Origin of the sequence: Radiobacillus sp. PE A8.2 (genome assembly GCF_045635475.1) — a bacterium.
Taxonomy (GTDB): Bacteria; Bacillota; Bacilli; order Bacillales; family Amphibacillaceae; genus JBJGXI01.
Window position 1 is genome coordinate 1 of record NZ_JBJGXI010000035.1, and the last position, 57533, is coordinate 57533.

General features: G+C 38.0%; 53 protein-coding genes. 14 read left to right on the plus strand and 39 right to left on the minus strand.

Translation table 11 applies throughout. The features are described 5' to 3' along the window. Nucleotides 1–354: 354 nt before the first annotated feature. From ACI6MV_RS17045 to ACI6MV_RS17065, 5 genes are all read left to right on the plus strand, one after another. Nucleotides 355–633, plus strand: coding sequence for a DUF1450 domain-containing protein (locus ACI6MV_RS17045; protein ID WP_407271530.1), 279 nt, complete (start codon nt 355–357; stop codon nt 631–633). A gap of 14 nt (nt 634–647) precedes the next feature. Beyond that, nucleotides 648–1262: a DNA-3-methyladenine glycosylase gene (locus tag ACI6MV_RS17050; protein ID WP_407271531.1), complete on the plus strand. Its 615-nt coding sequence runs from the start codon at nt 648–650 to the stop codon at nt 1260–1262. 380 nt (nt 1263–1642) lie between these two features. Then, nucleotides 1643–2173, plus strand: a complete 531-nt coding sequence (gene ectA / locus ACI6MV_RS17055) for a diaminobutyrate acetyltransferase (protein ID WP_407271532.1) — start codon at nt 1643–1645, stop codon at nt 2171–2173. A 173-nt stretch (nt 2174–2346) separates the two neighbouring features. Then, entirely contained in the window at nt 2347–3606 is a 1260-nt protein-coding gene (gene ectB, locus ACI6MV_RS17060) for a diaminobutyrate--2-oxoglutarate transaminase (protein WP_407271580.1), read from the plus strand. 22 nt (nt 3607–3628) lie between these two features. Further along, entirely contained in the window at nt 3629–4015 is a 387-nt protein-coding gene (locus ACI6MV_RS17065) for an ectoine synthase (protein ID WP_407271533.1), read from the plus strand. A gap of 228 nt (nt 4016–4243) precedes the next feature. On the opposite strand, the gene mscL is transcribed toward ACI6MV_RS17065, so the two are convergent. Further along, nucleotides 4244–4753: a large conductance mechanosensitive channel protein MscL gene (mscL, locus tag ACI6MV_RS17070; RefSeq protein WP_407271534.1), complete on the minus strand. Its 510-nt coding sequence runs from the start codon at nt 4751–4753 to the stop codon at nt 4244–4246. 314 nt (nt 4754–5067) lie between these two features. On the opposite strand from mscL, the gene ACI6MV_RS17075 reads away from it, so the two are divergent. Then, nucleotides 5068–5502 carry a YueI family protein gene (locus ACI6MV_RS17075; protein WP_407271535.1) on the plus strand — a complete coding sequence of 145 codons (435 nt, stop codon included), beginning with the start codon at nt 5068–5070 and terminating at the stop codon, nt 5500–5502. Nucleotides 5503–5552: 50 nt separating this feature from the next. Here ACI6MV_RS17075 and ACI6MV_RS17080 read toward each other — a convergent pair whose 3' ends face one another. The 4 genes from ACI6MV_RS17080 to ACI6MV_RS17095 form a co-directional block, all read right to left on the minus strand. Continuing rightward, the gene (locus ACI6MV_RS17080; protein WP_407271536.1) at nt 5553–6746 is read right to left on the minus strand and encodes an aminotransferase-like domain-containing protein; all 1194 of its coding nucleotides are present in this window, start codon (nt 6744–6746) and stop codon (nt 5553–5555) included. Nucleotides 6747–7439: 693 nt separating this feature from the next. Beyond that, nucleotides 7440–8234 carry an ABC transporter ATP-binding protein gene (locus tag ACI6MV_RS17085; RefSeq protein ID WP_407271537.1) on the minus strand — a complete coding sequence of 265 codons (795 nt, stop codon included), beginning with the start codon at nt 8232–8234 and terminating at the stop codon, nt 7440–7442. Between the two features lie 21 nt (nt 8235–8255). After that, nucleotides 8256–9224 carry an ABC transporter permease gene (locus ACI6MV_RS17090; protein WP_407271581.1) on the minus strand — a complete coding sequence of 323 codons (969 nt, stop codon included), beginning with the start codon at nt 9222–9224 and terminating at the stop codon, nt 8256–8258. An 86-nt stretch (nt 9225–9310) separates the two neighbouring features. After that, nucleotides 9311–10288 (minus strand): ABC transporter substrate-binding protein, encoded by a 978-nt coding sequence (locus tag ACI6MV_RS17095; protein ID WP_407271538.1) that lies wholly within the window; start codon nt 10286–10288, stop codon nt 9311–9313. A gap of 216 nt (nt 10289–10504) precedes the next feature. On the opposite strand from ACI6MV_RS17095, the gene ACI6MV_RS17100 reads away from it, so the two are divergent. Continuing rightward, nucleotides 10505–11623 carry an NAD(P)/FAD-dependent oxidoreductase gene (locus tag ACI6MV_RS17100; protein WP_407271539.1) on the plus strand — a complete coding sequence of 373 codons (1119 nt, stop codon included), beginning with the start codon at nt 10505–10507 and terminating at the stop codon, nt 11621–11623. Between the two features lie 54 nt (nt 11624–11677). Here ACI6MV_RS17100 and ilvD read toward each other — a convergent pair whose 3' ends face one another. Both ilvD and ACI6MV_RS17110 read right to left on the minus strand, forming a co-directional pair. Then, nucleotides 11678–13354: a dihydroxy-acid dehydratase gene (gene ilvD, locus ACI6MV_RS17105; protein ID WP_407271540.1), complete on the minus strand. Its 1677-nt coding sequence runs from the start codon at nt 13352–13354 to the stop codon at nt 11678–11680. Between the two features lie 165 nt (nt 13355–13519). Next, nucleotides 13520–18781 (minus strand): LysM peptidoglycan-binding domain-containing protein, encoded by a 5262-nt coding sequence (locus ACI6MV_RS17110; protein ID WP_407271541.1) that lies wholly within the window; start codon nt 18779–18781, stop codon nt 13520–13522. 324 nt (nt 18782–19105) lie between these two features. Here ACI6MV_RS17110 and ACI6MV_RS17115 point away from each other — a divergent pair, with 324 nt between their 5' ends. Together ACI6MV_RS17115 and ACI6MV_RS17120 are read left to right on the plus strand one after the other, a co-directional pair. Continuing rightward, nucleotides 19106–19645: an HD domain-containing protein gene (locus ACI6MV_RS17115; RefSeq protein ID WP_407271542.1), complete on the plus strand. Its 540-nt coding sequence runs from the start codon at nt 19106–19108 to the stop codon at nt 19643–19645. 203 nt (nt 19646–19848) lie between these two features. Then, nucleotides 19849–20343, plus strand: coding sequence for a M15 family metallopeptidase (locus ACI6MV_RS17120; RefSeq protein ID WP_407271582.1), 495 nt, complete (start codon nt 19849–19851; stop codon nt 20341–20343). Between the two features lie 35 nt (nt 20344–20378). Here the strand turns inward: ACI6MV_RS17120 and ACI6MV_RS17125 are convergent, their stop codons facing one another. Both ACI6MV_RS17125 and ACI6MV_RS17130 read right to left on the minus strand, forming a co-directional pair. After that, nucleotides 20379–21206 carry an undecaprenyl-diphosphate phosphatase gene (locus tag ACI6MV_RS17125; protein ID WP_407271543.1) on the minus strand — a complete coding sequence of 276 codons (828 nt, stop codon included), beginning with the start codon at nt 21204–21206 and terminating at the stop codon, nt 20379–20381. Between the two features lie 816 nt (nt 21207–22022). Then, nucleotides 22023–22226, minus strand: coding sequence for a hypothetical protein (locus tag ACI6MV_RS17130; protein ID WP_407271544.1), 204 nt, complete (start codon nt 22224–22226; stop codon nt 22023–22025). Between the two features lie 112 nt (nt 22227–22338). On the opposite strand from ACI6MV_RS17130, the gene pepT reads away from it, so the two are divergent. From pepT to ACI6MV_RS17145, 3 genes are all read left to right on the plus strand, one after another. Further along, complete coding sequence (gene pepT / locus ACI6MV_RS17135; RefSeq protein WP_407271545.1) at nt 22339–23571, plus strand: peptidase T; 1233 nt, start codon at nt 22339–22341, stop codon at nt 23569–23571. A gap of 206 nt (nt 23572–23777) precedes the next feature. Next, entirely contained in the window at nt 23778–23978 is a 201-nt protein-coding gene (locus ACI6MV_RS17140) for a cold-shock protein (protein WP_407271546.1), read from the plus strand. Nucleotides 23979–24273: 295 nt separating this feature from the next. Then, nucleotides 24274–24420: a BH0509 family protein gene (locus ACI6MV_RS17145; protein WP_407271547.1), complete on the plus strand. Its 147-nt coding sequence runs from the start codon at nt 24274–24276 to the stop codon at nt 24418–24420. Between the two features lie 138 nt (nt 24421–24558). Here the strand turns inward: ACI6MV_RS17145 and ACI6MV_RS17150 are convergent, their stop codons facing one another. From ACI6MV_RS17150 to ACI6MV_RS17170, 5 genes are all read right to left on the minus strand, one after another. Beyond that, nucleotides 24559–24807: a MerR family transcriptional regulator gene (locus tag ACI6MV_RS17150; protein WP_407271548.1), complete on the minus strand. Its 249-nt coding sequence runs from the start codon at nt 24805–24807 to the stop codon at nt 24559–24561. Nucleotides 24808–24842: 35 nt separating this feature from the next. Continuing rightward, complete coding sequence (locus tag ACI6MV_RS17155; protein ID WP_407271549.1) at nt 24843–25571, minus strand: exonuclease domain-containing protein; 729 nt, start codon at nt 25569–25571, stop codon at nt 24843–24845. Then, nucleotides 25568–26533: a DUF294 nucleotidyltransferase-like domain-containing protein gene (locus ACI6MV_RS17160; RefSeq protein WP_407271550.1), complete on the minus strand. Its 966-nt coding sequence runs from the start codon at nt 26531–26533 to the stop codon at nt 25568–25570. Before ACI6MV_RS17160 ends, ACI6MV_RS17155 begins: the two co-directional genes overlap by 4 nt. Before the next feature lie 32 nt (nt 26534–26565). Beyond that, nucleotides 26566–27837, minus strand: a complete 1272-nt coding sequence (locus tag ACI6MV_RS17165; protein WP_407271551.1) for an ammonium transporter — start codon at nt 27835–27837, stop codon at nt 26566–26568. 334 nt (nt 27838–28171) lie between these two features. Beyond that, on the minus strand, nt 28172–28384 hold the full coding sequence (locus ACI6MV_RS17170) for a CDGSH iron-sulfur domain-containing protein (RefSeq protein WP_407271552.1): 213 nt from the start codon (nt 28382–28384) through the stop codon (nt 28172–28174). A gap of 164 nt (nt 28385–28548) precedes the next feature. Between ACI6MV_RS17170 and ACI6MV_RS17175 the strand changes: the two genes are divergently transcribed. After that, nucleotides 28549–28923, plus strand: a complete 375-nt coding sequence (locus ACI6MV_RS17175; protein ID WP_407271553.1) for a carboxymuconolactone decarboxylase family protein — start codon at nt 28549–28551, stop codon at nt 28921–28923. Between the two features lie 92 nt (nt 28924–29015). Here the strand turns inward: ACI6MV_RS17175 and ACI6MV_RS17180 are convergent, their stop codons facing one another. The 4 genes from ACI6MV_RS17180 to ACI6MV_RS17195 all read right to left on the minus strand — a co-directional run bounded on the left by ACI6MV_RS17180 (nt 29016) and on the right by ACI6MV_RS17195 (nt 33590). Continuing rightward, a complete protein-coding gene (locus tag ACI6MV_RS17180) occupies nt 29016–29615 on the minus strand; it encodes a YpjP family protein (protein ID WP_407271554.1) in 600 nt (199 codons plus the stop codon). A 102-nt stretch (nt 29616–29717) separates the two neighbouring features. Then, on the minus strand, nt 29718–30980 hold the full coding sequence (locus tag ACI6MV_RS17185) for a sugar efflux transporter (RefSeq protein WP_407271555.1): 1263 nt from the start codon (nt 30978–30980) through the stop codon (nt 29718–29720). A 294-nt stretch (nt 30981–31274) separates the two neighbouring features. After that, nucleotides 31275–32531: an MDR family MFS transporter gene (locus ACI6MV_RS17190; protein WP_407271556.1), complete on the minus strand. Its 1257-nt coding sequence runs from the start codon at nt 32529–32531 to the stop codon at nt 31275–31277. 303 nt (nt 32532–32834) lie between these two features. Beyond that, complete coding sequence (locus ACI6MV_RS17195) at nt 32835–33590, minus strand: TerC family protein (protein ID WP_407271557.1); 756 nt, start codon at nt 33588–33590, stop codon at nt 32835–32837. A 287-nt stretch (nt 33591–33877) separates the two neighbouring features. Between ACI6MV_RS17195 and ACI6MV_RS17200 the strand changes: the two genes are divergently transcribed. Continuing rightward, a complete protein-coding gene (locus ACI6MV_RS17200) occupies nt 33878–34705 on the plus strand; it encodes an MBL fold metallo-hydrolase (RefSeq protein WP_407271558.1) in 828 nt (275 codons plus the stop codon). Nucleotides 34706–34784: 79 nt separating this feature from the next. Here the strand turns inward: ACI6MV_RS17200 and ACI6MV_RS17205 are convergent, their stop codons facing one another. The 21 genes from ACI6MV_RS17205 to glcD all read right to left on the minus strand — a co-directional run bounded on the left by ACI6MV_RS17205 (nt 34785) and on the right by glcD (nt 57442). Next, nucleotides 34785–34979 (minus strand): hypothetical protein, encoded by a 195-nt coding sequence (locus tag ACI6MV_RS17205; RefSeq protein WP_407271559.1) that lies wholly within the window; start codon nt 34977–34979, stop codon nt 34785–34787. Nucleotides 34980–35012: 33 nt separating this feature from the next. Continuing rightward, the gene (locus ACI6MV_RS17210) at nt 35013–35714 is read right to left on the minus strand and encodes an AIM24 family protein (protein ID WP_407271560.1); all 702 of its coding nucleotides are present in this window, start codon (nt 35712–35714) and stop codon (nt 35013–35015) included. A 180-nt stretch (nt 35715–35894) separates the two neighbouring features. Further along, nucleotides 35895–37064 (minus strand): anhydro-N-acetylmuramic acid kinase, encoded by a 1170-nt coding sequence (locus tag ACI6MV_RS17215; protein WP_407271561.1) that lies wholly within the window; start codon nt 37062–37064, stop codon nt 35895–35897. Nucleotides 37065–37142: 78 nt separating this feature from the next. Continuing rightward, on the minus strand, nt 37143–38189 hold the full coding sequence (locus ACI6MV_RS17220) for a serine hydrolase domain-containing protein (protein WP_407271562.1): 1047 nt from the start codon (nt 38187–38189) through the stop codon (nt 37143–37145). Between the two features lie 16 nt (nt 38190–38205). Beyond that, the gene (locus ACI6MV_RS17225) at nt 38206–39162 is read right to left on the minus strand and encodes a GNAT family N-acetyltransferase (RefSeq protein ID WP_407271563.1); all 957 of its coding nucleotides are present in this window, start codon (nt 39160–39162) and stop codon (nt 38206–38208) included. 6 nt (nt 39163–39168) lie between these two features. Beyond that, nucleotides 39169–40152, minus strand: a complete 984-nt coding sequence (locus ACI6MV_RS17230; RefSeq protein ID WP_407271564.1) for an N-acetylglucosamine kinase — start codon at nt 40150–40152, stop codon at nt 39169–39171. Between the two features lie 63 nt (nt 40153–40215). Then, on the minus strand, nt 40216–41100 hold the full coding sequence (locus tag ACI6MV_RS17235) for a MurR/RpiR family transcriptional regulator (protein ID WP_407271565.1): 885 nt from the start codon (nt 41098–41100) through the stop codon (nt 40216–40218). Between the two features lie 25 nt (nt 41101–41125). Then, nucleotides 41126–42073: a GNAT family N-acetyltransferase gene (locus tag ACI6MV_RS17240; RefSeq protein ID WP_407271566.1), complete on the minus strand. Its 948-nt coding sequence runs from the start codon at nt 42071–42073 to the stop codon at nt 41126–41128. Between the two features lies 1 nt (nt 42074). Then, nucleotides 42075–42989, minus strand: coding sequence for an N-acetylmuramic acid 6-phosphate etherase (gene murQ, locus ACI6MV_RS17245; protein WP_407271567.1), 915 nt, complete (start codon nt 42987–42989; stop codon nt 42075–42077). A 10-nt stretch (nt 42990–42999) separates the two neighbouring features. Next, nucleotides 43000–44148, minus strand: coding sequence for an exo-beta-N-acetylmuramidase NamZ family protein (locus ACI6MV_RS17250; RefSeq protein ID WP_407271568.1), 1149 nt, complete (start codon nt 44146–44148; stop codon nt 43000–43002). Continuing rightward, the gene (locus ACI6MV_RS17255; RefSeq protein ID WP_407271569.1) at nt 44145–44774 is read right to left on the minus strand and encodes a YesL family protein; all 630 of its coding nucleotides are present in this window, start codon (nt 44772–44774) and stop codon (nt 44145–44147) included. The genes ACI6MV_RS17250 and ACI6MV_RS17255 overlap by 4 nt, the downstream gene beginning before the upstream one ends. Nucleotides 44775–44878: 104 nt before the next feature. Next, nucleotides 44879–46489: an extracellular solute-binding protein gene (locus ACI6MV_RS17260; RefSeq protein ID WP_407271570.1), complete on the minus strand. Its 1611-nt coding sequence runs from the start codon at nt 46487–46489 to the stop codon at nt 44879–44881. 76 nt (nt 46490–46565) lie between these two features. Next, a complete protein-coding gene (locus ACI6MV_RS17265) occupies nt 46566–47462 on the minus strand; it encodes a carbohydrate ABC transporter permease (protein ID WP_407271571.1) in 897 nt (298 codons plus the stop codon). Nucleotides 47463–47475: 13 nt separating this feature from the next. After that, a complete protein-coding gene (locus ACI6MV_RS17270; protein WP_407271572.1) occupies nt 47476–48411 on the minus strand; it encodes an ABC transporter permease in 936 nt (311 codons plus the stop codon). A 67-nt stretch (nt 48412–48478) separates the two neighbouring features. Then, entirely contained in the window at nt 48479–50080 is a 1602-nt protein-coding gene (nagZ, locus tag ACI6MV_RS17275) for a beta-N-acetylhexosaminidase (protein WP_407271573.1), read from the minus strand. Nucleotides 50081–50106: 26 nt separating this feature from the next. Next, nucleotides 50107–50820, minus strand: a complete 714-nt coding sequence (locus ACI6MV_RS17280) for a PIG-L deacetylase family protein (RefSeq protein ID WP_407271574.1) — start codon at nt 50818–50820, stop codon at nt 50107–50109. 374 nt (nt 50821–51194) lie between these two features. Next, nucleotides 51195–52058, minus strand: a complete 864-nt coding sequence (locus tag ACI6MV_RS17285) for a sugar phosphate isomerase/epimerase family protein (RefSeq protein ID WP_407271575.1) — start codon at nt 52056–52058, stop codon at nt 51195–51197. Nucleotides 52059–52097: 39 nt separating this feature from the next. Continuing rightward, on the minus strand, nt 52098–53159 hold the full coding sequence (locus ACI6MV_RS17290; protein ID WP_407271576.1) for a Gfo/Idh/MocA family protein: 1062 nt from the start codon (nt 53157–53159) through the stop codon (nt 52098–52100). A 403-nt stretch (nt 53160–53562) separates the two neighbouring features. Continuing rightward, nucleotides 53563–54417, minus strand: coding sequence for a sugar phosphate isomerase/epimerase family protein (locus ACI6MV_RS17295; RefSeq protein WP_407271577.1), 855 nt, complete (start codon nt 54415–54417; stop codon nt 53563–53565). A gap of 269 nt (nt 54418–54686) precedes the next feature. Then, nucleotides 54687–56033, minus strand: a complete 1347-nt coding sequence (locus ACI6MV_RS17300) for a (Fe-S)-binding protein (protein ID WP_407271578.1) — start codon at nt 56031–56033, stop codon at nt 54687–54689. Further along, a complete protein-coding gene (gene glcD, locus ACI6MV_RS17305; protein ID WP_407271579.1) occupies nt 56030–57442 on the minus strand; it encodes a glycolate oxidase subunit GlcD in 1413 nt (470 codons plus the stop codon). The genes ACI6MV_RS17300 and glcD overlap by 4 nt, the downstream gene beginning before the upstream one ends. Nucleotides 57443–57533: the final 91 nt, after the last annotated feature.

Consider the following 57533-nt stretch of genomic DNA (forward strand, 5'->3'; position numbering starts at 1 on the left):
AACATGAAGAGCAATCCCCTTAGTAGCGGAGGAAATCCACTTCGACTCCTGCGGGACTAGCGGCATAAGCGAGACCCCGAAAACATGAGTTCGAGGCTCATTAGCCCCCCGCGGAAAGCGAAGTGGATTTCCGAAGCGGTGCAAGCACTCTCCAAGTTACGACGCATTTCACTTCAACTATGGCACTAGTAAGCACCAAAGTTTACGGGAAAGAGTTTTTTATTTTACTCTAATCTCATTTAATTCACTTCAGGATGTTTATCCATTACAATGGAAACAAAGATATAAGAATTCAAATGTCTAACGTGTATTAAAAGTTAACGTCTGGATATTTACTATAAAGGAAGATATTATATGAGCAATTTTTTCTCCATCTTTAGTCGAGATAAAAAGAAAATAAAGTTTTGTGCAACTAATTTAGATTTATTCTATGATGACGAAGCATTAGACTTAGTGGAAGCTTTTGCTGAAGACAACGATATAGAGATTGTTGAAATGCATTGCTTAGATAACTGTGAGGAATGCCCATTTTCCCCATATGCTGTCTATGGTCGAAAAAAAATCTTTGCAGAAACCCCTGAACAAGTTCTCGTTGAAATTAAGCAATTAATTGAAACTGAAGATACTGACTAAAAGGAGCTCGTATCATGGAAACGGAAATTAACATAACTAACTATCCACCACTATTACAAACCTTTTATCAAAAACCTACATTAATTCTTGCTAAGTCTCTCCTTGGCTGTTTGCTAATTAAGCAGACACCTGAGGGGACAACTGCAGGAGTTATAACAGAAACAGAAGCTTACCTCGGGCCTGATGATCGTGCAGCACATAGTTTCGGTAACCGTAGAACGAAACGGACAGAAATAATGTTTGGTGAACCTGGAATGACATATACCTATTCCATGCACACGCATTGCCTCTTTAATGTAGTAAGTGGACCTGTTCATAGACCCGAAGCGGTATTAATCCGTTCGGTTGAACCTTTCTTCAATCTTGATCTAATAAGCAACAGAAGACAAAAAGTAAAAACGATGCAGCAATGGACAAATGGACCTGGAAAACTAACAAAGGCCATGGGTATCACGATGGGTGATTATGGTCACCAGTTAGACAGTCCACCATTATGGATTGCCCCTCGATTAGATGCAGATAGCTTTGAAATTGCATCTGGTCCAAGAATAGGTATAGATAATGCAGGTGAAGCCAGGGACTACCCTTGGCGTTTTTGGATTACTGGAAATCAGTTCATTTCTAAATAGTACCGCGGTCGCTAAGGATATGTAATTTCGTTGTTTATGATTAACAAATTCCTTATTTTATCTACAAAAACCTCAGACAAGCGCCAATTTCTTGCTTGTCCATTTTCTTAAGAACTTCCCCTTCTTCTGCGTAAACATCCGGAAAACCCATTCATATCAAGCGATTCAACTTCTTTTCTACACTCAAATAAATTGTTGAAAAAGGAAACATTGTTAGGATTATTAACAAAACAGTAGCATTATTTAAGTTACTGTAGTTGAATACGCTCAATCCTCTCTTATCGTGTTTAATGCCATTTAATCAAGATATTACTGGTTTGCGCATTTTGTGATAGCCACTTATGATTATACATGGAACATAAAAGCATATTAAAACGTAATTGAAGGGAGAATTTATCATTAATAGTCAAATTGCAACTGCACCAACAGATACTATTACGTTAAGTAAACCCACGGTAGAAGATGGTGCAGCAATGTGGGAACTAGTTAACAATTCTACGCTTGATCAAAACTCACCGTATAAGTACATCATGATGGCTGAGTTTTTTGCCGAGACGTGTGTTGTTGCCAAAGAAAATGATAAACTTGTTGGTTTTGTGACCGCCTTTATACCTCCTAAACGAAATGACGCTATTTTTGTTTGGCAAGTAGGAGTAGATTCCTCACAGCGCGGAAAAGGTGTTGCGACGAAGCTAATAAATGAGTTGCTTACACGAGACGCATGTAATGATGTTCGTTTTATTGAAGCAACAGTTACTCCATCAAACAAAGCGTCCCAATCATTGTTTAAACGACTAGCTCGAGATCATGATACCCAATGTGTTGTGAATGAGTGTTTTGCTGAAGACTTGTTTCCAACAGACGGTCATGAAGAAGAACTAAATTTTCGAGTTGGACCTATTAAAAAATAGCATTTTAATTAATCTGCACAAATTCTTTTATGTGCAGATTCCTAATGCAAATAAACATAAAACCTTTTTGAGAAAAAATTAAGGTTTAACCCCAAAATAAAAGGGTATATATTCATCGTGAACTATGCGGTGCGGAAAAATCTAAGGAGGAAAAATACTTGAGTATAAATAATATGGACATTTTTGAAAATTTGGAGTCACAGGTACGTAGTTATTGCAGAAACTTCCCTACTGTGTTTACAAAGGCCAAAGGACACAAAATGTGGGATGAAGCAGGAACTGAATACATTGATTTCTTTTCAGGTGCAGGAGCACTTAACTATGGACACAACGATCCTAGAATGAAATCAAAGTTAATTGAATATATTTCTGATGATGGCATTACTCATTCTCTAGACATGGCCTCTACAGCTAAAGCAGCGTTTATGGCTAAATTTAATGACGTTATTCTTAAGCCACGTAACATGGATTATAAGATCATGTTCCCTGGACCTACTGGAACAAATACAGTTGAAAGTGCGTTAAAGCTAGCTCGTAAGGTGACAGGACGTACGGATGTCATTAGTTTTACGAACGGTTTCCACGGTATGACAATCGGTTCCTTATCTGTAACAGGAAATTCAATGAAACGTAAAGGCGCAGGTATTCCTCTACAGAATACTGTAACAATGCCTTATGATAACTATGTCGACAACCACGATACGCTTGAATACCTTGAGCGTTTCTTAGATGATAGCGGTAGTGGTGTTGCTATTCCAGCTGCAATGATTATTGAAACTGTACAGGGTGAAGGTGGAATTAATGCAGCGCGTTTTGAATGGTTAAGAAAAATCGAAACGATTTGTAAACGTTGGGGCATTGTTCTCATTATTGATGATGTGCAAGCCGGTGTTGGACGTACAGGTACATTCTTTAGCTTTGAAGAAGCTGGTATTAAGCCTGATATTATTTGTATGTCTAAATCATTAAGTGGTTATGGTTTACCACTTGCGATTACTTTAATTCGCCCTGAACTTGATAAATTTGCTCCTGGTGAGCATAATGGAACATTCCGTGGCAATAATCATGCTTTTGTTACAGCAACTGCATCATTAACCTATTGGGAAGATAGTAATTTTGAAAAACAAATCAAACACAAATCAGATATTATTTATAAATTTTTACAACACCTTGTAGAAACTTACCCGGAAATCAAAGGTGAAGTGCGTGGTCGAGGATTCATGGTTGGAATTGCTTGTGACGTAGACGGTCTAGCGCCGAAAATTGCTGCTCAAGCATTTAAACTTGGATTAATTATGGAGACTGCCGGACCAAAAGACGAAGTATTTAAATTGTTCCCTGCTCTAACCATTGATGAAGCAGATCTTAAAAATGGTCTTAACATCATTGAAGAAAGTATTAAAAGCTTAGTAAAAGAACCAGTAGCGCAATAATTATTACAGGAGGATATCAACTATGAAAGTAATCTCACTAAAAGACGTAATAGGAACTGAGCAAGATGTAGATGGAGGAAATTGGGTCTCAAGACGCCTTCTTCTCAAGAAAGATGGTATGGGCTACACTGTAAACCATACAACAATTAAACCTGGTACGGAAACACATATCTGGTATCAAAACCACCTAGAATCTGTTTACCTTACTGAAGGCGAAGGTGAAGTTGTTACACTTAGTGACAACAAAGTATGGCCTATAAAAAAAGATGATCTATATGTACTAGATAAACACGATGAGCACTTATTGCGCACGAAAGATGGAATGAGCATGATTTGTGTATTCAATCCACCGTTAACTGGTAAAGAAGTACACGATGAGAACGGTGTTTACCCAGTAGATGAAGATTAATCATATATTTAAACGCATGAGGCGGGAATGATCGCTCTCATGCGTTTTTAATTTGGCTGTGCTCTTAAGCGCAAAACAGCTAAACTCCGTCGTAACGTGTTGGATGGTGCTAATACCCGCTCCAGAAATACACTTTGCTTTCCGCGGGGGGCTAGTGAGCCTCCTCGTTACGTCGCATTTTACTTCAATTATGAAGTTTTAAAGTATCAAACTAGACTTTTTAGCTGACTACTTAATCCTTAATTGTGGGCGCTTCCGATTATAATCCCAACGGTCCTCCGTACTGATCTCTAAATCAGATCCACAATTCGGACATTTGACTGCTTGGGACGGGATTGATAATTTGCAATACGGACAAGGTTTCTTGGTCATCGCTACTCCAGGATGTTGATTAGGTTGCTTCCATTTGTTCATCTGACGGATCACGATAAATATTACAAATAGTATAATTATGAACCTGATAAATGAGGTAATGAAGAGACCGTAGTTTATAGTTGCAGCTCCAGCTTCTTGAGCATCTGAAAGCGATGAATAATAACTTCCATCAAGGGAAAAGAATAAATTGGAGAAGTTCATTTTGGCTAACACGATACCGACAGGAGGTAGTAAGACATCGGATACGAATGAATCAATTAAACCGCTAAAGGCAGCTCCTAAAACCATCCCAATTCCCATATCGGCAGCATTCCCTTTGATAGCGAATTGTCGAAATTCTTTGAAGAGACCTATTGTAATCAACTCCTTAACTTTGCCAGTTATATTATCCTATGAATCCATAAGACAAGCTATGCCACACAAATTTCAAATGAAATAGAATCGATGTTTTAAATTGAAAGGCTGTTTATTATTGCGCAAAACAGCCAAAATCCGTCGTAACGTAGTGCTCTTGATTTCCGCTCCAGGCAGTCGCTTTCCGGAGCGGTGCAAGCACTCTCCAAACTACGACGGATTTCACTTCAAGTGTGTAGTTTAAAAGCAACCAACTTTACTAAAAGCTCCAATTGAAATCAACGGTTAAATAATAGATAATACTGCTGTAAGGAGTGATTAAAATGAGCGGTAAAAAAGTAGATGACTATTTACAGGAAGGGATTTATGGACCGAGAATCACTAATCCAGGTGAACGAAAGGTTTTTCTAGGTACAATACGAGAACGTGTGATTTTAGGCCTTACGAAAAGACAAGTGATGAAAAAACAAGGCTTGCAAGAATTAGGACCGCTAATGAAGGAACATTCCAGCGCAAAACTTTTGTTAAATGGTGATCTGAGTTATCAGTATTATAAACCGTTTAAAAAATTAGCAACAAAGCATAAAATACCATACACTACAGTTTATAATGAAGAAGCCCCCACTGACTTTGGTATTGTATTCACTGCGAAAGAAGCTGTCGATAAAGAAGATATTTTATTAGAGGAACCTACGCAATCAGATGAACCCAAGCAAACCAAGGATAATAAGTCCTTCTTTTCTAGGCTCTTTAAGTAACAAAAAAGAGTAATATTATTCTCGGAAAGAACAATATTACTCTAACTATATTAAGTGATGAATTCGTATTGACTTTCGTTTATAACGGTTACTAGACGTTCCATTCCTAGTTTGATTTTTTCTGGTTCTGCATTAGTAAAATTTAGGCGCATCGTATTTTGCTGTGGATTAGATACATAGAATGGCGCTCCAGGAACAAAGGCGACCCCGCGATCTACAGCGGTCGATAATAGCTCCGTTGTGTTAACATGCTCAGGCATATTTACCCACAAGAACATGCCACCCTTGGGAATCTGATACTTTATTTGATTCCCTTCTACACTATCTAACAGAGATTTCATCATGTTCATTCGCTCTAAATACGTTTTTCTTAGTGTTGTAATATGACCATCAAAATCAAAATCCTTCAATAGATGAATCAATGCATGCTGACTAATTGAATTCGTATGCAGGTCTGAAGCTTGCTTAGCTTGAGCCATTAAGCGAATGATTTGATGCGGTCCTACGATCCAACCAATTCGCATCGCAGGAACCACTGTTTTTGAAAATGTACTTGTATACAGTACCAACCGATTATTATCCATGGAAGCAATCGAAGGTGGTGATTCGTTTTCATCAAACTGAATCTCACCGTAAGGATCATCTTCAAAAATGACAACATGATATTTATCCGCTAGTTCAAGCAGTTTCTTCCTGCGTTCCAATGACCATACCTTACCACCAGGATTAGAATAGGTAGGAACAACATAAATACATTTTGGCTTTAATCTCACAATCTTATCTTCGAGATCTTCCTCAAGCATGCCATCATCATCTGAATCGACTGCTATAATATTTGCCTCATAAGACTCAAACACTTGTAAAGCAGCTAGATAGGTTGGATTCTCCGTTAAGATAACATCCCCACGATTAAACATTATTCTTGAAAATAAATCGATTGCCTGCTGTGAACCTGATGTTACTAAAATGTCATCCGGACTACGATGTATACCCTTAGTAGCCATCCTACTAGCGAGCCTTTCTCGTAACTCCATTACCCCTTCCGTCTCCCCATACTGCAAGTTCTTTCTATCGGATGTTAAGGCCTGATCAAACGCCCGGCGAATAGCATCTACTGGAAATAAATTTTCATCCGGCAATCCACCAGCAAATGAGATCACATCACCTTTGTTAACAACCTTTAAAATGTCACGGACAGCTGACGACTTCAAATAGCGGACGCGCTTCGAAAAACCGTACTTCACTATCCATCCCCCACCTTTACTTTTTAATTTTATGAAAAATCAGATAATTACGATTTTTAATGTTCTAACATTGTAACACATTCTAACAAGAATAGGGATAGGTTTAACTATTTTTTAATTAAATTTTTATAAGAAGGGCTAACGTCTTACTTATAGGCTCTTTTCGTAATTTTTGTGCTTTAAAAATTGAATTGAATTCTTACCTAATAAGTGGAGGCTAATTCGGCGCCGTAGAAATAATACGCCGTTTCCGCGTGGGTCAGTGGTAACTGTCTATAGCGAACTTGTCACGACATTGGTGTATCTATTGATTAATCCCTGCAATAGAAGTACTTTCTCTTAAACGCGGCAAAGTGTAAACATTCAGGCTTAAGCGGCCAAACAAGCACTTATTACGCCTAAAATTTCAGTTCTGATGATTTGACGGCCACCACAGCACTTATTTACCAATAACAACCTACTTAACCAATAAAATCAGTAAAATAAGTGCGCTGTTGGCCGCTCAATTCTAACGATGCCTATTTTGTCACAGATAAAGGCAATGGAGGCCGTCAAGCGACTCGTCGCCCCGCCCGGCAACAGACCTCTGCTACATAACCGAATCGGAACGGAGACTATCCTACGATGTGGAAAACAGCTTTCTTACAAAAAATCACCGTCTATAAGATATAGATCGGTGATTTATTGCACTTATTATCCTAAAATAGCTCGATCGTTTTCCAGCTGTTTACCTCGAATCTGCTTGAATTCATGTAACAGCTTCTCGACAGTAAGCTTTTGTTTTGCTTCTCCATCTACTTCTAAAATTATTTGGCCCTTATCCATCATGATCAGGCGATTACCCAAATCTAATGCTTGCTGCATGTTATGTGTAACCATAAGTGTAGTTAAATCGAATTTCTCAACTATCTCTGCAGTTAAATTTGTGATTAGTTCAGCTCGCGATGGATCTAATGCTGCCGTATGCTCATCTAAAAGTAATATACTAGGCTCTGTGAACGTCGCCATTAACAAAGATAACGCTTGTCGTTCACCACCGGATAACAATCCTACTCTTGCTGTAAGCCGATCCTCTAAACCTAGATTAAGGGTTTCTAAATACTCACGAAATAATTGCTTCCGCTTTTTAGTGACACCGTTTCGTAGTTTTCTATTTTTATCACGCGCAAATGCCATCGCCAAATTTTCTTCAATTGTCATCGATGGAGCGGTTCCAGCCATTGGATCCTGAAATACACGACCAATGTATTTTGAACGCTTATATTCCGGTAGATTAGTTACTTCTTTATTATTAATAACTACATTACCAACGTCCGGAGTTAAAGTACCAGATACAACATTCATCATCGTTGATTTTCCAGCTCCATTACTTCCGATAACGGTAATAAAATCGCCTTTTTCTAGCGTTAAATTAATATTTTGCAATGCATGCTTCTCATCAGGAGTATCTTCATTAAAGGTTAATGAAATATCTTTAAGATTTAGCACGAGGAAGCCCTCCTTCCATTCTTAGCTACTAAGCGCCGCTCGTTTTCTTTGCTTTTTCAGCTTTTCTTTTCTCGAACTTATAATCTTCGGCGTGACTAAAGCCGCAATTACTAGAATAGCTGTGATTAATTTCATATCCCCAGCTTCTAGAAATTTAATTTTTAAAGCAAGCGTGACTGCAATACGGTAAATAATCGCGCCACACACTACAGCTAATGTCGTTCTAGCAATTGTTTTTGTCCCAACCAACGCTTCACCAATTATCACAGAAGCGAGTCCGATGATAATCATACCGATTCCCATCCCAACATCAGCAAAGCCACCGTATTGAGCAAAAAATGCGCCTGCCAAAGCAACTAATCCGTTAGAAATACCTAATCCGATAATTTTCAAATTATCTGTATTAGCAGAAAAGCTACGAATCATTTTTTCGTTATCACCTGTTGCACGCAACGCCAGCCCAACCTCTGTCTTTAAGAAATAGTCCGATAACAGCTTGATTACAATCGTTACGATGATCATAATAAATAATAAAGACCACGTACCAGGTACACGTTCTATCCCGATACTTTGTATTAATTCATTTAGCATTTGATCTATACCTATTGGACCCCACCATGCTTCAAACTGACTAAACACCGTTGATTCATTAAATATCGATAGGTTTGGCTGCCCCATTATCCTTAGGTTAATGGAATACAAGGCAATCATCATAATAATACCTGATAACAAAGGGTTTATTTTACCTTTAGTATTTAGAATTCCTGTGATACTCCCTGCTAAAAAACCCGCAAGAGCAGCTAATAAAGTTGCGATGATTGTCGGCACACCATTAATAATCGAAATTCCCACAACAGCTGCTCCTGTGACAAAGCTGCCGTCTACCGTCAAATCTGGGAAATCTAAAATTCTAAACGATAAATAAACCCCAAGAGCCATAATTGCATAAATAACCCCAGATTCAAACGCACCAAACATTGAATAAAACATTGAATCTAACATCGTGCTCTCTCCTTCTAATGTAGAAAAGAAAACCGACAGATAAGCCCACTCGGCCATATGTCGGTTTATTTTCTTTACTCTTCGCTTGTTTCGACGAACTGAGCAATATCATCCCATTCATCATTCCACTCGATTGCTTGCTCTTCTGCTGCTGTTTTGTTTATAAATAACTGCATACTAGGTGGTATTTCTACAGGAATATCTGCCGTAGTCTTTTCACCCGTTAGCACTTCTACTGCCATTTCACCAGCACGATAACCAATCGTGTGGTAATCAATGCCATATGTAACAAACCCACCTTTGGCTAAGGATTCTCCTTCACCAACAACTAAAGGAATGTCCTGCTCATTCGCTACGGAGATAACACTTTCTAAAGCAGAAACAACTGTATTGTCTGTTACAATATAAAACACATCTGCTTCTCCGACTAGTGTATTTGCTGCTTGTTGCACATCAGCAGATGTTGCCACGGTACGTTCAACAATGCTTAAGCTTGTTCCTTCAATCTCCGCTTTTACCGCATCAATTTGTGCTACAGAATTTTGCTCTCCAGAATTGTAAATTACACCGACTGTAGAACCTTCGAAATATTGATCAATAAACGTTATTGTATTTTTAATAGCATCAGGATGTAAATCAACTACACCTGTAATATTTTCACCTGGTTGGTCCATTGCTTCTACTAGCTCAGATCCGACGGCATCTGTTACAGAAGTAAAAATAACCGGGATATCTTTCGCATCTTCTGTCGCTTGTAAAGCACCTTGTGCACTTGGAGTTGCGTTAGCAAAAATTAAATCTACACCATCAGCTACAAAGTTTTGTGCAATCGGAATCGTGTTATTTTGATCTGCTTGCGCGCTTTGCAGGTCATATTCAACTTCTAAGCCTGCATCAGCAATTGCTTCTTGAAACCCTCCGTATGCTGCATCAAGGGATGGATGCTCGACGAATTGAGAAGCACCAATTGTATATGTTTCATCATTCGATCCACACGCTGCTAGTACAAATATAAGTCCAACTACTAGAAAAATAAGCCACTTTCTTTTCACATTCTTACCCCCTGTTTTTTATCTTTTTCAAATTTTCTAAAGATTATGCTATATTATAGCACAAATTGAAACTGATGGAATACAATTATTTTTCATGTTTATTCCGAGGAGGTTTAGCTAATACACCCTTCCCCTATATTTGCTTTTATTAGTGATTTTTCTTAATGTGTAGTTAGATCAAATTGATATGTCTATTGAAGTAGAGGATGAACATTCATGAAAGTAATTGTTATTGGCGGTGGTATATTAGGCGCTTCTACGACCTATCACTTAGCTAAAGCAGGTGTCGAGGTAACCCTGGTAGATCGGAAAGATGAAGGACAAGCAACTGATGCTGGTGCGGGGATTGTTTGCCCCTGGTTGTCCCAGCGCCGAAATAAAGCTTGGTACCAATTAGCTAAAGGGGGAGCTCGTTACTATCCATCCTTGATTGCTGAGCTGGAAGCAGACGGCGAAGAAAATACCGGCTACCTGAGAGTTGGTGCCATTAGCATCAACAAAGATACCAATAAACTAGATCAAATGGAAGCACGTGCAAAGAAACGGAGAGAAGATGCACCTGAGATTGGCGAGATCACGAGATTAAACGCCGAGCAAACGAAAAAGTTGTTCCCCCCTCTTGCAGAAGGGTACGAATCTGTTCATGTTAGTGGTGCCGCACGTGTTGATGGTCGCTTATTACGAGAGGCACTACATCGGTTCGCAAAAAAACACGGAGCTACAATCATAAATGGAAGTGCAAAAATTGAAACAAAAAACAATAAAGTAATCGGAATCTCAGTTAATAATGAGTTGATTTATGCTGAAAAAGTGATTGTAACTGCCGGAGCATGGGCAAAACAGTTATTTGAGCCATTAGGAATTAACTTTGCTGTAGAACCACAGAAAGCTCAGATACTGCACTTACATCTGCCGGATACCGATACGAGCTTATGGCCTGTCGTTATGCCACCTAGCAATCATTATTTATTAGCTTTTGAAAATAATCGGATTGTGATAGGCTCCACCCATGAAAATGAATCAGGCTTTGATAGCCGAGTTACACCTGCAGGAATACACGAAATTATCGAAAAAAGCCTAGGTGTTGCCCCTGGATTAGCAAATAGTACATTAGTAGAAGCACGTGTTGGATTTCGACCGTTTACACCTGGTTTCTTGCCTGTTATCGGGACGGTTCCTGGATGGCAAGGATTATTGACCGCTAATGGTCTCGGAGCATCAGGATTAACGATGGGGCCATATTTAGGAGAACAGTTAGCTAAATTAGCACTCGAGCAGGAAACAGAGATTGATTTATCGCTTTATCCTGTCGAAGGAGCGATTAAACAGCAATAAAATACCCCCCTCTTCTAGCGTCAGCTAAAAGGAGGGGGGTATTTTAAATTTTAATTAAAAGTGATCTGTTACTGCACCTTTAGATGAACAAGATACATTATGTGCATACTTGCCTAGAATTCCTCGTTTTTCAAGCGGTTTCGCTTTCCAGTTTTTACGTCTTTCTTCTAACACTTCTTCTGTTACGTCCATTGATATTTCTTGCAAATCAGAATCAATCGTTACCATATCTCCTTCTTGTAACAAACCGATTGGTCCACCGACTTGTGCTTCTGGAGCAATATGACCAACTACTAATCCGTGTGTACCACCAGAAAAACGCCCATCTGTTAATAAGGCAACCTTTTCACCTAAACCTTTACCAACTAGGATAGCTGAAATCGAAAGCATTTCTGGCATTCCTGGTCCGCCTTTAGGTCCTACTTGACGAATAACTAACACATCACCTTCATTAATTTCATTATTAATTACCGCATTAGTTGCTTCATCTTCTGTATCGTATACTCTAGCAGGTCCTGTATGTCGGTTTACCTTAACACCAGATACTTTGGCTACTGCACCACTTGGCGCAAGATTACCCTTCAAAATAATAAGTGGGCCATCTTTACGTTTTGGATTATCAAACGGCATAATAATCTCTTGCCCCTCTTGTAAAGAAGGTGCATCTGCTAAGTTCTCAGCAATTGTTTTACCTGTTACTGTTAAACAGTCTCCGTGTAAATATCCCGCTTCTAAAAGTAATTTCATTACCGCAGGAACACCGCCAATGTTATAAAGATCTTCCATAACATATTTACCACTAGGCTTCAGATCTGCTAGGTGTGGCACTTTCTTTTGGATGCGATTGAAATCATCAATTGTTACATCTACTTCTGCAGAGTGCGCAATCGCTAGTAGGTGTAATACAGCATTTGTTGAACCACCTAAAGCCATCACGACAGTAATGGCATTTTCAAAAGCTTCTTTCGTCATAATGTCTTTTGGATAAATGCCTTTTTCTAATAATTTATAAACCGTTTCACCCGCACGATAACAATCAGCTAGCTTGTCTGTTGATTCAGCAGGGTTAGAAGAACTTCCTGGTAAACTCATACCTAACGCTTCAACAGCAGTCGCCATCGTGTTCGCTGTGTACATACCACCACATGATCCAGAACCAGGGCATGCTAGACACTCAATACCATGCAATTCATCATCACTGATGTCACCATTGTTGTGCTTTCCTACCCCTTCAAATACAGAAACGATGTCAAGCTTTTCACCATTGCGATGTCCCGGTGCGATCGTTCCACCATAAACAAATACTGCAGGCACATCAGAACGTGCGATTGAAATTAAACAGCCAGGAATATTTTTATCACAGCCGCCAATTGCGACATACCCGTCCAAATTTTCGGCTCCAACAACCGTTTCAATCGAATCAGCAATAATATCACGGCTCGGCAGCGAATAACGCATGCCAGAAGTACCCATTGAAATACCATCAGAAACAGTAATCGTGTTAAAAATCATCGGTACGCCACCAGCTTGTCTAGCCCCGTCTTTTGCTTTAACCGCTAGGTCATGAATATGAATGTTACAAGGAGTCACTTCACTCCAAGTACTTGCAATACCAATCATCGGTTTTTTAAAATCTTCATCAGTTACACCAACCGCCCTTAACATAGCCCGGTTTGGTGCTCTTTTTGTGTCATCAAAAACATGACTTTTAATACGTAAATCCTTCTTCATTTTTATTACCCCCTGTCACTCTTTCTAACAACTATAATAGTTTATTGAAAATAGTTCAATGTATTTGTTATTTTCTAAAAATTTTTCTTTCTAAAACAGGTTGCACGTTATAAATATGTAGAAAACGCAAAGAGCATAGCAGATGCTATGCTCTTTTAACATTTACTATTTCGGTATTGTCAACGTTTGACCAATATAAATCATATCTCCTGTTAAATTGTTTGCCTCTTTAATAGCATTTAAAGTTGTATTATAGTTCAGGGCGATTTTTGATAAAGAGTCACCTGACACAACTTTATATGTGGTTAACAATGGTTCCTGTGTTTCTTCAGGTATAGTTGGTTCATGTATAGCTGGAACTTTTAACTTTTGACCAACATAAATGTTATCTGATAATAAACCATTGATCGCTTTCAAGTTGCTAACGGTTGTTCGATTCCGGTCCGCAATTTCCCATAAGCTGTCACCACTCACTACCGTGTATGTTTCGTAACTCTGTATTTCCTGCTCCTGATATACAGGGGATACAACAGGAACAGTAGAAGGTAGTGTTGTTGCGTAGCTATTCCAAACGGCTTTGTTTTCTTGACCTAAGCTCCAATTTCCCACCCCACGAATATCGTATTCACTTACAAGATTAAGCTTTTGTCGAATTGATTGTTCATTTTCAAACCATATCGTATACGTACCAGGTGATAAGGAAGAGCCTGCTACGAATGTTATTGGATCATCTGGGTCAATGGTAATAGTCGCTTTCGGTGTTTTACTAATTTCATCAAAAACAACTGTCCCATTATATGTTGTTATCAACTTTTCAACTTGTGCATTGGAAATACCATACCCTCCATAGCCTGACCCTTCCATCCAGTAACGTCCATAGTGAGCGACACCAACCACAATCTTATCCAACGCAACCTGCTGATCTATCGCATATTGAATTGATCTTTCTACCCAGCCATAACTAGCGACTGGTCCGGCCTCTCCACCCGGAAAGCTTTCGTCATAACTCATGATCATCAAATAGTCCGCATACTTTCCTAAGTTTGTATAGTCGTATGCACCATGCCAACCTTGCGTCCATCCGTTTGGATTGGCAGCAACCGCAACGGATACGTCTTTTGTAGAAGGGACTTTTTGCCGTAATAGACGGACAAATGCAGTAAAATCGTCACGATCTTCATCTGTAATATTTTCAATATCTACATTTACTCCATCAAGATTAAACCGTTCGATTGCGTCAGCTATTTGCTGTGCTGCGAGTTCCTTATTGGCAAGCATTGCCCTACCTACATCACGGTTCCAATGATTACTTAAGAAAGGTACTACACGGAGACCTTGTTGATGCATTTCTTCAACAAATTGCAAATCAACTTGATAGGTTAGCTTTAACGTACCATCTGGATTAATGTCAAAATAACTAGGTGAAACAACGTTCATGGAAAGATTTGTTTGCTTCACCGTGTTCACATACTCGTTTGTATTACCGAAGTATAGGTAGCCGAGATTAATCACCTCGCTAGCCATAGCCGGAAGCCGCAATGTTTGATTTATCTCAAGCTCTTCGCTTGAAAGATTGTTGAGCGACATTATTGCATCAACCGTTGTATTATACCGCTTTGCAATCGTGTAAAGTGTATCACCGGAAGTGACAGTGTATATGTTTAATTGCACTGCTAATGTCTCACTTTCATTACCTGCTTGGTCTGTTTGTATTATTGTTATAGCTAGTTCCTCTGGTGTCGCGAATTCATCAATGTTAACATCAATTGAAAAGAAACCATTCGCTTCCGCAATCTCACTTATGACAGGTCCATTCTCCACTGCAACTTTCACCGTCGCATTCGCTTCTGCAACACCGATGGCTGTGTAAATGGTGTTGCCATTCTCCACACGAAAACCATTTTTCGTGACCACTGGATTTTCTACAATTGTATCTTTCTCAACTGTAGAAGTTTGCACAATACTTTTATTTCCAAAACGGTCTGTTTGTTCAACCTCTATCGTAATTAACCCGTCTTCTAAGGGTGTTAAATCAAAGCTTCTTTCAAAAGTCCGACTAGTTACTTGTGAGTTTTTTGTTATTTGTGTATTTCCATCGTTAACGGTTATCCGTACTTGTGCCCCTTCTTCAACATCCGTGCCTAAGATAGAATAGTCTTGAACATTACTGCTATTCATATAATCTGACACCTTCAATATAGCTTCTGTTGGTGCAGATGTATCCTTTACAACTTGTTTTGATTGTGGTGCCGCCTCATTTCCTGCTGCATCTGTTGCTACAAACGAAAGGTTAATTTCGCCGTCACGAAAAAAACTTGTATCAGTTGTATACTCGAATACCCCTTGGTTATTTGAAGTAACAGATTCTCTAATTTCTTTTTCACCATCTGTTAAAAGTACTTCGATTTTTATATTTGGTTCAGATTTACCTGTTAACGTGTAATTGTCTTGATTTCCTTTATATATATTCGGTGTACTAATTAAAGCAATTTTTGTAGGTGCGACCGTATCTTTTACTAATGTTTTCGTCATGCTAGGACTTACATTTCCGGCTTCATCTGCTTGGGTCACTTCGAATCGGACATCGCCATCATGTAGTGAAGTGAGATCAACCGAAAACTGATAGCTTCCACTCGCATCTGCCTTATCATTCACGATGATGGGTTCACCGTCCACATTAGCTATTTTCACGTTCACTTCTGAATCTGGCTCAGCCTCACCAATTAACCTATATTCTGCTTCGTTATCTTTATTAATAAAATTGTTATTGCCTAGTGTTGGCGCAACTGGAACAATTGCATCCTTAAGTAATTGCACTTCTCCTTGGTCACTCACGATTCCTGATGGACTTGTTTGGGTTGCTCGGATGGTTACATACGTGTTATGCAAGCTACCAAGGTCAATCTCTAGATTAAATTCCCCAACATCATTTGCTGTTGTTGTAGCTAAAACGTCTTGTTCAATTCCATCGGAGACTATTATATCCACTGTGGAATCTGGATGGGCATTTCCAACAACACGATAACTTTTTTGGTTACGATAATTGATACTATCTGTATTTTTTATTACTGGAGCTTCCAAGCTTGTTTCTTTCACTATGGTAGTTTGACTCGCAGCACTTCGGTTTCCTGCATTGTCTGTTGCCCGAGTAGTTACAGTTAATTTGCCATCTTGTAATTGTCGCAAATCAAAGTTTGCTTGAAACTCCCCATTTTCATTTGTGCTTGTTTCCGCCGTTAAGCTAGGATTCAACCCGTCAGCAATAATGATTTCAACCTCATCCCCAGGCTCTGATAAACCAAAGATAGTATAACGATTAACATTTTCGAGGGTAATTTGCTCTCTATGATCAATAATCGGCTCTCCTACAACCGTATCTTTCACTACCCTAGCTTGTGTTTTGCTACTTTCATTTCCACTTTTATCAATCGCTGTAACGGTAACGGTGATCGGACCATCATTAAGAGCAGTCATGTTCACTGGTTTACCAAATTTTCCGGAAGCACTACTCTTTGTTTCGGAAATGATCGATCCATTAACAGAATCTGTTGCACGGATAATTACATTCGCATCCGACTCCGTTATCCCTGTAATCGTGTATGAGCTAGCATTAGAACTACTTATAGTAGTTAATTCAGCTAACTCTGGTTGCATAATGGTTGTATCCTTGATAGCAGTTGTGTTTACCTGTTCACTTTCATTACCAGCGGAATCCATCGCCTTGATTGTAATGCTAATTTCTCCGTCATTGAGTGTCGTCGTATTGATAAAAGCACTAAACTCCCCATGTTCATTAGCTAGTACTTCTTTTTCGATATTGACACCTTCATTATCAGAAGTAACAATCGATACTGTAGCCGCTGTTTCAACAGTACCCGTAATTAAAAATGCTGGAGCTGCTTGTTGGTTTATGATTTTACTATGTTCTATAGCAGGTTCTTGAGTCTGTGTATCTTTTTTTAGCATTAGTTGTCCATCACCACTTTTATTTCCAGCAGCATCCGTTGCAGAGGTGGTAATGGTAACTGTTCCGTCCCGTAAAGCAGTAAGATCCACATGTTGCAGAAAACTTCCATCCGCATCAGCTTTTAAGTTGTAGGTTAATGCAGGGGAAACACCGTCTGTTATCGATATAGTTACTGTTGCACCCGCTTCGGTTCTACCCTTTACTACAAACTCCGATTGATTAGCGTTTGTTATTCTGTCTTGCTGCTCTAAAACTGGAACAGGAGGAGCAGTCTGATCTGCAGGCGGCTGGATGATTGTTTCTCTTTTAGGTATTGTTAAAACCTGACCTACATAGATCATATTTGTTGTTAAATTGTTTGACGATTTTATAGCATTAACCGTTGTCATGTGCGTTTTAGCAATTAGTGATAAACTATCGCCACGCACAACCGTATAGGTTGAAGTTTCAGTTGATGGTTCTTGAACTCTTTCGCTTTTTTTTTGCGGGATGTTTAAAACCTGTCCTACATAAATCATGTCTGTTGTTAAATTATTTAACGATCTAATTTGGTCGACGGCTGTGTTAAAACGATTAGCAATCACAGAAAGTGAATCTCCACTTACAATGACATAACTAAGGGTGTCATTTGTAGTTTCCGTTGGAGTAGAAGGAATTTCAGGTTCAGATTTTTGAACTGGCTCCGTTTGTTGATTGCCAGGAATCTTTAATGCTTGTCCAACATAAATCATATCTGTTGTTAAGTTATTCAAAGACCGAATCGTTTCAACAGTCGTATTCAGTCGCTTCGCAATTACTGATAACGAATCACCTGAGTTCACTTTATACGTCGTGTTACTCTCCTCGCTCGGCCTCTGTTCTGACGCCGGTACCGTAGGGGCTGCAGCTATAGGAATTTTTAGTTTCTGGCCTACGTATATGGTATCGCTTGTCAATTGATTATATGCTCGGATTGAATCAGTAGTAGTATTGTTTCTTTTCGCTATCACAGAGAGACTATCACCGGATACGATCGTATAAGTAATAAAAGGCAGACTTAGCCGTTGACCTATATAAATATTATCAGATGTTAAATTATTTACTGTTTTTAATGATGAGACGGAAATGTCAAAACGTTTTGCTATAACAGATAAACTATCACCCGACTGAACAACATAAACATCAGATTCCGTTACCTTTTGTGTTTGTATCGTATTTGTTTGGGCGCTAGCGATTGCCGGTGCTGCACCCATGTACAAGGTAGCAACCATCAAAGATCCTACCATTACTTTTACTACACTAATTTTTTTAGCAGGGAACCTTGATCGAACAAGTTCGTTAATTTGTAGTTGCAGATCTTTTTTCTTTTTGGATGCACCATCTAGTTCCGCTGCAAACTCCGTCATTTGTGGATCCAAATAGACGATTAGAGAATAATTATCTTTTCCCATTTCTATTAACTCATAACCTTTAATATCCATAAATAACACCTCGACATATAGACTCTAGTCTTATTGTCTCTTTATGCTCTTATCTTATCCCGATCCGATTTAGAGGTTTGCTGACCTGCAATTTGAATGTTTGGAGTACCGATTTTACTTGTCAACTGAACATTTTACTTGTTTGTGAATAATATAGCAGAAGAGAAAATGACAGTTTGAAAAGTTAGGATCACGGAAATATTATGGTAACAGAAGAATTTTTGGTGCCGCAATTCAATCACTTTGATTGATTTTATATTTAATTTATGGTATTGTATTTAGCAATATACTTTTTTACCGCGCCAACAAAAAGGAGGATGATCCATGCGCAATGTGACATTAGAAGAAATATTTGTACACCCTATCGCACAAAAGTACTTAGGGCGTTCTGGCATTGCACATGCAGTTGCTGTAGCTGAGCATGCTTATAAAATTGCGATAGACTCAGATGTTTGTCCAGATTTAGCGACAAAAGCTGCTTTGTTACACGATATCGGACACTACAACTGGTACCGAGACGGTAAATGGGATTACCAGCTATATAAAGAAAATGATATCCACCCGATAAAAGGGGCAGCTAGAGCTCACAAACTGTTAGTACGTTTAGGCGAAGAACCGCAAGCAGCAAAAGCAATTGCGCTAGCTATTTTACTACACACCGATTCTTATTTGCCTGATGGCAACTTACATCTCAATCCTCTACAACGGATTGTTTCTCTTGCTGACGAAGCAGATGAACAGCCCGGCGGCGCACATCACTATCGATCGATTGAACACACTACCGCTTTAGAGAAAATAAAAAAGCTCGACCATGTTATAGAGCTAGAATTAATCCAACAAAACAACAAGGAACAAATGAGCTAGTCCTGTGATCCTTTAGACCTTCTGATCACAGGCACCTCTATATTTTTATCCTCTTTTTGGCTCCATTATTTTGGAACAATTTTACCAAAAACTATGTTATCCTCATTTTATCAGCCTCTTTTTTATGGGGGAAAGTGAGGAAATAATAATTGAAATTCCAAAGATTACTCGGCACATTAATATGGATAGCGATTACGATAGCAATGATTAGCTTTGCCGTTTACCAATATAAAGAATATAAGCGTTTGGAAAATGTACCAATGCCATCACAGCTACACCCTGTGGTTGAAGACAAAAAAGATGCTCTCATCGAAGCAGTAGAACAGATTGGGGTATCGATCATTATTACCGATGGTTTTCGTACAACGGAGGAGCAAAAAGAGCTCTATGCGCTTGGCCGAACAGCGCCAGGTAATATCGTTACCTATGCCCAAGGTGGAGAATCGTACCATAATTATGGCCTGGCGATCGACTTTGCTATCCGTTTAGAAAACGGCGACGTTATTTGGGATATCGATTATGATGGCAATAACAACGGTACAGCAGATTGGACAGAAGTTGTAGAGCGCGCGAAGCAGTTAGGGTTTGAATGGGGCGGAGATTGGCATAACTTTCAAGACTACCCACACCTACAAATGGATTTCGACCTAAGCATTCATGACCTACAGCGAGGTTATCGACCTGACACAGAGAACTAAATAAGCTGTACTACATAATAGCACAGCTTCATTAATTAAAAATATACAATATAGATAATAATACATAAGACAATTCGATAAATGGCGAATGGCACAAGTTTAATACGATTAATTAATTTCAAGAAAAATCGAATTGAAATTAACGCAACAATAAAGGCGCTAATGAACCCAGCAAGGAAAAACGGCCAAACTTCTAGATTGAAGTATTCCCAGTTCTTTACTAACGAGAGAAAACTAGCCCCAGCCATAATAGGGACTGCCATAATAAACGTGAAATCGGCAGCAGCACGGTGACTCATCCCAAGCAATACGCCACCAGAAATCGTTGACCCCGACCTAGAAAAGCCAGGCCATAATGATAAACATTGTATTAGTCCAACGGTGAAGGCTTGTTTATAAGTGATCTGATCAACACTTTCGACAATGGTCTTTTTAGGACGAAAGCGATCAGCTATAATCATGAAGATTGCTCCGATAAATAGACCAATTAATACTGTAGATGTAGAAAACAAATATTCATCAATGTAATCCTCGAATAATACACCTAAAATCCCAGCAGGAATTAATCCGACAATCACCTGCGTTAATTTAAGTTTGTTCTCGTTTGCCTTGTAAGTTTTATTTCTTCTAAGGCCCAGCATTTCAATAAATCTTTCTTTAAATATTACGATTACTGCCGTTATTGACCCTAGTTGAATTACCACTTTAAACGTATTCGCCACATACTTCGTTAAAAAATCCTCTGACTTTAGCCACACATCATCTACAATAATCATATGTCCAGTAGATGATACCGGGGCAAATTCAGTTAAACCTTCTACAATCCCTAATAAAACTGCTTTCAATATTAACATGAAATCCACAGTCATATCCCCTATCTTCCTATATAAATACAAGCTAAAATTATTTTAATCGATTCTCCGTTAAAAGGGTACTAAATTTTTATAGCAAGCGGCCGTGTATTGGAACAGACATTTTTCATGTTTACTTTTCGGTCTTTTCACAAGGCTTTTTTCGTATAGTTTGTTGTCTTTCACTTCAAATTTGAAGTGAAATGCGTCGTAACGTAGTGCTCGTGATTTCCGCTCCAGGCAGTCGCTTTCCGCGGGCACGGCTTCAGCTAACTCAGAAGCAAAATGCGCTTCTGAGTGGATCTTCAGCTCGCGCTGTCCCGCAGGAGTCGACTGCCTGGAGCTCCAATCACCCCAAATGAAGAGCAATCCCGTTAGCAGCGTAGGAAATCCACTTCGACTCCTGCGGGTCTAGTGGCCTAAGTGAGACCCCGCAGAACGCAGGAGGCCACTGAAAAAGTCCGATAAATTTTGAAAAGAGTGAATACCAAAAAAATCCATCCCCACTTTCCGCCTAAAAATCAGAAGTAAATCGAACTGGTTTCTCCACTTTTCTATAGAAAAGTAGCAAGATTTTGGGATAGTGTTTTTGAAAAAACTTCATTTTTAACAGACAAAGACTTTTTCAGTGGCCTTGAACGCAGTTCGAGGAGGCTCACTAGCCCCCCGCGGAAAGCGAAGTGGATTTCCGGAGCGGTGCAAGCACTCTCCAAGTTACGACGGAGTTTAGCTGTTTTCCGCAACACAACAATCTTTAAGAATAAAGCGTACTACAAAAAGGAACAGCTGGAAATAAGTATCCAAGCTGTTCATTCAAACCATATATGATTAGGAATTATTAAACACCTGTTTTGTGATTTTCTCACCCAAATATTCGTTTGCTTCTTCCAGCTGCTTATGTTCTTCCAAAGAGTCACCTGCGTAACGGTCCACTGTCTTTAACGGGTGCTCGGCGTCTAAATCAGAACGCATTCCAATATTTTCGCTATCCACTTCTTTTTTCGTATAGTTTGGTTGTTTATTTTGTTTCAAAATAATCACCTCTTTATTAGCTTTTGCAGGATGAGGTGATTCATTCGGTATATTAGCTTCACATTATGCTAATATAAGGATATAACTTATACACATAATGGAGATGAATAAATTGAACAAGGAAATCATCAATCGTTTTATTACTTATGCAAAAGTAGATACGCAATCAAATGAAAACAATCAAAAAACTCCCTCAACAGATGGACAATTAACCTTGGCAAAAATGCTCGTTGATGAATTACAATCGATCGGCATGGAAGACGTAACGATCGATGATCACGGATATGTAATGGCTACGTTACCCGCTAATACCGATAAAGAAGTACCTACGATCGGGTTTCTAGCACATGTCGATACCGCTACGGACTTCACAGGCGCTAATGTAAACCCACAAATCATTGATAATTATGAGGGCAATGATATCGTGTTAAACGAAGCGTTAAATGTAGTCTTATCAACAGAAGCTTTTCCCGAGTTGAAAAAGTACAAAGGACATACCTTGATCACTACAGATGGAACAACATTGCTTGGCGCAGACAATAAGGCAGGAATTGCTGAGATCATGACTGCGATGGCTTATTTAATTGATCATACAGAAATCAAACACGGCAAAATACGCGTCGCATTTACCCCTGATGAAGAAATCGGACGCGGCCCGCATAAATTTGATGTCAAGGAATTCGACGCTAGTTTTGCTTACACAATTGATGGCGGCCCACTTGGCGAATTACAATACGAGAGCTTTAATGCGGCTGCTGCCAAGATCACTTTCAAAGGAAACAACGTGCATCCCGGGACAGCTAAAAATAAAATGGTGAACTCTACAAAAATAGCCATGGAATTTAACAATCAACTACCGAAAGAAGAAGCTCCTGAGCATACAGAAAAATATGAAGGTTTTTATCATTTGCTATCGTTTGAGGGAGATGTTGAGCAAACCAAACTACACTACATCATTCGTGACCATGATCGAGAAAAATTTAATTTTAAGAAGAAAAATATCGAAGCATTGGTCGAAAATTTCAAATCTACATATGGTCAAGAAAATATTATCTTAGAAATGAACGATCAATATTACAACATGGCAGAAAAGATTGAGCCGGTAAAAGAAATTGTTGATGTCGCTTATGAAGCAATGAAAAAACTAGGTATAACTCCACTCGTTGACCCGATTCGTGGTGGAACAGATGGTTCTCAGCTCTCCTTTATGGGACTACCTACTCCAAACATATTTACAGGTGGAGAGAATTTCCATGGTAAGTTTGAATATATCTCGGTAAATAATATGGAAAAAGCTGTTCAAACCATAGTAGAGATTATCCAATTGTTCGAGAAAAGAGCATAATTTTATAGCAATCCGGATAATTACAAATTTTGGCTTTGAGGTGAGGTTGAATCTTTACTTCTTACATGCTATACTAAAGTTAATTATTTTTGCCCGGATTTGATTAATGATAGAAGCAACAACTGTTAAGTGTATGTGATCTGGAATGATGATGCGGCAAGAATAGTAATATTTTGTGCAACAAGTGCACTTGGAGGAAAAGAAACATGAACAATGGTACAGTAAAATGGTTTAACGCAGACAAAGGTTTTGGATTTATCGAAGTTGAAGGTGGAGACGACGTATTCGTACACTTCTCTGCAATCCAAGGCGAAGGTTTCAAAACATTAGACGAAGGTCAAGCGGTAACATTCGATATCGAAGAAGGTAACCGTGGACCACAGGCTACTAACGTTGTTAAAGCGTAAGTAGATATGATAAGAAGGTCTTCCATCATGGAAGGCCTTCTTTTTTTTGCACAAAAAAACCAGTTTTTTCTAGCATGTTCAGCCTTCTTAATTCCTTTGTTTAATCCAGTCCAGGAATACTAATTTCCTTCTCAGCCGGACAATCACTTATGCATATCACTTTGAGCTTGATTAATCGCAAAACGATATTTGTTTAATCTCACTTCGAGATATATAATAAAACTAAGTTAAAGGTAAGCGATTACAAAAACAATGAACACTTCAACTTAAGAAGGTTCATAAGGAGGATTTTGAGATGAGCCAAACAGAAAGAAATGATAAAGTGGAACACCTTTTGGAAAAAAATAAATTTAATCAAGAAGAGGTGCTTGATATGTCCGATGAACAAATTGAATACTTCCACTGGCTCTATTTTGAAGAATCTGTTTATGACTTAATGTAAAATTAAACCACAACAGCTCTTGCTTTTCTAAGCAAGAGCTGTTTTCAAATTCTTTTACTAACCTTATTATATTTATTCAAGCAGCAAAAAAAGAAGATTGATATTCACCATCCTCCTTAGAACTCTATACAGTCATCATTAGTCATCTTCATCACTTAGCATAGCTTTAATACCAGCAATATTTATCCCCTTATCTACTAAAGGCTTAATTTTCTTCAACCTTTGAATATCATTTATGGAATAAACACGTCGATTACCTTCATTTCTAGCCGGTTTGATCAACCCTTGTTGTTCATAATATCTAATTTGTCGAGCTGTTAAATCGGTAAGTTCTTCTACCACACTAATAGGGAAAGTAGCTTTATCATCAGGAATATCATTATTCAAGTGCTCCTTCCCCCTCTCTCTCTTATTGGTCAAATTTATTTATACTTAGCAAGATGTGTATATACATCTCCTAAATTTGAAAAACCTAATTCCCGAATCAACCGGACACTCTCCGCCCATAATTTAGCTGTAGCAATAGCATCGTACAATGCATGGTGTCTTTGATCAATTTCAATTCCATAATGCGAACAACATTCATCAAGTGAAACAAGTCCCTCTTCTGGTTCCACTATTTGAAGTAAAAAAGCTGTATCAACAATACGATGACTAAAACTTGTTTTCAACACTTTCCAATTCACATGTTTCATAAATTCCTTTTCATGGCTTGAATGATGGGCAACAAGCGTGTCACTATTTATGAACTTATAGAAATTATGCAATACCGTTTCTATCGGTTCAGCGTTCATTAGCTCCTGTTTTGTAATGCCAGTTAAACGCTCAATCTCTTCTGTTGGACCTTCTTCACTGTATATCGGTGCATAAAAGACTTCCTCTTCAAGTACGTGCTCACCAACCATTTTGACCGCACCAATGGAAAGTATGCTATCACCTTTATAAGGAAAGAAGCCTGTAGTTTCAATATCAAATACAACCACATTTAAATTATCAAGCGGAATATCTAAAACTCTTTTACTTTTAAGCTCTCGTTGAAGGTTTCGAACGAAAGCAGCCTGCCTAGGATCTGACTGACTTGACAATGAAGAGTACCCGTTCGTATTTAATTTACCGGTAATATCCTTTATAAATTGAAACATTGGATTCATGGCGAACACTCTTTTTCTATAGTTGATTTTACTTCCGATAGAAGTTTATATCCTTTTTTCATCATTTTCTTTAATTCTTGTTTTTCATCTTTATTTAGCAACTCTAAAGGAAGAAGATGTACCGCATCATAATCATCCGCATCGCGACGAAAATGGAGACGAAACTCTAGTAATCTTTCAAAAAAAGTTTCATATTCTTCAATCCATTCATAACGTTTTTTTAACTCTCGAAACCTTAATAATGTTGGCGCAGTATACACTTGATTTTTTAAAGCTAACAAACGCAATGCATTTACATAAGGATAAAAAGTCGTTTGTTTTAATTGTATACTTCCAGATTCTGTTCCATGTAACTCAGGAAGCAATTGACCCAATACGCCAATTCCTTTTTTGATAAATTCAACATTTTCCACAAACCTAATATTAAGTTTCGGATTTGCCTCAATCGTATTGAAAGCTAAATCTTTTAGATCATCCAAATATTTTTCATCACCAATGAAAACCCGAGAATCAAAAAATGTACAAAAATGGCGTAACGATTCCCAACTAGCCTCTTGTAACCACTCCGTTATTTGTGTTTCCCATTTATCAAGAGATTGACACCACCTAGGGTTTAAAGCCATAACTTTGCCATCACAAAGTTCATAGTCCACCGCCGCCAATCCTTCTGTAATCTCTTTGCCTAGAGCTAAAAAATATGGTTCACAGTAGTCATCACCATTGAAAATAATTCCATGATCTTGATCACTCCATACAGACTGTTCAAATCTACCAGCACTTCCCATTAAAAAGAAAACAAAAGGAGCAGGAGGTTCCCCCCGCTCACTTTGCACTTTCTTGATTGCTATTTGAACTGTAGCTTTCATAATTTCATCATGAAATTCATTTAACTGCTGATGATTTGTCGAAACAGCTCGCATCTCTTGATGTCGCCATTTTTTAATATCAGCATAGCTTGTCAAATAGATCAATCCCTTTTGTTTGTTTCGAATTATTAAGCACCTTTTTTGTCGTCAGATCCAGGCATGTTTTCAGGATAACCGTAGCCACCGTGTTCACTCATATCAAGACCAAGGATTTCTTCTTCCTCAGATACACGCAGACCACCCATCACAACATCCATTACCTTTAAGATGATAAACGCTACAACAAATGCATACAAACCACTTGTTACAACACCTAATGCTTGAACGCCTAACTGTTCAAATCCACCACCGTAGAATAATCCCGGTTTACCCCAGTCAATTTCAGATGAGAATGCTGGTACTGCAAATAGTCCATTTGCAAGCGTGCCCCAAACACCGACTGTACCGTGTACAGATAGCGCGAAAATTGGATCATCAATTTTAGCAGTTTCAAACATTTTTACACTAAATACAACTATTACACCACCGACAAGACCGATTACAACCGCTGCCCAAGGCTCAACAAATCCTGCAGGAGCCGTGATTGCAACTAGACCAGCTAGTGCACCATTCAGCATGTTTGGAACATCCGCTTTTCCTGTTAATGCATAAGCAGTAGCCATTGCAGCAACTGTACCACCAGCAGCTCCTAACATGGTGTTAAGAGCAACAAATCCAAAGAATCCATCAGCTACACCGAAAGTACTACCACCGTTAAATCCAAACCAACCTACCCAAAGAATCAACACACCTAACGCAGTATATACTTGGTTGTGCCCAGCTAAATCATTAGATGAACCATCTTTGTTGTATTTACCTATACGAGGTTTAAGAATGATTGTCGCAGCAAGTGCAGCCATTGCACCAGTTAAGTGTACAACAGTTGAACCAGCGAAATCCTGTTTACCATGATCAGCTAACCAGCCGCCACCCCAGATCCAGTGCGCAACTACCGGATAAATAAGTACAGAGAATAATATAGCGAAAATAACATACGCAGATAATTTAGCACGTTCCGCGAAACCAGCAAACGCAATTGTCATTGCAACTAGCGCAAACACCATTTGGAACATAATGTCTACAGCTGGAGATAATCCTTCACCTGCAAATGATGCATCACCTGCAAAGAAGCTTCCCCAACCTACAAACCAATTGCCTCCTTCGCCATAAATCAAGCCGTAACCTACTGCCCAGAACATGATAACGCCAATACCGGCTGTAAAGATTGTTTTACCAGCAACATGACCAGCGTTCTTCATTCTAGTTGAACCAGCTTCTAGTAAAATAAATCCACCAAGCATAAAGAATACTAAAACTGTACCAACAATAACCCATAAATTATCCATAAGTGCGATTTCCATTTTTTTCTCCCCTTTTGTGTGATGTGTATTAACATCTCGTGTTAAGTACTAATTTAGCAGGGTTTTTTTTGGCTCGCAACAACCTTGTAAGATAATCTAACATGTTAATTTATACAATTTTCTAAATATTATTGATATTTGTAATATTGTTAGTCGTTTACATTGCCGTTATAGCAACATTTATTAAGCTTAAGCAAATGTGGAGAATTTTTCAAAAAAATCTTTATCAAATCTTTTAAAAATCTGTGTTGGCTTTCTTTAATTTCTCATTAGATCAGCGCGAATTATAAAAAGGGCTATAAGCTTTGTTGCAGATGCTTATAGCCTTTTCACCCTACTGCGTAGCCCTCGGACTACTTTCAAAATTTATATTCTTGTGCGTGCCGTCACAGAACGGTTTTTTACTAGAATGTCCACAACGACATAATGAGAAGGATGGTTTAGTTTCAAATGCATTTCCTTCTGCATCGACTAATTCCACTTCCCCTGTAACACGGATCGAACCATTATCATTAATTTTTATTGTTACCTTTTTACTTTCATTCATTTTGTTACCCCCTTTTCACAAAATTTTACGGTTAAACTTAAGATGTGTCCAGCCCTTCATTAGTATGTTACTATGTAAATTCCATATAATTCCACGCATGTTTATGATTGTCCTATAGAATTATAAGAAGGGACAAGATAAATTATAAATGAGGTGAATTACATATGGATACAAATTCAGAACAGATCTATAGTTATTTCGACGAATCGATATTAGATTTTAAAGAAGGTACAAGCCGCTTCAAAGACCGCCTTCCGAAGATGACACAAGGCTACTTCGATTTTACGGAAGCTTGTTTCAAAGACGGCGCAATTCAAAAGAAAGAAAAACAGCTAATGGCACTCGGAATTAGTATCTACGCCCAAGACGAATATTGCATTATGTATCACGCGAAAGGCGCAGTAGAACACGGGGCTACCGAAGATGAAATCATGGAGACAATTGCCGTCAGTGCTGCACTTGGTGGCGGAGCTGCTTTTTCCCAAGGTGTTACACTCGCAATGGAAACTTTTGATTATTACACACAAACAAAACATTAGACAATGGATCAAATAGGAAATATATTATTTTTACCTTTATATACAAAAATCGAGTATGAACTTTGTTTTGTTCATACTCGATACATTTATTTTTATGCCATCCATTTAGGCGGTGTATTTTTATCCCAATACACTTCACCAATTTGGTGGTGTTTTTCAAATCCATCATTACTCAAATGGTAATGGAAGTTAAACCAATACCCTTCCTGTGGACGATTATCCCTTCTTACATGAAAACGTACAATATCTTTATTCGTTCTAGCATCATATATATCAAATATTTTCTCACCATATCCAGAAGAAGGTTTTTCTGTAATGCCATAATACGGCAAAGATTCTTCTCCTGCTTCGACTAATACTTGATTAACAACCTCTTCAATCGATGGTAAGATTTTTGTCATAAATTCATCTTCAACTTGATTTACAATTCTAGGACCTAGCTTAGCGAATGTTTGTGCTTTGGCTTGATCCGTAATCGCGCGAACCATATCATCTTCCGATTCAGGTGCATCATTACTATCGTCATGCTTCTCTTCTATAGCAGATTCTGGAGCAACATCATTCGAACTTGCCGGAGCAACTTCATCTGTTTCCGTGTCCGCATTTGCATCTAAATAGATTGGAGGGACATATGCTCCTAATGTTAATATCGTGATAAGTACGACAAATATTTTTTTCATCCAATGCTGCATATAAATTTCTCCCTTTTGCTCTACTAGATTAATTGTACCACGTTTAAAAAAGAAGTCTATAGATCTATTAAAATTTAATGAAAGCGTAACAATTGCTTGAATTTAAGTGCTCACGGCCCCTAACACACCACTTTTTTCCGTTTCTTTTCCGAAAGCTAATAAGATGAATAATCCGACTCCCGTAAACACTACACAAATAATAAATACATTACCGTAGCTTATAATACTAGAAAAATAGCCAAATAACAGGAATCCTGCTGTTTGTCCGATCTTTTGGGTATTCATATAAAGCGTTGTTGCAGTTCCTTGTTCCTTTGGCAAGAAATTTTGAAAGTAGGTAACTGCTAGCCCCGCCGTAATTGCAACATTCGCAGCACTTAATATTTGCAACGGATATATTTGCCAAGGTGCTGTTACGTTCCAAATTAATAAAAAGTATAGAAATGAAAATAAAAAACCTAGCCGAATCAGTAGTTTTAAATCGAGACGTGTCGCTAAAATTCCGAACATAATCATTAAAGGAACCTCGAATACGGGTGGTACACTAAAGATAATCCCAACATGCGCTTCGGTTCCACCTAATTCTTTCGTAACAAATTGAGGTATGTTTTGCATATTAATGGTGGTTGCTGCATGAAGTAAAAACATCGCGAGTACATTTGCCATAATATATGGTTTAAAAATAAATTTCCCTAAAGCTACTTGTCTTCCCGTCATATCTATTTTATTAGGTTCATCTTTTAAATAAATTGAAATTATTATAATAGATATGAAGAAACCCGTTGCCACCATTAAGAACAGGTTTTTAAAGTCCAACCAAACGAGCATCCAACCAGCAAAGGCTGGACCAACTGTCCATGCAAGTGCCATAAACATGCGAAATACATTCATGACATACGGGATTTCCTTCTTAGATATATTGGAATTCTCCACAACCTCTCGTGCATGCGCCCATAATTGCGGCATCGTCGCAGATGCTGCCCCTAAGAGAAAAAATGCTACAAAGGATAATAGATAATAGTCCCTAATATATGCAAACCCAATGTAACCGATTATGGCTGCGAAGGAAGTTATTATTAAAATTAATTTTCTGCTCGTTTTTCGATCTGACAATTTACCTATATACGTACTTATAACTACTCCACCTATAGCCATCGTAGTCATGAATATTCCATATTTAATGTTACTCATACCAATCAAATCAAGACCATAGATAGACGAAAACGGGATGAACAAAGAGATGGATAGGCAAAACATAAAATTCAACAATAATAAAAGCGGAAAAGTCGGTATCCTCCACACTAAAGCCGTTCGAGTCTTTGTCGCTGTGATAAATTTGCTGAGCAAATCGATCATTCCTGTCATTAAAAATTTCACCTTAAAACAAAGTTTATACACAGAAAAGCGCGTATATTATCTCACGAATGACTCGATTACTCAACGCATGATCCCAACGGTTTAGATCGCTTCCTGCACGATAAAGCTGTGGACAACTTTTTGTTTTTTAATTTTTTTTTATAAACCCCTCTGGATAACTCATTTTAAGGCAAGTTATCCACCTTATATTTGCAAAAACTGTGGAGAAAAGTCTGTTTCATAGGATAACTTTTCTTTACATGACATTTCCTCTTTGGATTGATTGTGGATAACAGAAATACTTCAAGCTGTTTGTTTTAATTCTGCAATCGCTTTTCTTTCATCCAACTGTGGAGTGATCACATAATATAGAAAAGTACCAAGCAAACCTACACTCGTTATAATAATCGCCATTATTATCGTTGATAAATAAGCACTTAAGGTCACAGTTATCGAAGCAATCAACATTCCTAAATTAAATCTCATGCCAACAAATGCCATATATGCGCTTCTTGCATCATCTGGTGGAATCGCCGCAGTATATGCCTGTTCCACTGGTACACGAAACACTTCCCCAACAGTTAAGACGACCATCATGATACACAATAACCAAATACTGTTCGAGTAGGAAATTACCGCATATCCGATTGAAAAGAGAAAGCAGCTCGTAACGAGTATGGATCGATCTTTCCAGTTACCAGATATCTTGGTAACAAATAAAGCAAGCAATGCCACGAGAATTGTATTTTCACTACGCAAGAAACCCATCATTGTTACACCATCAACTTCCCATAGAAGGAATTGTTGATTCGGCATCTGGTCACTTAGACGAATACCGATATAGTTCGTCAATTGAAACTCCATCGACATCACTAGCACGCCTGCAATTACGAAAACTACGAACAATCGGTCTTGAAGCACGCGTCGATAGCTCGAAAAAATCCGCGACACATGTTGTAAAGGCTTAAAAGAAGATTGCTCTTCAGGAACATAGCTTTCTTTTATATAAACATACACAAGAAATACAACAACAGCTGCCACAATACATAGCACGACGAAAAGTTCGAATAAATAATCCTGATATAAGAACGCACCAAGAATACCACCGATCGCAATCGACAGATTATTAGCCCAATACATGATTGAATACATTAATTTCCGTTGTTCTGGTGTACTAACATCAATTAACATCGCTTGGTTGGCCGGACCAGCTAACGCCCAACAAACACTGTTGATCGTCATCATAAAAAAGGTGATCGTTGGAGAGAAAAACCATGGTGAATTACAGATCATCATCGTAAAAAAAGCACCAAACCGGAGCACTTCAGCAAATAGCATAACTTTCCTTCGACCAAATTGATCGGAAAAATAACCGCCTATAAAGTTCATTCCAATTCCTACAAGTACATTACATAACAATAATAAGCCTGCTAACTTTGCACCAAAATGGTACGCCAAATAAATAGACATAAACGGAAAAATCATACTGCCTACAAATCTACTTATAAACGATTCTATAATGCGTATTTGAATGTTTTTATGAAAATCTTGGAATTTCATCAGTATCCTTCTTTCTTCTATGTATTGCTCCACAAAACGTAAGCGTGCGAAATAATATTATAACGCTGTGGCTGTCTGTTTGAAAGATAAAGATGAGATTTGGATACTTGGGGGCACAATTAGATTAAGAGCATTTTTTATAAGCAAGAGCCCTGGCGTCCACAAAAATCCATCGACTTTTATTATTCCCACTCACCAATACCGAAATCACCTCTACACAACCAGGACAATTTCCGCCCATGAAATTGATTAACCCTATTAAAAAAACGAAGCAAGTGGTTATACCTGCTCCGTTTTACCGTATCAATTTTTTGTAATTACTGTATGCTTATTTTCTTTGCCTGATAAAAACCAACCACTAATTGCGATAATTAGTAACATCCCCCAGAAAGTTACTTCCCATTCGCTACTGTGAGGAAAGTGTTCAGGAAGTATTCCTACTGCTGGACGAGCAAGTGTAATGACTGCAAGCTTAACACCAACCCAACCGACAATAACGTATGCAGTCGTTTCTAACCCAGGTCGCTTGTCCAATAATAGAATAAACCAACCTGCTGCATACTTGATTAATATCAAGCCTGCCACTGCCCCTGCAACAACAATCGCAAATTGCGCTCCATCCATGCCGCCAAATTGCGGAAGTGGAGTTATTGGCAAGGTGACAGCCAATGTTACAGCAGCAAGAATAGAATCAATTGCAAACGCAAGATCCGTAACACCTATTTTAGCAACTGTGGGCCAAAAACCTTTACTACCTGAAACACTAACGTCGTTTTCGTTTTCTTTAAAGAACACATGCTTCACGGCTAAATATATAAGGTATGCAGCACCAATCGCTTGTATTTGCCATACATTAACCAAAAAAGAGATTGCAAATAGCGCAGCGAATCTGAATACAAACGCTATGATAATCCCGTAATTTATGGCACGTTTTTTCTGATCTGCTGGTAGATGCTTAGCTATTACTGCAAGAACCAATGCATTGTCTGCTGACAAGATTCCTTCTAAGCCAATTAATATTAATAAAGTCCATCCATATTCAAGCCATAGCGAATCCAATATAGGCACTCCCCTCTCCTACAATTAAAATAAGACCTCCACCAATTTGTCCGTGGCTAAAGGCCTTTTTAAAAATCAAGCCTTCACCTTTAGGCAAAGATCTTGCTAACTATATCGTCTATAAAGATTGCGAATATTAATATATCGCCTAATAAAACAGTATGATTATACCACTTCCGTTATGCCTTGTCCAGATTACAGCTCCTCCATATTACTATACAAAACCGAACACGTGTATAAGTAATATTTTTGTATGACAAAATAGGCACAAGGAGGTCGAGACAATTATGGATAAGGAAATAGAAGATTTTGAACAAGATGGCTTCGATATGGACCACGCGGAGGCTGAAGAGATTTTAGATGACCTTGCTTTTTATCGTACGTTATTAGCAAATGTATGTATGATCGGAAAACCAGATACAGCCGAATGGGTATTAATTGATACAGGGGCAGCTAACTATAGCAAACGTATTCGCGCTGCATGTCAAAAGCGGTACGGCTCTGCGCCTCCAAAAGCAATTATTCTTACACACGGGCATTTTGATCATGTCGGTTCTGCCAAAAAACTGGCCGAATATTGGGATGTACCTATTTATATTCATCCTAAAGAAATAGATTACGTTAACGGAACAAAACAATATCCACCTGCTGATCCTACGGTTGGTGGGGGGATAATATCATTGTTATCGCCTATTTTTCCTACTAAGGCCGTAAACTTAGATGAATGGGTAAGGCCATTACCAGATGATGGGGAGCTACCATTTTTAGCTGATTGGAAATACATACTTACTCCCGGACATTCACCTGGTCACATTTCACTATTTCGCAAGCATGATCGTACATTAGTAGCCGGCGATGCCATTACTACAGAAAAAGCAGAATCTGGAATAGCTGTATTTTTTGCTCTCCAAAAGGTACACGGTCCTCCAGCTTATTTTACACACGAATGGGACCGTGCAGAAGAATCCGTCAAGACACTAGCCGAACTTGATCCGGAAGTGCTCATAACAGGACACGGCTTACCGATGAGTGGAGAGCTATTACGCAAACAATTACATGAACTGGCAGCCAATTTCAAAACACTCGCTATTCCAAAGCATAAAAGAGAACACTAATTTTAGACTTAATTTTCTGCATCGTAAAAGGAGTGAAGATCTCACTCCTTTTACTTTTGCTGTATGGACTACCATAAACCTACAATTCCAAATCGTCATCCTCTTGCTTTCGGGTCTGTTCATCTTTACTTGTAAACAATGAAAATATAGAAATAATCACAAATGCAGCTCCTAGACCAATAAAAAGACCCGCTCCTGGATAACCAAGAAGTTTACCAATTCCCAATCCCATCAATAACCCACCCGGAACCATATAACTAAGCCGCTTATCCAATGACTCACATCCTCCTTTTATTACAGAATGTCGTTAATTCGAACCATTACTATTCATATATACTTCTTCGAATGGTTGGACAATGACAAATCCTTCTCCGGAGAATTCCATTTGAATTGACTCTCCACTACCTCGACCCAAAAATGTTCTAAAGCTAATATCTGTGCGAAACTCAGGCTGAAGGTGACCTGACCAAGCTACCGTTGCATTCGGATCCGTAATAACAGGCTCTCCCGGACGTACTAGTAACGTTAATGGCTCATAGTGAGAAGTAACAGCTACCATTCCACTGCCTTTTAAGGTTACATTAAATAGTCCTCCAGACATCATGCCAGCAATTCTTTTCATCAGCTTAATATCCCACTCGATATTACCTGGTTCAAAGGCAAGTAAATCATTTCCATTTACTGTAATTGACTCATTATTTAATTCGAAAATTGTAATTTTCTTACCTTGATCTGCTAAGTATAAACGTCCTCTTCCGGTCGCTTTCATTAATGAACTTCCTTCACCGGTTAGCGCTTTCTTAAACATCTTACCTACACCATGTTCCAATACTTTTTCTCGCTCAAACTTTATTTTTCCGTTATAGGAAATCATAGAACCAGCTTTCGCCCATACTTGATCAATCAAATTAACTTCAAGAATTCTTGGTGTTTCCAATTCAAAATATTCATTTTCACCTTCATCTTGTTTTGTCTGCTTTATGAATTCGTCTAGAGAATACTTACCCATTTACAACAGCTCCTTTGTCTTATCTTGTTATATATACGATTGACCGTGGGGAAAGTTTCATTCACAAGACTACCTCTTTTCATTTATAAATTTAATTACCCTATTTATTATATTCTGATAACACAAACCCTCTTATTACGTACTTATAAAGATAACAAAATCATAATATATAATACCCTTCTACCATGCAATTTTCCCCATTACTACAGATTTTTTTGCACCAGTAGCTTTCGGTATATTATTAGTTCTTTTCTTGTAACATTGATAACCTAGAATTGCAAAAGTTATAGCTTCTTTTGCATCTGCTGGAATACCATAGTAATCGGTTCCTTCAATCAAAACTCCTTCTGGTAATAAAGCCTTTAATTCTTTCATTAACGTTTGATTATAGTACCCTCCGCCACTTACTAAAACTTCTTTTATATCTTTTAATTCGACATATCTATTAATTTCCTTAGCAATCGTTTTTCCAGTCAATGCTGTAACTGTTGCTAATTTGTCATAGTCTGTAATACCTAATTTACTCGCTTCATCCCACAACAGATTCGCAAACTCTTCTCCAAACAATTCTCTACCTGTACTTTTGGGCGGCAACTGATTATAGTATGGATGCATAAGAAGTTGATTTAGCCAACCTTCATTTACTTTTCCTTTAGCAGCTAGCAATCCATTTCTATCAAAAGATTGCACTCCTTTAGTTATCCTATTAGTAAACATATCAATCATCATATTTCCTGGACCTGTATCAAAAGCGATAATATCTGATTCGTTCGCGCTTGCAGGTAAAACAGTCAAATTGGATATCCCACCGATATTCAATAGTACTCTCCCAATCTTTCCCTTGAAAAGAAGATAATCAGCATAAGGAACTAAAGGTGCTCCTTGTCCACCTGCAGCCATATCTCGAGTTCTAAAGTCTCCAACAGTTGTAATACCTGTCTGCTCTGCGATCACACCAATATCACCAATTTGCAAAGTCGAAGTCACATTTCTTCCATTTATTGCAACCGGTTCGGGTTGGTGAAAAATAGTTTGCCCGTGTGAACTAACTAGCTGGATATCTCCCTTATGAAAATTCGCTTCACGAATGACTATTTCAGCAGCTTCAGCAAACAATTCGCCTAGAAGCATGTTCATTGTTGAAATATCAACAATACTCGCTTTTTCAGGTTGGCAAAGATCATATAGCTTTTTTTTTACAACTTCTGAAAAGGGTACAGTTTTAAAATTAATTAGTTGCCAATCAATGTTATGATTATGCTCTGTCAGTTTTACCAATGCAGCATCAATTCCATCCAAGGATGTGCCTGACATCAACCCAACAACATAGCTAGAAGAACTCGTACTCATCTACATTTTCCTTTCTATTGATACAGAATAAAAATAAAAAAACAGGTTAGCAATGATCCAACCTGTAAAAATACCCTTCTAACAATAAGAGCGAATAATATTATGGAGCCGCGGACGTAGCCTTAAGATGTGCGGCTGTCTTCCATAATGGACTCGATTTGTTAGTAATATGACATGTAAATCAATGTCAGGGTCAAACCAGATACTCGTTCCAGTAAAACCAGTATGTCCATAAGAACGACTAGAGAATAAGTCTCCACAAGCAGGCAATTTTTGCCCCTTCACTACCCAGCCTAATCCTCTATATTCTGTATCAAATGGTGTGTGATTTTGCTTAGACAGCGCCAATGCTACATTTGACAATATCTGTTTCCCTTCAAATTCCCCACCATTCTCAATCATTTTCGCATAATTTTGTAGGTCTTTAATGGTAGAAAACAACCCAGCGTGACCACTAATACCACCCATAGCTTCCGTATTTTCATCGTGAACGACTCCACATTTATACTCGTTCAATTTTTCGCTATATTCTGTCGCAGCATATCGTTCTCGAGAAAACGATGGATTGTAGCCACAACAAAGCATGTTTAAAGGTTTAAAAAGCTGCTCTTCGGTAAATTGCTCAAAAGGTTGTGTCGTAACTTTTTCGATTACTTTATATAACATGATCAAGCCAAGATCACTATACACTACCTTTTGATCCGGCGAATGATCTAGCTCCTCGGCAAAAATTGTTTCGATAATCTTATTTCTTGAAAAATTTTCTGCATAATATGACTTGTGTGCAGGTAAACCCGACGTATGAGTTAATAGATGTCTAATTGTAATTTTTTCCTTACCATTCTGACCGAACTTAGGTAAAAAGTGCGATATCGGGTCATCTAGCCTAATTTCTCCATTATCGATCAACTTTAAAATGGAAGGTAAGGTAGCAACTATTTTTGTCAATGATGCAAGATCAAACACCGTATCAAGACTCATCGGTAATTTATTCGGGTATACCGAGCGATAACCAATAGCCTCTTCCATTACCGTTTTTCCACCGTAGGAAACACTAATGACCGCTCCAGGAATATGCTCCAAGTCTATTTCCTTCTGCAAAAATTGAAGTACTTTTTCTCTCATTTGATATCACTCATTTCTAATCTAATTGCTTTTCGTAAGATTGATAGCTTTTACAAACTTCAAAGCCAAGTTTGTTATAAAATTTGATTAACTCTGTCCAATCTATAACAATCGAAAAGATATTTCGTTTCCTTAAATAGTAGACAGCAGCTTTAACAATTGATAGGCCATAGCGATTTTTCCGTTCGTTTGCGTCAATACCTAATGGACCGATCCCACCTAATTCATTCTCATATGATGGTGCCCAATACACATTTTGTGCAATAATCGGTGACTTTGCATCATTAATCCGACAAAAGCCAATAATCTCGCCTCTTTTTTTAGCCACAACGAATTCACGACCCGTTCCACCTTTATCAAAATATTGCATTGCTTCATATTCCCAGCGACCTGGAAAACATTGCTTCAAAAAGCTTAAAAAAGTCTGTCGTTCCTGTTCCCGTAAAATAGTGAATTCTACATCATCTATTTCCGGCAAGGATAGACCTTCATTTTGTTCGTAGTGACAATCTAGATCATGGGCAATGTATCCTTTTTTATACCCTTGCCTCTCGAACCAATTTACACTGTCTGCATATTCCAATGGTACTCCTGGGAAATAGTGCCACGTATCCATTCCAATCAACACACGCTTCACTCCGCATTCTTTTAATGCCGATTCCGCATGCTGTAATAATTGTTTTCCAATACCTCTACCACGATAATTGCTGTCAACTAGCAATACTTGTATCCAACCAGTTTCCCTACTAATACCTACATCGGTGTCATCTTGCCATTTTTTTGCTACAACAAAGCCAATGATACCGTCCTCATCGTTGACTACTATTTGTGACCCCATCTTAAATAAATTTACATCTTGAAAGCTATTTTGTTCAAATAGCTCTGGTCGCATTGGAAAATCCGCTCTTAGCTCTTTATTCCATAAATCGACTAACTCTGACAATCTATTCTTTTCCCAGGAAATAAATCTCATTATTATCTACACCTCATTTCTGTTAAAGTTAGTAACAAAATCTTGTGTCGTATTTTCATCAATCCACTCTTGTTCTTGTTTCCAACCTGCTATTACCGCTCCACCAACAGGATCGAGTTGCGGAATAATTAGCGAGGTATCCATTTGATATTGTTCCAAGATTAGATTAACTTCCCCTTCAAATAAATCTAATCTATGAAATAGCCCACCAGTTAGGACAACTGGGATTTTACGTTTTTCTTTCGACGAGAACAATTTTGTAGCCAAACTAGCGATAGATTTTCCTAAATCCTGGCCACACTTTTTAATAATTTTCCCAGCTACAATATCACCATGGTCTGCTGCTTGAACGACAATTCTGCTTAATGAAGCAATTAATTCTCTTGGATTATCCTGGTATATAATTCGAATGACTGTAGATAAGTCATCTACTTTAAAATGGTCAACCAAGAGCTGTTGAATAATTGTATCGTTTCCAGCTCCATCGTAAGCGAGAAAAGCTGCTTCTAGTCCATCTCTCCCTAGTTGGTAACCGCTTCCTTTATCACTAAACAAATAACCCCAACCACCAACTCTCCCTCTTTCTCCTCGCTCATTAAGACCATAAGCTATAGCTCCAGTCCCTGCAATTTGTACAATTCCCGGCCTTCCGAATGTCCCCGAGTATAGAGCCGTGATTGCGTCATTATCTACACTTACTTTCACATCATTTGCTACCAATGAACTTAGTAAACGAGACATTTCTTTATTATTAGTTGGGTGTTCTACCCCGGACATCCCTGCAAATAATCTAATAACTCGCTTGAACCTGTCACCAGATTGTTGTTTTAATAATTCTATTAATAATGTTAGTTCTTGATTAATTTTTGAAAAAGAAACACTATTAGGATTACTAGCTCCGACTGTTGCTGAAGCTACAACATTTCCATTACAGTCAGCTATGACACCTTTCGTCTTTGTCCCACCACCGTCTATGGCTAATACGTACATGTCATTCATCCTCCGGTACGTAGATATGAAACGAGCCAACTCAAGTTTGAAGAGTTAGCTCTTTTACAAATTGGATTTATTATAATTTCTCGTTCCGTTTTTCGTTAATAGCTCGATTGCATCTCTCGTTTTATTCAAGTGCGTTACCGTATCATCATAATTTATTGAGGCGACACACATGAATAAAATGTCCATTACTTGTAATTGTGCAATCCGCGAGGAAGTTGCACCACTACGAAATGTCGGTTCTTTCGTAGCTGACGTGTAAAGACGAATGTCAGCTTGTTCAGTCACAGGTGAATTTCCATACTTAGTTAAGCTAATGGTAGTTACATCGTTTTGCTTTGCTAGTTGTAGTACTTTAGCTACCTCCAGCGTTTGGCCAGAAAACGAAATACCGACAACAACGTCATCCTTTTGTGCGTTAGCCACCTGTGTTGCCGCCATGTGTAAATCGGTAAAAGCATAAGAAATTTTATTAATCCTCATGAATTTTTGTTGTGCATCAAGTGCAATGATACCTGACGCTCCTACACCAATAAAATGAATCTTTCTTGCATTCGTTAATACTTGAACCGCTTGTTGTATTTCATCTATATGCAACAGCTCAGCCGTTTCTCGTATTGTCTGGATGCTATTGTCGGTCATCTTTTCAATAATTGATTGCACTGGCTCATTCGGTTCAATATCACGAAAACCTTGAACGTCTGTCTTTTGCAGATCTCCAGCTACTCTTATTTTCAAATCCTGAAATCCTTTTAAATTTAAAGATTTACATAGTCGGATCACTGCTGCTCCACTCGTTAAGCTTCTTTTCCCTAGTTCATTTGCTGTAAGAGAGATTGCTTCTTGAGGATTCTCAATAATATAGGTTGCAATCTTTCGCTCAGAAGGTGGAAGCATAGACAGCATTTCCGTCAACATGGTGAGACCGCCATTCGTTGACATGAAATCAACTCTCTTCTGTATTAAATTAGATATCTTTTTTCATTACGTGAAATGTACGCGTGATTTCAAAACCAGTTTTCTTGTATAAATACCCAGCAGCTGATTTTTCACCGGTCCACAAAAACCAAGCTCCGTGTAAGCTTTCCGCTTTCATTTGCTGCAAGCATAGATGTAATAATAGCTTTCCTAAGCCTTTTCCTTGTTGATCTGGATCTACACCGAATGGACCAAAACGTTCTGGAACACCTTCGTAACCGCCAAATATACAAAAGCCTACAACCTTGCCATCCTGTCTTGCAACAAAAATCCTCTCCATTGGCAATCCTTGCAGTACACCTTCACGAATAGCTCTTCCCCAATCAGGATTAAACTTCACGTTAGCAAATTGAATGACCTCATACAAGTCTTTATCCTCAGCTAGCGTAAACGCGTAGCCTTCCGCTTCTCTTTTTGCCTTTAATTCCTTCACTTCATCAGAAACATAGAAATCTACTAAATTACGATCCATAGCAACTGGTGAATATAGCTTATTAAACCCTTGTGCTTGCAAAAATTGATAAGCTTCTGGATATGCAGCTTCATCGATGCCAGGTAAAATATAATTCGGTGCATAGGATGAAAAAAATACATGCTTTCGTCCTTTTTCTTTCAAAAAGGCTATCGCTTCATCTAATAGTTGCTCCCCTATACCTGTTTTGCGGTGCGATGGATGTACAAAGAAAAACGGAATCCATCCATTATCTGGCTCTAACTCCGTGCCAAACATTGGTAATAATCTTCGTACTGCATACACACATCCGATTAATTGGTCCCCTTTAAATGCAAGGCGCAGGCCTTCAGGATCAAAGTTAGCATCTAATAATACTAAATTTCGAAAACGCTTAGCTGTGACTGGATCATTCGTTAGACAGTCATTCCACACATTCACAATTTGTTTTTCGTCTCCAGATTGATAATATCTATAAGTAATCATATCAATTGCCTCCTTGTAATGCTAGTTCAATGGCTTTTCGCACAAAACCATCAGCTTTTTCAATGAAAACAGTTGCCTCTGTGTAATTCACCCCTGTTTTTATCATCACAATGGCTGGTTTAACTTGAAAATTAGTATTCTCTAACACGCGTTCTGCCTCTTGATAAGGTACGCCAGTAATTGTAGAAACAATATTTTTAGCTCGTTCCATCAGTTTATTATTACTAACCTTTAAGTCTACCATTAAATTTTCAAATACTTTTCCAGTTTTTATCATAGATGCCGTTGTTATCATGTTTAATACTAATTTATGAGCAGTAGCTGCCTTCATTCGTGTTGAACCTGTTAGTACTTCTGGTCCTGTTATAACTTCAATATTAGTATCTGCATATCTACTAATCGCTGAATCCTCGTTACTTGATAAACTAACCGTACTAGCACCAATGCTATTTGCGTATTGAAGCGCTCCAATAACATAAGGTGTCTGACCGCTTGCAGCAATTCCTACGACAACATCTTGTTTAGTCAGGTTTCGCTTTTCTAAATCCTTAGCACCTGCCCCTTCATCGTCTTCTGCACCTTCTACCGCTTTTTCCATTGCGTTGATGCCACCTGCCATTAGCGCTTGAACAATGTCTGGAGATGTACTATACGTTGGTGGACACTCCACTGCATCTAAAATACCAATTCTACCACTTGTACCAGCACCAACATAGAAAAGCCTGCCGCCTTGTTTGAGTGCCTCACAAACTATGTCTACCGTTTTACGTATTTCAGGTATTACTTGTTGTACACTTGTAGCCACTGTCATATCCTCATTATTGATCGTGGTTAAAATATCAGTGGTTGACATATTATCGATATTCATCGATTGCTCATTTCTCATTTCTGTCGTTAACTTTGAAAGTTTATTCATAATGATCATCCTATTTATACAAGTGATATGGTTCTTTTCGTTTATTAAATTCTGCTAGCGGCTTCTGAATCTCGTCTAAAAATCCGCTAGATGTACCGTTTTTAATTTTAGATCTCAAGGATTTTGTTCCTGCCAATAAATCGAAAAAGTATTTTCCATTTGTATGTTGAATAAAGCTAAAATCCTCTGGATATATTTGCGCGATAGTTTCAAGTACTTGCACGCCTACTTCTAGAGCATTGAGCTTCTTGCGGTCTACAACGTGTAACTGGATACCACTGCAAATCTCATCCTTATGCTTTTGATACGTTGGAACGAATGAAGTTGGGCGCGCGATGATACCTGATATTTTTTTATCATTAATTGTTTTGGCTAACTTATTTCCATTAATATATGGTGCGCCTATTTGCTCAAATGGCTTAGTGGTTCCTCTTCCCTCAGAGAGATTTGTTCCCTCTACCAGGCAAGTACCAGGATACAAAGCGCACATATCAATAGTCGTTGTATTAGGTGAAGGTGGTACCCAAAATAAGGATGTTTCATCAAAATACATGTGTCGCTTCCAGCCTTGCATAGGAACAACGGTTAATTCACAATCATAATCAAATTCATGTTTATATAATAAAGCAAGTTCACCTATGGTCATGCCATGTCGGTTCGGAATTGGCAGTAGACCAACAAATGAACGTAAATCTTCTTCAACTAAGTTCCCTTCTGTATTCAATCCAGAAACGGGATTGGGGCGATCAAGCACCACAAAGTGCTTTCCATATTCTTCACACGCTTTCATAACATAGGCCATTGTATAAATAAATGTATAATACCTGGATCCAATATCTTGTAAGTCAAACACGACAACATCCACTGGGTCCAACATCTCTTTACTAGGTTTCTTTGATTTTCCATACAAGCTATACACCGGTAGTTTTGTATAAGAATCTACGGAAGATTCGACTTGTTCGCCCTCTCTCGCGTCACCTCGAATTCCATGCTCTGGTCCATATAATGCTGTTAATTGAATATCTGGATGTTCAAAAAATAAATCAATGGTCGGAATAAGCCTTTCATTTACACCAGTCATGTTGGTAACAAGCCCTATTCGTTTACCTTTAAACGAATGAAATTCCTTTTCCAGAAAAACATCTAGTCCTAATTTCACTTTTCATCACCTCTACTAATTTCCTGTTTCGGAAATGATTTCAACGCCACCCAAGTCAACACTACACTTAATAGTGAACCACCAAAAAATATAATTAATACTGGTATTGTAGTAATTATTAGATAGACTAAGAAACTACCAACAATCATCATTATTGTATAAATAGGCTTTCCGATGACAACGATTAGAGCATATTTGATATATTCCAGTGTTTTGTACTGATAATGGACATATACCGGAAAGAAATAAAGCACCACACAAAAGAAGATAAATAAAGCAATGATGATTAGGTAAGAGAACAAAGAGATAACTACTTGTTCCGAGGCTTGGAAAAATCTTAAATCAACATATAGTAAATAACCAATGACTAGTAACAAATAACCAAGAATATTAATCTCAACAATATTTGATTTAAATGATTCCCAAAAAGTTTTGAAAATCGGTAATTCTTCATCCCCTAGGATCCATTTACGGGTAATTGAAAACATCGCTGCAGTTGCTGGAAAAAATCCTACCAACACTAATCCAAAGATAGAAAATAATAACCATAAAACATTAAGATAAATAATCCGCATTATCCATGTTGATATAGCGTATAGTTTCCATACTATTCCTTCTATCCCCATCTTCTCTCACCTCATCTTCCATTCTAGGTTGCAAATGAATATGTTCATTTTTGGAAGTTGCAGCTTGGAAATATCCAAGCTGCAACTGCAACCATTCAATAGCTTTATTGAGCCTCTTCCCAACGATCATAGGCAGATTGATTAGCATCAACGATATCGCCTATACCTAGGTCTTCCAATGTGCTTACATATTCAGCCCAAGAATCATCAATGGATTCAGCACCTGTGATGAATTTAGCTTCCATTTGCTCAAAATAAGACTTAATATCCGGCTTAACTGTATTTATTTTCTCGGTCTCTTCCTCTGTATAGTACACTAGAGGGAATGGTGTTCTTGCATATGGAATTAACTCTTCTTGAATCCACTCATATATTTTAAGAATCGTTGGATTTCCGCCTTCTTGTTCAAAGAACTCGGCAGTAAGATTCATTGGTACATTTGTTCCAACACCTGGTGCATGCTTTGCATTTGTCTCGGTTGTACTAAGTCCATCTTGAGATAGTAATTGCCATTGACCTTCGTCATTCCACTCATATGTTTCCCCTTCGATACCTAAACGGGATAGGATGGTACCTTCTTCAGAATACGCAGCTTGATCAATCCAGCGCATAGTAGCTTCTGGGTGTTCATTCTCACTCGTAATAGCTGCTCTACCTCTTCTGATTTCATGCATTCCTAGCGTTAACTTTTCATCATTCGTTTCACTAGTCATTGGAGGCAATACAGGATAATTTAATCCTTCAGCTGGATCTGCATAACCTAATTGAACAATTGGCCAAGTAGATAAAATACCCACTTGAGGTCCTTTAGCAATAAATTGTTCCCAATTGTGCGAGAACATTTGGTTATCTAACAATTGTTCAGTATAAAGACGATTCATGTATTTTAGATACGCTTTGTACTCGTCTTGAACCCAGGCATACTCTACTACGCCATCTTCTTCATAAATTCCATCATCTTGAACAATGCCGAAGTTTGGTAACAAGCCAAGGCGTAAATCAGCTGGTGAATTTGCCGTTAAAGGAATAACATCTCCAACATTGCCCGGATCTTGCTCTTTCATTGCCTTTAATAATTCATAGAATTCTTCCATCGTAGTCGGTGTATCCATACCTAATTCATCGATCCATGGCTGATTCATCCACATGATCGGTGTCCGCGATGTAATATTCTTGTCAATACCTGGTAATGCATAAATGTGTCCATCCGGTGTTGTAATAGATGCTTTAATAGCAGGATCTTCTTCCATTAGTTTCTTAAGATTTGGTGCATACTCGTCAATCAATCCTTCTAATGGTATTAACATCCCTTGAGAACCATAGTCTGCTTCCTCAGCTAGAGTTAGTTCACCACCATAAAATAGGTCCGGTAAATCCAAGCTAGCAAAAGCTAGTTGTTTATTTTGCGTATAATCATCCGCAGAAGCTGACCTGAATTCAAACTGAATATTTGTTTTCTCTTCCATTACTTGGAAAAACCCCATTTCGCTCCACTCAGGTTGAACAGGTGAGCTTTTACCCATCATCTCTAACGTAATGGACTCATCAACAATCGGAAAACCAGTTTTATTAAAATTCTCATTTTCCGGTGCATCATTTGTATCCGATGAATCCTCATTGTTATTTTCGGACGCCTCTTGATTCGAACATGCAACTGCCAGGAATGAAATAAATAGCAACAATAGAAAACTTAATAAGCCCTTTCTCAACTTCATCTTGATTTCTCCCCTTTTTTCTAAATGATTTAACAATAAGATCAGGAAAAGCTAACTCTTTCCCACCCCCTTTAAATTAACCTTTAATGGATCCAATCATAACGCCTTTAAGGAAAAAGCGTTGGAGGAATGGATATACAATTAGTAGTGGTGCTGCTGAAACAATCATCACCGCATATTTAATAATGTCTGCTATCTTTGCGTGTTCACTAATTGCTTCTGCTGCTCCACTATTTTGCAACAATTCAGTAGTTAATTTTTGTTGTACCAAAATTTCTCTCAAAAATAGCTGAAGTGGAAACAACTCTCTATCTTGTAAATAAATTAGCGCGTTAAAATATTGATTCCAGTGGCTCACTCCATAAAACAGTGCCATAACAGCAATGATTGGAGCTGAAAGTGGTAATACGATTTGGAAGAAGGTTCTAATTTGAGATGCCCCATCTATTTCTGCAGCTTCTTCTAATCCTCTTGGAATTGTAACTCTAAAAAATGTCATCGTTACGATAATATTCCACATAGCCGCTGCATTAGGTAGAACCATTGCCCAAATTGTGTTTACCATACCAAGGTCACGAATAAGTAGGTACGTAGGAATTAACCCACCTTCAAAAAACATCGTGAACACTAATAAAGCCATAATCACTTTTTTACCGATTAGCTCCTGCCTAGCTAATGCATAGGCACACGGTAATGTAACCGCAAGATTGATAAGCGTACCAAACACAGTGTAAAAAATTGTATTTCGATAACCTATCCAAATCTCACTACTTTGGAACACACGTTGAAATCCTTCAAATGTTATTCCTCTAGGATATAACCACATTTGACCAGAGTTAACGTATTGCGGATCACTAATCGATGCACTAAGAATATAGACCAATGGATATGAAATAACGATGATGAAAAACCACACTAAAAGTTTGTTACATCTGCTAAATATCTTATCTGATCGTGATTCTTTTATAGCCATTTTGCACCATCCTTTACCATAAGCTTGTACCTGACTTTCTTGCCATCCGGTTAAAAAATATTAAAATCAGGAAATTGATGATAGAATTAAATAATCCTACAGCTGTTGAATAGCTATATTGTCCATGCAATAAACCCGCTTCATATACATAGGTTTGGATTACTTGTGAAGAATCCATATTTAATTCATTTTGTAATAATAATATCTTCTCAAATCCAATCGACATCATATTCCCCATATTTAAAATAAGTAGAATAATAATTGTCGGTAAAATACTAGGTATATTAATGTACCAAATTCGTTGCAGCCTTGTAGCACCATCAACCTTAGCTGATTCATGAAGCTGTGGGTCAACGCCTGCAAGAGCTGCCAAATAAATAATTGCTCCCCAACCAAGGTTTTGCCATTCGTTTGACCAAACAAATATTGTTTTGAACCATGCCGGTGCGGTCATAAAATTTATCGGTTCAAATCCAATCATTTGAATGAAATTATTAATAATTCCAGTCTTAGGATCTAAAAAGGCAATAATCATCCCAGCAAAAACTACCACTGATATAAAGTGTGGAGCATACGTAATCGTTTGAGCAGTTTTCTTAAACCTTCCATCTCTCAACTCGTTAAGAGATAACGCAACAATAATGGAAATCGGGAATAACAATAATCCATATATATTAATACCAAGCGTGTTTTTAATTAAATCCCAGAAATAATAGGAATCAAAGAACTTTAAGAAGTGCTCAAATCCTATCCATTCACTTCCAAAAATCCCATCTACTGCTCTAAAATCTTTAAAGGCGATTTGTAAGCCATACATCGGATAATATTTAAATAACAAAAAATAAATAATTGCCGGTGCAAGTAACAAATATAGTTGCCAATTTATTTTTATTTTCCGCCAGTTGAGCCGCCGCTTTCTTTGCGTTTTACTAGATATTTCCGTCTTCATTTCCACTTACGATACAACCACTTTCTGTGAAGTTGAAGCTGTTGATGACCCAGAGAAAAAAATCTTTTTACATTTCTAATGTTACTGGTGACCTTCCACTAACCTGCACCTTACCAAATATGACCCCTGCTGCTATTTGCAATGCAGGGAAAGAGAACTCATAGGTATTAATATATACAGGAATTTTAGGCAAATAGTTAAAGTCATACGGACTTCTCATTGCAACTACGATAACAGGAATAGCATTATCAATTAGTTTTTCAATTAGCGTAATCTGCGTACTTCCTGCTTGAATACTTGACGTTCCAACAATAACCGTGTGGTAGTTTTTCGCCTTATTGATAATTTTGCTTATTTCTTTCTCCGTCATCTGTTTTGATACCTGATATACATCTACCAAGGAGTGATACTCCTGGATCGCTTTATCTAATGAGAGGCTAGCATACCGTTTATCCTCTACTTGCATCGTCGTACCATTATCTGGCTGCACAACAAGAACAGAATTATCTTTACTTAGAAGCAGCGGAATCATATCATCATTTCTTACAACCGTGACACTTTCCTTATAAACCTGATCTGCTAATTGTTGGTGCTGTTTACTACCAACTAAATTAGGTACAACTGGATTTGTTTCCATTAACGAAATCTCATCCCAGCCTAAATATTTTTGCTTCATCGTATTTATTCTTTTAATTGATTGATCAATTACACCTTCAGCGATGGTACCTTCCTTTATTGATGCTATGATTTCATTTATGGCTCCTTGTTGTTTTTCTTGAGTATGAGAAATCATTACTAAATCTACACCTGCTTGAATGGCAGCTACTGCTCCTTTTTCTGTACCGATTCGATTTGCAATTGCATTCATCTCCATACAATCGGTGGTGACTACACCTTGAAAGCCTAACTGCTCACGTAATAACCCTGTAATTACTTTCTGTGACAGTGTCGCTGGCACCCCCGGATTATCTTCAATAGAAGGAAAGTAAATGTGGGCGGTCATAATTGTATCTGCCCCAGCTTTAATCGCTTCTGTGAAAGGCTTTAATTCTACCGCTTGTAATCTGTTTATTGTATGTGGAATGACCGGTAAATCTAAGTGCGAATCCACAGCGGTATCACCGTGACCAGGAAAGTGTTTTAATGTTGTTACAACACCCGCATCCTGCATCCCTTTCATCGCTTCCTTCGTAAAGGTAGCTACCTTTTCTGGTGATTCTCCAAATGACCGCACACTAATTACTGGATTTACTGGGTTATTATTCACATCTGCAACAGGAGCTAAGTTCCAATTAATGCCTAATGCTTTAAGTTCCTTACCCGTTGCTAGCCCTACTTCATAGGCGTGATTTGGATTATTTGTAGCTCCTATTGCCATAGAACCCGGAAATACAGTAGTGCCTTCTCCTAATCTCCTAACAACCCCATTTTCTTGATCTAAGCAAATTAATAAAGGATATTCATATCCCGCTTGCTTCGCTTCCCGTTGCAATTCTGTAGTTAAGCTAAGTACTTCCTGAGGAGTACCTATATTTCTACCAAATAAGATAATTCCTCCAATTTGATATTGGTAAATCAGTTCACTTATATGTTTAGGAACTGATTTACCATCAAACCCTATCACTAATAGCTGACCAACTTTTCGTTGTAGACTTATAGCATTATTCATAAGATACCTCTCTCAGTTAATCAGACCTATATTTCCAAACCTGGTATAATTTTTCCTTTTCTTACATTTCCACCTATTGGCATTTTAAGTGTTTGTGCGTATTGACAACGATTCACACAGCCTCTAACGGTACCAAGTGCTTTGTAATAGTCATAATATCGAAACGATGTTGAATTCATAATGAACCAATAGTTAGAAAGTGCTTCTAAGTATGTATCGAATTCATCCGATACATCGACAAATACATCTGGTTCGTACCCGTCCATATCTTCCCAATTCTCACTATGGTAAATACCGTAATAATGTGGTGGTAAACCGTCTAAATCAAAACCAGGTAAGCCTGCTTTAAGTTGCGCAGCTTGCACAATTCTTGGGCATAGCGCATGGTCTGGATGGATGCTGTTTACCCAATGTGTAATAACTACTTTTGGTCTTAGTTGTCGCATCAGTGTTGCTACCCTTGTAATGATTTCATCATTAAATGTTAATTCTGCATCCTTGTAATCTAATGTAATACTTTTACCGCCTAGTATTTTTGCAACTTTTTCTGCTTCTTCGATCTTTTGCTTTGCATAATCTTCAACAGAAATATGTGGTGGATTACCTTTTTCTCCTGGCGTTAAATGAACGAACGTTACTTCCCATCCTGCCTTTGCATATTTATTAGCGATTGCTCCAGCCTGTATCTCTGCATCACCACAATGTGCCCCTAATACCACTAAACTGTTTTTCTTTTCCATAACTTCCACTCCTTTTTGATACTAAGATTGAGTTAATTAATTATTTGAAATAATTATATGTAAGCGTTTTAAATACTATATCATAACTTACATAAAAATAAAATAAAATTTTACAAAAAGATATTATTTTTGTTTTTAAATTTCAAAAAAGCCCTAAAATAAGTGGGTAAACTATTTGTTCACCCAATAAAGAAAATATGTCCTTTATAATCATATCACCTGCCTATATATGCAATGCTTTTAATTCCTGTATCTATAGTTTATTAGATAAGTAGATTTGATCTCAACATTCTTGTAACATTATCTACCAAACAATTGAAATTTTATTTCATGATTTTTAGCAAATGCTAATCGTTCAATTTCATTTGTGATGGTTATTGCTCACCCCATAGTTTCCGCACATACGCCATTCCTAATCGTGAGCCTAGCTTACAATCTTCCATCCCTTCAAACTCGACGGAAATATAGCCATCAAAACCTGAATCCTTTATGATCGAGAGGATAGCAGGGATATCAATATCCCCATGACCCACTATTGCGCCTCTTAAGTAATTACCGCTAGCTGTACGCATCCACCCTTCCCCAAGTTGTTTGCTTTCTGGACGATAGTAAAAGTCTTTAAAGTGAACAACTGATGCATAAGGAAGGTTCTTTTTAACAGCTACTACAGGTTCTTCATCTACACATAAAAAATTACCAACATCTAAGACTGTCTTATAGTTAAAACGATTCACGCAATCAACTAAACGCTGTACACGGTCACTTGCCTGTATAAAATATCCATGATTTTCTACATTAGTCGTAATACCATATTGTGCGGCGTAATCAGCAATCGCTTGACATGCGGAAACCAGTTTAGGTAGATCTTCTTCAAACATTTGAATATGAATGTCGAATGGCGGTCTTGATGCAACATCATGACGCATGTACGATACACCTAATTGATGTGCAATATCTACATGCTGCTTTACTCTGTCAATTTCTTTACGATAATCTTCATCACTTTCTGTTATAAAGTTTGCTCCAATTGCATAGTTTGAAATTTCCAAGCCTATAGCATCGGCCTTGGCACGGATTTGATTTATTAATTGTGGATTTTCAACAAGATCAAAGCCAAATGGTACAATCTCCACATGTTCCCCACCATTTTCTTTGATCCAATCCATCGCTTGCAACACGTCCATTTCACCTGATTGAATGGCACGGGCTAAGCTATATGTGCTTAATCCAACTTTCATAGCAGTATCACCTCATCATTTTTAAATAATAATTCATTATTAAAACTGAATTTCTGACCCTTTTTCACTTGACTCATAAATTCCAGTAAGTATTTTCATCATTTCAACTCCATGTTCTACAGGGCTTAATGTTTCCGCTTTTCCTAGACAGCAATTCACAAAATGATCAATCTCATTTTGGAAGCCTTGCGCAAAATCAAAGCTTAGATTGTCCACCTGTGGTGATACATTCAAAATCGTGTCATGCTTTTCGGACACGATAAATAATTCAGGCTCAAGCTCTGCACCGCCCTTATCACCGTAGAGCTTAACAGCTATTTCATCCTTTTTCGCATGGAGAGTAAAGCTGACATCCACTAACAATGATGCTCCATTTTCAAAACGAATGAGCGCATTAGCCATATCTTCTACCGTATTCTTTGACGCATCATAATCTGCAGCTTTATAGAATGATAGATTCTTAATATTACTCCGGTTACCGAGCTTATTATATATGTTACCACTTACAGATTTAACTTTCGGACATCCCATCAAATACCAACAAATATCAATAACATGGACACCAAGGTCAATCAGTGGACCTCCACCAGATCTTTCTTTATCGGCAAACCAGCCTCCCGGGTTACCTAATCTTCTTAAACAAGATGCTTTTGCATAATAAACCTCACCAAGCTCACCATTATCAATAAAATCCTTTAATAATTTTGTGTTTGAACTGTACCGACGAACGAAGCCAACTTGTAGCAACTGGTTATTACGGTGAACTGCTGCCTCAACTTCTTTTGCTTGTTCAACCGTCATACTTAACGGCTTTTCAACTAAAACCTTCTTCCCTGCATCTAATGCTGCAACGGAAATTTCTGCGTGTAAGTTATTCCATACACAAATGCTGATCGCATCAATATCATTGTCTGCTAATAGCTCTTTATAATCGGTATAAACCTTTGTAGCACCATACGTTTCAGCAACAGCCTTTGCACGTTTTTCATTTAAATCACAAATCGCAACAACAGTTACATCATCATTTTTTGCGTATGCATTCAGATGGGCTGTTGAAATTGATCCTGTTCCAATTACACCTATTTTTAAAGTAGTAGTCATGAGTTTCCTCCTTAGGCTCTTTTCGTAAACTTGGATATTTTTCATATATCATAATTAAACTAATATGCAACGTAACTAGAGGTAGTATTAATACCCACTCCGGAAATACACTTCGCACACCAAAGGGGGCCAGTGAGTCTCCTCGTCGCTCCGCGCCTGCGGGACCAGCAAAAGCTCTTCGATGGGACGAGTAACCGTAGTCCCATGAGTCTGAAGACACCGCAGGACAAGGTAAACTACGGAAGCGGTCTTCTTCCGAGGAGGCTAAGGTCATGTCTGTTTAAAGTAAAACGCTTTACACTAGCGGAAAGCGACTACCTGGAATGGAAATAAACCGTTGCTGTTACGTCGAAGTTTATATGGAGTTTGTTCATATAACGTGCTTTGATAATACAGCCTACTCTTAGATATGTTTGTTTAAAAACTGAACTGCTTCTGTAATATCTGATTCCGGGTCATTTCCAACCTCGCGTTCGATTGTTAAATAACCGTTATATCCAATATCTCTTAAGGATTTTAAATATTTTTCAAAATTTAAGCTACCTTTTCCTAATGGTTGTTCTTTGAAATAATCCTCTAAACGTAGATCTTCTATTCCCCCTTCAGCGAAATAGTTATATACAATTTCAGGATCTGTTTTCTTTATCATTACACCATCTTTGGCATGTGTATGGACGATATAGTCTCGGAGAGTGTAAACGCCTTCCACCGGATCATCATCCGTTACCATTAATAAATTTGCTGGGTCGAAATTTACTTTCACACCATTACTTTTTAAATTATCTAAGAAGTTTTTCAAAACTAACGCCTTTTCTGGGCCTGTTTCAATGGCAAATGATGCTTTCATTTCATCCGCATATTCACCTAACTGTTCGCAGGCTTCTGTTAACACTTTGTACCGATCATGGTCCTTTGACTTTGGAATTACACCTATATGGGTAGTTACAATATCTGTTTCTAAATCCTTAGCTAAATCGATAATCCGCTTTGATTTTTCGATTTTTAATGGATTATCTTCTTGAATTGCGAAACCATGACCTCCTAAATCTCCACATAAAGCAGCAATTTCTAAACCATTGTCCTGGATAAAATTACGCAGCTCTTTTCGATCATTTACTGACATATTTTCAGGTGCCATTTCTCCACTAACTGCATAAATCTGTAACCCTTTAGCGCCAACTTGCTTCGCCCTTAAAATACCTTGTCTTAAAGGTAGTTTAAATGCATCGACTATTACACCAATCTTCAATCTAATCACCTCATTATTAAAATTGATTACTTATATTTAGTCAATTTCATAATACTGATTTTTAGCCATCCACATCCATATATAGTTGGATCAAACCATATCTGAGCTATATACGGATGCGGATAGTTGTATAAGGTAATTATGGAATTGATTCATATTGACAATAAATAATAATTTTTTGAACCTTTAGTTTTGTAAGCGCTTCGATAAGTATATCATAAATTTAGATTAATCAAAATATAAATTCGTATTTTAACTACTTTTTATGATATTTTATTTCATTCGTGCAATATATCTCTTTCCGTTTTTCCTATAACAGACTCAATTAATAAATCCGCTAAATGAACAGCACGAACATTCTTTTCTAATCCTTCTCGTTGAATTCCTAATTTCATTTGTAATAAACATCCTGGATTAGTTGTTACAATCGTATGTGGATTCACTTCCTTCACTCTTTCCATCTTGTATTCAAGAATTTCCATCGACATTTTATGTTCTGTTATATTATAGATTCCAGCAGAACCACAACATTGGTCCGATTCTTTCATCTCTTGAAAGGTTGCGCCTTCGATTGACCGTAATAAAATTCGAGGAGCATGTATCGTTTTCATAACATTTCTTAAGTGACACGAATCTTGATAGGTAACCACTTGACTATCTACTGCTAATTGTTCTTCGTTAAATCCTTGTTCAACTAAAACTTCAGTAAAATCCTTAATTTTATTGGAAAAATCTTTTGCTCTTTCCTTCCAATCAGGCTCATCCTTTAGTAAGTGATCATATTCTATGAGTAGAGCTCCACATCCACCAGCATTTAAAATAATATCGTCTACATCTAACGCTTCAAAGGCTTCTATATTCCTTTTAGCAAGTTCCTTAGCTGTTGCCTTTTCACCACTATGTGCATGTAATGCCCCACAACACCCTTGTTGCTCTGGAATAACAATATCACAACCCGCTATTTGCAGAAGTTTCATCGTTGCATTATTCGTTTCCATAAACATTGTATCCATTAAACAACCAGAGAAAAAAGCCACTTTTCGTACAGTTTTCTGTTCTGATTTTAAAAATGTAGGCCGATTTTCCATCTCTTTCTTTGAAGGAACATTCGGAATTATTTTTTCCATTTGCGACAGATTACCAGGTAAGATATTTAATAGTTTGCTTTTTTGAACAGCTTTCTGAATTCCACTTTTTTGATAGAAAGACAGAAAATAATGAACAGTTTTCATGCGTTCTTTCTTCGGAAATAATTCATGGAACACCATATGTCTTAAAACTTTCACTGGCCATTTATGTTTTTTGGATTTTTGGATCACATCTCTAGCATCTTCAAGCAAGTGACCATAGTTTACCCCAGAAGGACATACCGGCTCACATGCACGACAGCCTAAGCAGAGATTCAGTTGTTCTTCAATAGACTCATCGGGTTCAATTATGCCGTCTACGACTCCTTTCATTAACGCGATTCTTCCTCTAGGTGATGCGGCTTCATCCTGATTTGTCCGCCCGTACGTTGGACAGGAAGGTAAGCAGAACCCACATCTCATGCAGTTCATTAGTTCATCATAATTTAATTGCTCTTTAAATCCTTTTTGGATTTGTTGTTGTACCTTATGATTCATGACTGGACCACCACTCTTTTTCTTTCGTCTTTTGCAAATATTTTACCCGGATTCATGATGCCGTTAGGATCAAAAGCATACTTAATCGCTTTCATTGCATTCACTCCTTCTTCCCCAAGTTTCCATGCTAGATAAGGAGATTTCATTTCTCCAACACCATGTTCACCTGTTATCGTACCTCCGAGATCGATAGCTTTTGCAAATATTTCTTCAAAGGCTTGCTCTACTCGATGCATTTCTTCCTTATCCCGTGCATCCGTTAAACATGTAGGATGCAGATTTCCATCTCCAGCGTGACCGAATGTACAAATTCGCACATTGTATTTTTCTGCAATTACATTAATCGCCTGAACCATTGGACTAATTTTCGATCGTGGTACCGTTGCATCTTCTAAGATGGTTGTTGGCTTTAAACGAGCTAACGCAGATAATGCCGACCTTCTTGCTGTGCTAAGATCTAACGCTTCTTGTTCAGTTTGTGCGATTTCAACAGATAATGCATTCCTTTCCTTACAAATGTGAGAAATTCGTTCGATATCCTTTTCTACTACTTCTGGTGAACCGTCCTGCTCGATCAATAGGACCGCTTTTGCATGAGTTGGTAGCCCAACCTTCGCAAAGTCTTCTACCACTTCACACGTAGCTTGATCCAAAAATTCAAGTGTAGTTGGAATGATTTTGTTTGCAATTATGGTAGATACTGCTTTTGCTGCTTCATCTATATCGGAGAACAACGCTAACATCGTTTTCTTCGTTTCTGGGATAGGAATTAGTTTTAGCGTAGCTTCTGTTAAGATTCCTAATGTCCCTTCTGATCCCACAAATAATTTGGTAAGATCATAGCCTGCCACATCCTTTGCTAGCTTCCCTCCAGTCTTAATCACATCTCCATTTGCGAGTACAACTTCAAGACCAAGCACGTAATCCTTCGTTACGCCATACTTGAGACCTCTTAATCCGCCTGAACATTCATTTATGTTTCCACCTATAGTGGAAATTTTCATAGAACTAGGATCTGGTGGATAAAACAGCCCTTTTTCTTCTACCGCATTAACCATTTGAAGCGTTATGACACCAGGTTGCACGGTTACCGTTAAGTTATCTTCATCAATCTCAAGTATTTGGTTCATTCGGTTGAATAAGATGACTACGCCTCCTTGTGTTGGACACGTTCCTGCACATAAATTTGTTCCAGATCCTCTTGGAACAATAGGAATAGCATGCTGATTACAAAGCTTTACGATCGCTTGGAGCTGCTTTGTATCTTTTGGTGAGATAACAGCATCTGGTAAAGATTGAAAATTTGGAGTTGCATCATAAGAATATGCTAATTTTGATTGATTGGAATCATTGAAATAATCTTTTCCTACGATTTTTATGAATTGCTTTTTTATCTTTTTATCTAACAATACACGCACCTCCAGCTAAAATTTAATTACTTTCATTATATATAGAATAAGAGGCAAGTAATATGTATGAACATACAATAATAACCTTATA

Coding starts and splice junctions, on each gene's coding strand:
- ACI6MV_RS17140 (WP_407271546.1), top strand. CDS start 23,778: ATGAACAATGGTACAGTAAAATGGTTTAACGCAGACAAAGGTTTTGGA.
- ACI6MV_RS17220 (WP_407271562.1), bottom strand. CDS start 38,189: ATGAGAGAAAAAGTACTTCAATTTTTGCAGAAGGAAATAGACTTGGAG.
- ACI6MV_RS17235 (WP_407271565.1), bottom strand. CDS start 41,100: ATGTCAACGAATGGCGGTCTCACCATGTTGACGGAAATGCTGTCTATG.
- ACI6MV_RS17050 (WP_407271531.1), top strand. CDS start 648: ATGGAAACGGAAATTAACATAACTAACTATCCACCACTATTACAAACC.
- ACI6MV_RS17120 (WP_407271582.1), top strand. CDS start 19,849: ATGATTAGCTTTGCCGTTTACCAATATAAAGAATATAAGCGTTTGGAA.
- ACI6MV_RS17170 (WP_407271552.1), bottom strand. CDS start 28,384: ATGAATGAAAGTAAAAAGGTAACAATAAAAATTAATGATAATGGTTCG.
- ACI6MV_RS17270 (WP_407271572.1), bottom strand. CDS start 48,411: ATGAAGACGGAAATATCTAGTAAAACGCAAAGAAAGCGGCGGCTCAAC.
- ACI6MV_RS17115 (WP_407271542.1), top strand. CDS start 19,106: ATGCGCAATGTGACATTAGAAGAAATATTTGTACACCCTATCGCACAA.
- ACI6MV_RS17155 (WP_407271549.1), bottom strand. CDS start 25,571: ATGAATCCAATGTTTCAATTTATAAAGGATATTACCGGTAAATTAAAT.
- ACI6MV_RS17100 (WP_407271539.1), top strand. CDS start 10,505: ATGAAAGTAATTGTTATTGGCGGTGGTATATTAGGCGCTTCTACGACC.
- ACI6MV_RS17265 (WP_407271571.1), bottom strand. CDS start 47,462: ATGGCTATAAAAGAATCACGATCAGATAAGATATTTAGCAGATGTAAC.
- ACI6MV_RS17240 (WP_407271566.1), bottom strand. CDS start 42,073: ATGATTACTTATAGATATTATCAATCTGGAGACGAAAAACAAATTGTG.
- ACI6MV_RS17255 (WP_407271569.1), bottom strand. CDS start 44,774: ATGGGGATAGAAGGAATAGTATGGAAACTATACGCTATATCAACATGG.
- ACI6MV_RS17110 (WP_407271541.1), bottom strand. CDS start 18,781: ATGGATATTAAAGGTTATGAGTTAATAGAAATGGGAAAAGATAATTAT.
- ACI6MV_RS17200 (WP_407271558.1), top strand. CDS start 33,878: ATGGATAAGGAAATAGAAGATTTTGAACAAGATGGCTTCGATATGGAC.
- murQ (WP_407271567.1), bottom strand. CDS start 42,989: ATGAATAAACTTTCAAAGTTAACGACAGAAATGAGAAATGAGCAATCG.
- ACI6MV_RS17065 (WP_407271533.1), top strand. CDS start 3,629: ATGAAAGTAATCTCACTAAAAGACGTAATAGGAACTGAGCAAGATGTA.
- ACI6MV_RS17210 (WP_407271560.1), bottom strand. CDS start 35,714: ATGGGTAAGTATTCTCTAGACGAATTCATAAAGCAGACAAAACAAGAT.
- ilvD (WP_407271540.1), bottom strand. CDS start 13,354: ATGAAGAAGGATTTACGTATTAAAAGTCATGTTTTTGATGACACAAAA.
- ACI6MV_RS17075 (WP_407271535.1), top strand. CDS start 5,068: ATGAGCGGTAAAAAAGTAGATGACTATTTACAGGAAGGGATTTATGGA.
- ACI6MV_RS17180 (WP_407271554.1), bottom strand. CDS start 29,615: ATGCAGCATTGGATGAAAAAAATATTTGTCGTACTTATCACGATATTA.
- ACI6MV_RS17175 (WP_407271553.1), top strand. CDS start 28,549: ATGGATACAAATTCAGAACAGATCTATAGTTATTTCGACGAATCGATA.
- ACI6MV_RS17225 (WP_407271563.1), bottom strand. CDS start 39,162: ATGAGATTTATTTCCTGGGAAAAGAATAGATTGTCAGAGTTAGTCGAT.
- ACI6MV_RS17045 (WP_407271530.1), top strand. CDS start 355: ATGAGCAATTTTTTCTCCATCTTTAGTCGAGATAAAAAGAAAATAAAG.
- ACI6MV_RS17230 (WP_407271564.1), bottom strand. CDS start 40,152: ATGTACGTATTAGCCATAGACGGTGGTGGGACAAAGACGAAAGGTGTC.
- ACI6MV_RS17165 (WP_407271551.1), bottom strand. CDS start 27,837: ATGGAAATCGCACTTATGGATAATTTATGGGTTATTGTTGGTACAGTT.
- ACI6MV_RS17290 (WP_407271576.1), bottom strand. CDS start 53,159: ATGACTACTACTTTAAAAATAGGTGTAATTGGAACAGGATCAATTTCA.
- ACI6MV_RS17090 (WP_407271581.1), bottom strand. CDS start 9,224: ATGTTTTATTCAATGTTTGGTGCGTTTGAATCTGGGGTTATTTATGCA.
- ACI6MV_RS17145 (WP_407271547.1), top strand. CDS start 24,274: ATGAGCCAAACAGAAAGAAATGATAAAGTGGAACACCTTTTGGAAAAA.
- ectB (WP_407271580.1), top strand. CDS start 2,347: ATGGACATTTTTGAAAATTTGGAGTCACAGGTACGTAGTTATTGCAGA.
- ACI6MV_RS17300 (WP_407271578.1), bottom strand. CDS start 56,033: ATGAATCATAAGGTACAACAACAAATCCAAAAAGGATTTAAAGAGCAA.
- ACI6MV_RS17280 (WP_407271574.1), bottom strand. CDS start 50,820: ATGGAAAAGAAAAACAGTTTAGTGGTATTAGGGGCACATTGTGGTGAT.
- nagZ (WP_407271573.1), bottom strand. CDS start 50,080: ATGAATAATGCTATAAGTCTACAACGAAAAGTTGGTCAGCTATTAGTG.
- ACI6MV_RS17285 (WP_407271575.1), bottom strand. CDS start 52,058: ATGAAAGTTGGATTAAGCACATATAGCTTAGCCCGTGCCATTCAATCA.
- ACI6MV_RS17260 (WP_407271570.1), bottom strand. CDS start 46,489: ATGAAGTTGAGAAAGGGCTTATTAAGTTTTCTATTGTTGCTATTTATT.
- ACI6MV_RS17190 (WP_407271556.1), bottom strand. CDS start 32,531: ATGAAATTCCAAGATTTTCATAAAAACATTCAAATACGCATTATAGAA.
- ACI6MV_RS17185 (WP_407271555.1), bottom strand. CDS start 30,980: ATGACAGGAATGATCGATTTGCTCAGCAAATTTATCACAGCGACAAAG.
- ACI6MV_RS17215 (WP_407271561.1), bottom strand. CDS start 37,064: ATGAGTACGAGTTCTTCTAGCTATGTTGTTGGGTTGATGTCAGGCACA.